The following is a 55,076-nucleotide window of genomic DNA, read 5'->3' on the forward strand; positions in this document are numbered from 1 at the left end:
CGTGTCGATGACGAACTCCGGCGACGGCGTGCCGACCGGCATCTCGGTCGGGATGTCGCCCTTGATCGTCACCTTGACCTGCTGGGTGCCGATCAGGGGGAACGGGCAGGTGTAGTCGAGCGTGATCTCCCGTGGCGATGCGGTACCGGTGCCGGATCCGACCAGCACCCCCGTGACCACGAGACTGGCGACCGCCGCGGCGGTGGCCAGTCTGCTGCCTCTGCTTCCGAACTTCACGCGGGCTTCCTCTCCACAACGCCACGCACCCGCCGAAAATGCGCGCGGCGAAGCACCGCGTTCGTCTGTGCCGGGCGCGTTACGGGCAAGCTAAGGGGAAGACAAATGAAACAGCCGCCGCGCAGTTCGACGCAATACCGCCGCCGAATCCCGGAATAACTTGTCACCGCCGGACAAATTCGCGGGTGGCGATTGTCCGGCCGTATTCACCGCCGGGGTCGATCAGGTCGACCAGGGCGCCAGCGGTATCCCGTCGAGCATCGGCAGCACCCCGGTCCGGTGCAGCGCGATCGCCGACATCCACAGCGCGAGCACGGTCAGCGCCGGGCCGACCAGGGTCATCTCCACCCGGCCGCCGGTGCGCATCCGCATGATCTTCGGCGGCGCGATCGGGAACCAGGTCTTCCAGGCGATCGGCACCGGCCACAGGATCGGGCAGCCCTGCTCGGTGATCGCGTCGCCGAGGTAGTGCGCGATGCAGCCGATGCCGACCGCGACCCCGCAGGCCGCCGCGTCCGCGGTCGTCTGGTCGGTCCACTTCAGGCAGGCGTAGGTGAGCAGCAGGGCGGTGCCGGTGATCCACAGCGCGTCGTTGCGCGGGCACCACTTGTGCATGATCCCGCGCACCGCGAGCCCGCTGAAGAAGAACATCAGCACCGGCAGCGCCCACGACCGGCTGGTCTGGATGATCGCCGTGGTCACCACGGTCGCGACCAGCGCGAACACCAGGGTGTGGGTGAGGCCGCGGTGCCCGCCGTCGCGGTTGGAGTCGCGCTTGGTGCGGGTCAGCCGGTAGACGCCGTGGCTGATGCTGTTGAACACCTTGGACGCGGCCTGGGTGACCGGGCCGAAGGTGGAGGAGACGGTCGACTCGGGGTGGTCCAGGTCGGGTAAGAGCGCCGCGCCGGTGGCCAGGACCGCGCCGACCAGCCAGCCCTTGGCCGACAGGCTGCCGAGGTTGTGGCCCTCGGCCAGCGCGGTGACCGCGGCCCATGCGGCCAGCCCGCTCATCGCGTGCGTAGGACCGGTCGACACCGGTGTACCCCCAGGAAACTCGAAAGCCGACAAACCCCGCCCACTCTAGGATCCAGGGGGTGCCGCTCCCCGCGTTTCCGATCAAGACCCGCCGACTCGTTCTCCGCCGCTACGCCGCCGACGACCTCGACGCGCTGCACGCCGTGCAGTCGCGGGAGGACGTGACCAGGTACCTCTACTGGGGGCCGCGTACGCGCGAAGAGGTCGAGAAGGCCCTGGCTGAGCGGATTGGGCTAACCGCGCTGTCCGTCGACGGCGCCCGGATAGTGCTAGCGGTCGAGTTGGCCGAGACCGGGGCCCTAGTGGGTGATCTGACCCTGTTCCTGGTGAGCAAGGAGCACCGGACAGCGGAGATCGGGTACATCTTCCACCCGGATCACGCAGGCCACGGTTACGCCACCGAGGCCGCGGCGGAGCTTGTGCGCATCGCGTTCGACCACCTCGACATGCACCGGGTCGTAGCGCGGCTCGACGCCGCTAACACTGCCTCGTCGCGGTTGCTCGAACGGCTGGGTATGCGGAAAGAGGCCCACTTTGTGCGCAACGAGTACGTCCGCGGCCGGTGGGCTGATGAGGCTGTCTACGCGATGCTCGCCAGCGAGTGGGAGTCAGCCAAGACCGCGGAACCGTTCGTGCGCGGCCTGCCGGGTGACGCCTAGCGCCTGCCCCACCTCGGTCCAGGATGCGCCGCCGGTGCGGGCAGCGGCTACGGCGCGCTGGGTCAGCGGCCGGTGCCAGGACTCGATCTCGGTGAGCAGTTTGAGCGCGATGTCGGGCCGGGTCTTGATCAGCTCCGCCACCTGCTCGCGCAGCACGTCCGACTTGACCAGCAGCCAGCCGGGCGGCTCGGCCTCGACGGCGGGCAGGGCGTGGCCGCGCAGCCAGTGCGCCACGGCCTCGTCGCGGGTGGCGAAGTGGCGGTCGGCCACCCAGCCGCAGTCGCAGTGCGGCCGCAGGTCGGTGATAGTGCCCTGGTGACCAGGCAGGTCCATGTCGTCCATGGCTGTCAGGATACCTTGACGCAATCACCGTTCGGGTGACCGTGCCCACAGGCACCGCGTGCCCGGATAGCAGTACGCTTGTACCGTTTTATGGCGTAAAAGGCGAGAGGAGCACCGCGGCTCATGGCCAAGATCAAGGTCCAGGGGAAGGTCGTCGAACTCGACGGCGACGAGATGACCCGGATCATCTGGCAGTTCATCAAGGACAAGCTGGTCCACCCCTACCTGGACGTGGACCTGGAGTACTACGACCTGGGCATCGAGCACCGCGACGCCACCGACGACCAGGTGACCATCGACGCCGCCAACGCCATCAAGCAGCACGGGGTCGGCGTCAAGTGCGCCACCATCACCCCGGACGAGGCGCGGGTCGAGGAGTTCGGCCTGAAGAAGATGTGGGTCTCGCCCAACGGCACGATCCGCAACATCCTCGGCGGCGTGGTGTTCCGCGAGCCGATCATCATCTCCAACATCCCGCGGCTGGTGCCGGGTTGGACCAAGCCGATCATCATCGGCCGCCACGCCCACGGCGACCAGTACAAGGCCACCAACTTCAAGGTCCCCGGCGCCGGTGAGCTGACCGTCACCTTCACCCCGGCGGACGGCTCCGAGCCGATCAAGCACGTGGTGGCCAACTACGGCCCCGACGGCGGCGTCGCGATGGGCATGTACAACTACAACAAGTCGATCGAGGACTTCGCCCGCGCGTCGTTCTCCTACGGCCTGCAGCGCGAGTACCCGGTGTACCTCTCGACCAAGAACACCATCCTCAAGGCGTACGACGGTGCCTTCAAGGACATCTTCCAGGCCGTGTTCGAGGCGGAGTTCAAGGCCGACTTCGACGCCAAGGGCCTCACCTACGAGCACCGGCTCATCGACGACATGGTCGCCGCCGCGCTCAAGTGGGAAGGCGGCTACGTCTGGGCCTGCAAGAACTACGACGGCGACGTCCAGTCCGACACCGTCGCCCAGGGCTTCGGCTCCCTCGGCCTGATGACCTCCGTCCTGTCCACCCCGGACGGCCGCACCGTCGAGGCCGAGGCCGCCCACGGCACCGTCACCCGGCACTACCGCCAGCACCAGGCGGGCAAGCCCACCTCGACCAACCCGATCGCGTCCATCTACGCGTGGACCCGCGGCCTGGCACACCGGGGCACGCTGGACAACACCCCCGAGGTCACCGGCTTCGCGCAGACCCTGGAGCGCGTCGTCATCGAAACCGTCGAGAGCGGCAAGATGACCAAGGACCTGGCGCTGCTGGTCGGCAAGGACCAGGAGTGGCAGACCACTGAGGACTTCCTCGGTACGTTGGATGAGAACCTGCAGAAGGCTGCGGGCTGAGTGCTTTTTGTTGACGGCCCTCGCGCTTTGGCGCGGGGGCCGTTTGCTTTGGGTTTGTGGTGGGGTGCTTTTGTGGGTTGTCCACAGGGTGGTGGCTTGCTCGGCCTGGTTTGTCGGTGCTGCTCGGTAAGCTGTATATCGGGGGCTGCTGTGGCGGGTTTGATCTTGGGCTGAGGGGTTGCGGCTCTCGTTCTCGCCTGCGGCGTCGACGGTGAACGCCTCGCCTGCGGCATTGCGTGGGGGCGCGAGAAAGCGAAGAGCTCGATGCGGCGAACTTGTTTTGCGCGGGGCCCCTACGACACCCGGGCAGAACCACAAAGCAGGGGCCGAAAAGCAGGCCCTGCCACGGTGAGCGACGCTACGGGTGCCGTCCCCCCACACAAAACAAGTCCGCCCCATCGAGCCGGCTTGGCACCAGCGGATCCGAGGAGCGCGTGGCTGGCCAACGTTGTCTAGGGCGCGTGGTTGGCCAACGTTGTCTGGGGGTGTGGTGGGGCCAACGATCGTGAAGGCCGGGTGGAGACCACCGTCGTAGAGGGGCGGGTGGGGGCCAACGCCTGTGAGGGCCGGGTGTGGGCCATCGTTGTTTGGGGCCTGTTCGGACCAACGTTCAAGAGGGGCGGGCTGGGGCGGGGGCTGTGACTGTCGGTGCTGGGGGTTGGCTCCAGTGGGTGGTTCGGGGCTTTGGCACTGGCGCTGGTGTGGTCGGGTGCGGGACCGTGGGGTAGAGCCGTCCGCGCGCCGTGGAGTGTGAGTCGTGTTGTTGCCCAAGGGCACCCTGCTCGTCGGTGGTGGGATCGTCGCCGTGGCCATCATTTATTCGATGGGGGTCGATCCGCCCAGTGGTCAGTCGTCGCCTGCCAGTGGGGTTGGGGGGTGTCGGGTGGCGGTCACCGCTGACGTCCTCAACGTGCGGGCTGCTCCTGAGGCGGCTGCGGCTGTGGTCGGGAAGTTCAAGACCGGGGCGGAGACCGACGCCGAGAAGGTCGTGCAGAACGGGTTCCGGAAGTTGGGCGAGAACCGGTGGGCGGCGACGGAGTTCCTCAAGCCGCTCGACGGGCGCGACTGCGGGTAGGCGGTAGCCCGGTCACTAGGGTGTTCGCGTGCTGACTGTCTCCACTGTCAACGTGAATGGCCTGCGCGCCGCCGCCAAGAAGGGCTTCCTGGACTGGCTGGCGACCACCGAGGCCGACGTCGTGTGCCTGCAAGAGGTGCGCGCCCCCGTCGAGGAGCTCCCGGCCGAGCTCAGCGACGGCTGGCACGCCGTGCACGCCGAGTCCACCCTGCTGCGCGGCCGCAACGGCGTCGCCGTGTACTCCAGGGCCGAGTCGGAGGCCACCAGGGTCGGCTTCGGCGTCCCCGAGTTCGAGGCCAGCGGCCGGTACGTGGAGGCGTGGTTCCCCGGCCTGGTCGTGGCCAGCGTGTACCTGCCCAGCGGCGAGGTCGGCACGCTGCGGCAGGACCAGAAGGAGCGCTTCATGGCGACCTTCCTGCCCTACCTCGTCGAACTCCGGGCCAAGGCCGCCACCGACGGCCGCGAGGTCCTCGTCTGCGGCGACTGGAACATCGCCCACCAGGAGATCGACCTCAAGGCGTGGAAGGCCAACCGCAAGAACGCGGGCTTCACCCCCGGCGAACGCGCCTGGATGACCCGCGTCTTCGACGAGGCGGGCTACCGCGACGTCCTGCGCCAGCTGCACCCGGACGGCCCCGGCCCGTACACCTGGTGGTCCTACCGGGGCAAAGCCTTTGACAACGACTCCGGCTGGCGCATCGACCTGCACGTCTCGACCCCGCGCCTGGCCACCCGCACCCACTCCATCACCGTCGAACGCCCCGAGAGCTACGACGCCCGCTGGACCGACCACGCCCCCGTCACCGCCGTCTACGACTGGCCGCCCGCCGAGTGACCGGTGCGCGAGTTCGCCCCGCCCGCACCGCCTGAGGTCGCTGCCCGCCTGGTGAGTTCGAGCGGGCGGCGGGGTCACTCTTGTGGGTGGAGTGTGGGGCGCCTGTGGGTCACGGGGTGCGGTCGGGTGGGTACGGGGCGTTCCGCAGGTCGGGGTGGGCTTGGTGTGAGCGGGGACACGTGGCCGGGAGCCAGGTGGCGGTTTGGTGATCGACTACCCCGTGCCGCGAGGGGTTCGGGAGGGGGATAGTCTCGCTCGCGTCAGCCGAACGTGCGGTCTTGACCGCCACGATCGGTCGCGGGTTCCGGGGACCAGGCCGATGGTGCTAGTCCAATCGAGGGACGGTACAGCAGTGTCTAAGGGTGTCGATTCGTGAGCGTGTGGTCTCCGCGCGCACTGGGGTCGCGCGTGGCGGTCGCCGGGTCGGTGGCCGTGGTCTTCCTCGTCGAGTCCGCGCAGGGTGCCGCGGCGGCGACCGGGGGGACGGTCGAGAGCAGTGTCCCGTTCACCGTGGCCGGTCCGGTCGGGATCGCGGCGGTGGCGGTGGGGGCCGGTGGGCTCGCGGTGGGGCTGCTGCGCAGGCGCAAGGCGTCGAAGGCGCCCGTTGTGCCCGTGGTGGTCGCGCCGTTGAAGGTGCCCGCGCCGAGGCGTTCCCAGGCCGACAACCCGGCCTGAACCAGAGCACGCAAGAGGCCCCCCGCCACAAGCGGGGGGCCTCTTGTCGTTAGTACTAGCGGACTGCTGGCCAGGGCGGTGCTACCTGACCGCAGGCCAGGACAGTGCTAGCGGACCGCTGCCAGGGCTGTGCTATCGGACCGCCGCCAGGGCTGTGCTATCGGACCGCCGCCAGGGCGTCGATCAGGCCGGAGCCGTAGAACCCACGACCGGACTTGCCGCCCTCACAGGTGGCCGCCCAGACGCCGGTGCCGTCCGGGTCGTACACGCCGGGCGGGCACGGCAGCTTGTCGGCGCCGACGTGCAGCGCGCCGATGACGACCGGGGCGGGCCAGTGGCGGTGCGTCGAGCGGATCAGCGCGACGACACCGGCGGCGTGCGGGGACGCCATCGAGGTGCCCTGCTTGTAGCCCCACGCGCCACCGACCACGGTCGAGAGGATGCGGCCGTTGGCGTCGGGCGTGCTCGGGACCTGCATGCGGTCACCGCCGGGGGCGGCGACATCGGTCTCGGTGATGCCGTAGTTGGAGAAGTAGGACTTCTCGTTCTTCACGCCGGTCGAGGAGACCCCGACGACGCCGTCGATCTCGCTGGGCAGGTTGAAGCACTCCGGGCCGGTCTCGCGGGTCGTCGGGGTGCCGTTGTTCGGGCTGCCCGAGTCGGTGATGTCGTGCGAGAGGTCCCAGTTGCTGTTGCCGAGCGCGGCGACGTTGACCACGCCGCGGCGGGCCGAGTAGTCCACCGCGCGGGTCACGGCGGTGATCACGGCGCGCTGGTCGGCGTCGGTGCGGCACCACAGGAACCACGGGTCGATGAAGTACGAGTTGTTGGTGACGTGGATGCCCTTCTCGGCAGCCCACACGAACCCGCAGATCGCGTACTCGGGGTAGATGAAGCCCTCGTCGTCGACGACCTTCACCGAGGCCAGCTTGACGTTCGGGGCGACGCCGACGACGCCGACACCGTTCTTGGCCGCGGCGATGATGCCCGCGACGTGGGTGCCGTGGTCGCTGGTGGTCGGCGCCCACGCGGCCGGGGTGGTGTCCGGGACACCCTCGTTGGTGCAGCCGACCGAGCGGGACGCGTCGACGTTGGCCGCGAGGTCGGGGTGGGTGGCCTCGATGCCGGAGTCGAGCACGCCGACGACGACGTTCGAGCTGCCGCCGGAGCGCGCGTGCGCCTGGTCGGCCTTGATCGCGCCGAGGTTCCACTGGTTGACGCTCAGCGGGTCGCCCGGGTCGGTCGGCTTGCCCTTGCCGCCGTTGGTGACGACGGCCTCGGTCGCCTCGAGCGACTTGGCGTTGGCCCCGGCCGCGATGCGCGCCGCGGGCGGGGTGGTGGCCAGCTCGGCGAGGTTGCGGGTCGCGCCAGCGCCGCGCACACCGTTCTTGCGGCGCACGACGGTGGCGAAGTCGGCGTTGGCCGAGGTCGCGACGACGACGCCGATCTGCGGCCAGCTCTTGAGCACGGTGCCGCCTGAGTCGCGCACCGCGCGCTCGACCTGCGCCAGGCCGCGGTGCTCGTCACCGAGGACGACGAAGTGCGCCCCACCCGCCGCCGACGCGGCCGGGGTTGCGGGCTGCGCGGCCGTGGCCTGGCCCGCGGCGGTCGCCAGACCGGTCGCTGCGGTGGCGAGCACCACCGCGGCGCCGAGCAGGCGGATTCGGGAACGTCTCTGCACTGGGGGAACCTCCAGGTCGGGGATCGGGAGGCCCTGCCTACGCCGGTCGGGCGCACACGCACCTGGCATGGCCTGCGCAGAACCTGTCACCTTGGGACGGTGGGCACAATCCGCCGGTTGGGCCAGCGCGGGTGGCGGGGGTCGCGCCTGCGACACTGGGAGCCGTGTCCACCGACAGCAGCCAGGCACCGGAGCGCAAGCCGCGCGTGTTGTCCGGCATCCAGCCGACCGCCGACTCCTTCCACCTCGGCAACTACCTCGGTGCCGTCCGCCAGTGGGTGGCGCTGCAGGACACGCACGACGCCTTCTACTTCCTGGCCGACCTGCACGCGATCACCGTGGAGCACGACCCGAAGCTGCTGCGCAAGCGCACCAGGGTCTCCGCCGCGCAGTTGCTGGCGCTGGGCCTCGATCCGGCCAAGGCCACCCTGTTCGTGCAGAGCCAGGTGCCCGAGCACGCCGAGCTCGGCTGGGTCATGCAGTGCCTGACCGGGTTCGGCGAGGCCAGCCGGATGACCCAGTTCAAGGACAAGTCGGCCAAGCAGGGCGTGGTCAGCGTGGGGCTGTTCACCTACCCGGTGTTGCAGGCGGCCGACATCTTGCTCTACCGGCCGCAGTACGTACCGGTCGGTGAGGACCAGCGCCAGCACCTGGAGCTGACCCGCGACCTCGCGCTGCGGTTCAACTCCAGGTTCGGCAAGACGTTCACGCCGCCGGAGCCCTACATCCTCAAGGGCACCGCCAAGATCTACGACCTGCAGGACCCGACGGCGAAGATGAGCAAGTCGGCCTCTAGCGCTAACGGCATCATCGAGTTGCTCGACGACCCGAAGGTCTCGGCCAAGAAGATCCGCTCCGCCGTCACCGACACCGGCCGCGAGGTCGTGTTCGACCCCGAGACCAAGCCCGGGGTCAGCAACCTGCTCGGCATCTACTCCGCGCTGACCGACCGCACCGTCGACGACCTGCAGGCGGCCTACGACGGCAAGGGCTACGGCGACCTGAAGAAGGACCTCGGCGAGGTCGTCGCCGAGTTCGCCACGCCGGTGCGCGACCGGGTCAAGTCCTATTTGGACGATCCGGCCGAGCTGGACAAGGTGCTGCGCGCGGGCGCCGAGCGGGCCAGAGAGGTCGCCTCGGCCACGCTCGCGCGGGTGTACGACAAGGTCGGGTTCCTGGCCTAGCGGTAGTCCACGGTCCAGGTCGTGCCGGTGAAGGTGGCGTGCGCCCTGGTCTTGCCGCCGGGGAAGGTCAGCCGCACCGCCTGGGTCGCGGCCGGGTCGACGACGGCGCCCGCGGCGTAGCGGGCCAGGGTCAGCCAGTACTCGGGGTGCGGGTCGAAGGTCAGGTCGACCCCGGGCTCGGTGGCGGCGACGAAGGTGGCGGCGCCGTCCATGCCGATGCCCACGCAGCCGCGCCGGTACGCGTCGCGGCCGGGGACGGTGTCGTCCTGGAAGATCGCCAGCACGCCGTCGGGGTGGTCGCCTTGTTCGCGGCGGAACCCGAACGTTCCGGCGCGGTAGGACAAACCGGCCACGTTGTAGCGGGCGAGTCGGGCATCCAGTACGCCCGCGCCGCCGTAGTCGACGCCGTCGTGCAGGTTGCCCTGCCTGCCGTGGACGAAGCAGTAGTTCAAGCTCCATTCCAGCGTGACGGTCGTGCCGGGCCGGGACAGCCTGGCCAGCCACGCGAGCGGGACGGCGTTGTCCGGCAGCGACGGCGAGCCCTGGAACAGGACGGCGTTGTGACCGTCCACAGTGGAGTGGTTGGTCACGGCGACGGAGTGCTGGGCGCCCAGCGACGGAACCAGGTCGGCGACGTCGACGCCCTGGAGGGTGTGCGTCATGGTGGCCTTTCATGATCGGTGCAGAGACGGATTCCGCCGACGCTAGGGCTTCGGCCCGCCCGTGGTGAACGATCATCACCCGATCTCCGCCCAACTGTCCCCGTTCGGGCTATGGTCTGGTCCGAAACCCGCCCGACTGAAGATCTTTCGCGTTGCGGCCGTGGCCTGGGCGGCTAGAGTTCCCGTGGTGACCGAGAACGAGTCGGCGCTGACCCGGCTGCGCGCCAGGCGGCCAGCCATCGACCACCTGATCCGGGCCTTCGACGCGTTCACCGAGCGGTACGGCAACCACTTCGCCGCATCGATCACCTACTTCAGCGTCCTGTCGCTGTTCCCGCTGACGCTCATCGGCGTCGCCGTCCTCGGCTTCGTCCTCACCGGGCAGCCGGAGACGTTGGAGGAACTGCGCAAGAGCATCGTGAACGCGGCCCCCACCAGCATCCGCGACACGCTGAACGAACTCGTCGACACCGCCATCAACGAACGCGGCAAGGTCGGCGTCATAGGTCTGCTCACCGCCGCTTACACCGGCCTCGGTTGGATGAGCAACCTGCGCGACGCGCTCACCGCGCAGTGGGGACAGAAGTTCGTGCAGCCCCCGTTCTTCAAGGGGATGCTGATGGACCTGTTGGCGCTACTCGGTTTGGGCGCCGCTATGGCCGTGTCCTTCGGTCTTAGCGCTATCGGCAGCGGTCTGGCTGACACGTTGCTGGACGCGATAGGGCTAGGTGGCTACGGGTGGGCCAAGGTCGTGCTGTTCATCGTCACGACTGTCCTGTCGATCGGCGCCAACTGGCTCGTGTTCCTGTGGGTGATCGCGCGGCTGCCTCGCAAGCCGGTGAGCGTGAAGAGCGCGGTTCGCGGGGCTCTTGCCGCCGCCATCGGGTTCGAGATCCTGAAGCTGGTCGGCGCGCTGTACCTGAACGTCGTGCTGGGCGGACCGCTGGGCGCGATCATCGGCCCGATCGTCGGTCTGCTCGTGTTCGCGAACCTGGTCTCCCGCTTCCTCCTACTCGTCACGGCCTGGACCGCGACGGCCAAGGAGAACATCATCACCGAACCCCCGGCCGCACCCCCGCCCGCCGTGATCCGGCCGGTGGTCGAGGTCGCCCGCGCCCCGCGCGCCCGCGAAGCCCTCGGCCTGGTCGGCGTCGGCGCGCTGCTGGGCTTGGCCTGGCGCCGCCGCAAGTGATCTTGGGGGAGTCACTGCCCCCACGCCGTCCAGGACGTCTGGTGCCGCCGTGGGGCAGGCCCGTGGCGCTGCCGCTCGGCGGAACTGCCCCAGAGGCCCCGCCCCGCAGAGGCGGGCGGATATCGCGCAGGTAGGCGCGCATGGCCTCGGTCGCTATCACTCGGAGGCGCTCCCCAGTTCCGCCGCGCCGACCAAGATCACCCACCCCAGCCCCCACCCTCTCCGGGGGGCGGCCCCGACGCCAGTCTATCGGGTGCCACGGGGGAACGGGGTGGGGTGGCGGGGATCTGTGGACAACTGGGGCGTTGTGGATGGCGGTGACCTGGGGGGATGGCGGTCGGGGGTGGGGGGAGGGGAGAAGTTCGCCCGGTAGGGCGATAGAAGGCTTCTTGACTTGAGGGTGCCCGGTGGCTGGAGAGGCCACTGAAGGCCGAGACGGCACGGAAGAGTGCCCGGCGGACAGCCGGTGCCCGGCCAATGGCCCCGCCAGGTAAATGGGCCGCCCAACACAAAGCCCCGCCCGGCGAAGTAGGAGCAGCCAGGCGGGGCCGAAAGAAGATGAAGTAGGAGCAGCCAGGCGGGGCCGAAAGAAGATGGGGTCAGCCTGCGGCGACGCGGCGGGCTCGGGCGGCTCGGGCTCGTTTGCGGCGGAACCAGAGGGCGAACGAGATGAGGATGGCGACGCCTGCCAGGCCGACCAGGGGGGCGCCGAAGTTGCCGAAGGCGGAGCGCTGGGCGTCCGGGGGCAGGGCGGCGTCCGGGGCGGGGGTGCTCTGGGGCTGCTGGGGGTCGTTGGTGGAGGTCGTGCCGAGGCCGGTGTCCTGCTTGGGTTGGGCCTCGGGGGCGTGGTCGACGAGCTGGCCGACGGCCTTGGAGTTCTCGGCGGCCAGGGCGAAGCCGTAGTCGAGGAGCCGGGAGGCTTGCTCGGCCAGCGGGTTCGGGTTCAGCTCGCCGCGCAGCAGGACCACCGCGATGCGGGCGGTGCCGCGCTTGGCGCCGCCGACGTAGGTGTGCCTGGCGTCGTCGGTGAAGCCGGTCTTGCCGCCGGTGAAGCCCTGGTAGCGGCCGAGGAGCTTGTTGTCGTTGATGACCTTGTAGCCGGGCTTGGCGCCGTAGCCGGGGAAGTCGAGCGACTTGGTCGCGATCGCCTCGGCGAACTCCTTGTGCTTCATCGCGGCGCGGAAGACCAGGCTCAGGTCGTACGCCGAGGTGCTCATCCCCGGGCCGTCGAGGCCGGACGGGGTCGCCGCCCTGGTGTCGAACGCGCCGAGCTCCTTGGCCAGGGCGTTCATCTTCTCCAGCGCCCTGGGCACGCCGCCGAGCTTGGCCGCCAGCGCGTGCGCCGCGTCGTTGCCCGAGCGCATCAGCAGGGCGAACAGCAGCTGGCGGACCGTGTACTGGCCACCGGGGCCGACGCCGACCTTGGTGCCCTCCTGGTTCGCGTCCTCCTCGGTGCCGGTGACCACCTCGTCGAGCCGCAGCTCGCGGATGACCACCACCCCGAGCAGCGTCTTGATCAGCGAGGCCGGCCGTTCCCTGGCGTGCGGGTCCTTGGCGGCCAGCACCTCGCCGGTGTCGAGGTCGGAGATCACCCACGACGCCGAGGTGACGTCACCGGCGATGGCGGCCTTGGCGCCGTTGGGCACCACGAGGCCGCACTCGCCCATCCGGGTGCCGCCGACGGGCTCCTTGGGCACCGGGAGCGGCTCCGGGGTCGGCTGGCCCGGCTTGGGCTCCTCCGAGGTGTCCACCGGGGGCGGCGGCCGGTCGTGGTTCTGGCACTGGGCGCTGTTCTGCGGCTGCGCCTGTGTCCCCGTGGTCTGCTGCTGGCCCTTGCGGAGCACCGGCTGCGCGGCGACCGGGGTCGCGAGCAGCGCCCCGAACAGCAGGGCGCACAGCGGGACGACGAAGGCGGTCACGGTCCTGCGGGCTGCGAAGCGCACCCCTGCAGGGTAGGGCCTGTCACGATCCGGCCACGATCCGGCCTGTCACCCACACGTGGGTGTCGGTCGCGGGCGCTGGATACTGCCGGTATGAGTCGGCGGTCGGCGTTGTTCCTGGTGGGCTTCGGGGTGTGGTCGTGGGTGATCTGGCCCATGTTCCTGCGCAACATCTGGGTCGACCCGCGCTCGTTCGCGCCGGGGCCGACCGGTTTCTTCGTCGTGCACGCCCTGCTGACCGCCGCCTCGCTGCTGTTCGGCACCATGATCGGTGTCATCGGCTGGCGGGCCTGGAGAAGGAGTTAGGCGTGGAGTTCGTCCGGCACTTGCTCGTCTTCCTGCACCTGCTCGGCATGGGCGCGCTGATCGGGGCGCTGCTGCTGCAATTGCGCACTCCCGAAGAGGTGAACAAGGGCTGGTTGCACGGCGCGGGGTTGCAGTTGGTCACCGGGATTGCCCTGATGGTGTTGGCCCCGGTCACCGGAGCTGAGTACAACCACATGAAGCTGGGCATCAAGCTGCTGGTGGTCGTGGTCCTCCTCGGGTTGGCGTTCACGTTCGTCGCCAAGAAGACCAACCCGCGCTGGTTGCCGCCGACCCTGGGCGGTCTCGTGGTGCTCAACGTGGGACTCGCCGTCTTCTGGAGCTGAGCATTCGGGTTACCGGTCGGTAAGGTGTGGTCATGCCTACCGGTCGCAGGTTTGATGTCGTGCTGTTCGGTGCCACCGGGTTCACGGGCGGGCTGACCGCCGAGTACCTCGCCGAACACGCGCCGCCCGGCCTGCGGTGGGCACTGGCGGGCCGGAACCCGGCGAAGCTCGCTGCGGTTCGCGACCGCCTCGGTATCGACGACCTCGAATTGCTGACCGCTGACGTCAACGACCCGGCGTCGCTTACCGCCATCGCGGAGGCGACCCGGGTCGTCATCACCACCGTCGGCCCTTACATCACCTACGGCGATCCGCTGGTAGGTGCGTGCGCCGCCGCTGGCACTGACTACGTCGACCTCACCGGTGAGCCTGAGTTCGTCGACCGGACTTATCTGCGCCACCACGCGAAAGCGGTCGAAACGGGCGCGCGTCTGGTCCATTGCTGCGGGTTCGACTCGATCCCCTACGACCTTGGCGTGCTCTACACCGTCAACCAACTCCCAGCCGACGTACCGCTCACTGTCGACGGTTACATCACCGTGTCGGCTTCTGTTTCTGGCGGCACGTTCCAGTCGGCCGTGAACGCGTTCTCCCGTCTGCGGGACATGCAGAAGGCCGCCGCGGAACGCCGCAAGGTGGAACCTAGGTCGGTGCGGCGCGTGCGGGGTCGGGCGCGCGCCGGGAAAGTGGCGGACCTCGGGATCTGGGCGGTACCGCTACCGACCATCGACCCGCAGGTCGTGCTGCGGTCCGCGCGGGCGCTGGAGCAGTACGGACCCGAGTTCACCTACGGCCACCACCTGGCCGTCAAACGCTTGCCCACCGCCCTCGCGGTCGCGGGCGGTGCAGCGGGTTTGATCGCGGCATCCCAGGTCCGCCCCCTGCGCACCTGGCTCCTCAACCGCAAACCCCCCGGCGACGGCCCCACCCCCGCCGAACGCCAACGCTCCTGGTTCAAGGCCACCTTCATCGGCACCGGCGCCGACACCCGAGTCCACACCGAGATCACCGGCGGCGACCCCGGCTACGACGAAACCGCCAAGATGCTCGCCGAATCCGCCCTCTGCCTCGCCACCGACGACCTCCCCCCGACCGCGGGCCAGGTGACCACCGCCACCGCCATGGGCGAAGCCCTCACCACCCGCCTCACTGCCGCGGGCATCACCTTCCGCACCGTCTCCAAAGCAGTCCGAACCTGACTCACCGCGGCAACTCCACCGCGAGGTCGACAGTCTGCTTGAACGGGACAGGGTCAGGTACGGCTTGCAGGAGCTGTTCGATGTCACCGCGACAGGCGTGAGCGCAACGTGGCTCCCCTGTTGCAGGAGTCTGAGCTAGACCGACAGAGGGGTGCGGCGGAGACCGTCGGGGTGGATGCCGTGACGGGATATGGTGCCGTTGCAGAAGGACACGGCGGCTCGGTGCAGTCGATCCAGAGTGGCAGGCGAGGGACAGAACTAGTGGCGGGGACCTCGCGGTGAGGATGCCGCCTGCGAGCAGTCGTGGGCGATTGCCCGCTTGACTCAGCCCGCGCGGCCGGTGCGGAGACGGCAACCACGGCGTGCGGATCAGACTTTCGCCAGGTGTGGCAGTACCGGCTAGCGCGCTCGACTGTCGACATCAACTCCTGCCAGCTGTACGCATCGGTGCGGGTTCACCTGATCGTGAGTAGCGTCACCGGCATGCGGAAGGTGCTGCTGGCGGTGTTCCTCCTGGTGGCGGGGTGTTCCACGCCCGCGGCCGAGGAACCCGAGATGGTGCTGGGGGAGTACGACCTGCGGCCGGTGCGCCTGGTCGCCGGGGAGGCGTTGGGTGAGGTGTTCCCCGAGACGGCTGGGCAGGTGTTGTGCCACGCGTTGCCGTGGGGTGATGTGGTGGGGCCGGTGCAGGGGTCTGTGACGGTCGCTGGGGCGTGTTTGCTGCGGGGTGGGGATCGGGTGGTCACGGTGCGGCTCGGGGGGCCTGGGTTGGATCTGGGGGCCACCTCGGTGAACGTGACCGTGGAGCCGTCGGACAGTGCGATGGAGGACAAGGTGTTGGCGGCGTTGCGGCCGGTCCTCACGGCGCCTGTCGACCTCGCGGGGGTGGACATCGTCGACCTGCCCAAGCCGGAGCGGACGGCGCGGCTCTGCGAACTCGTCAAAGGCGTGCCAGGTGAGGACAAGTGCGTCGTGGGCCGCAACGAGGTAGCCCTAACGGCCACTCTCCAAGACGACTCCCACTACGCGGATCACGTGGGTGGTCGTCCGGCGCTCATCAGTGGTTCCACAGTCTCCGTCCGAATCCGACCCGACGTGCCGGTAGACCTAAGAGTGTCCGGAGAAGGCGCACGCGCGCTGGCCGAGTCAGCGGTGCCCAAGCTCCGGAAATGAAAGAGGCCGCGCCCCCAAGGGGAACGCGGCCTCTAGCGACAACCACTCAGCGGCGGAAGAGAAGTGCGCGCTTGACCTCTTGGATCGCCTTGGTCACCTGGATGCCGCGCGGGCAGGCGTCGGTGCAGTTGAAGGTGGTGCGGCAGCGCCACACGCCCTCGGCGTCGTTGAGGATGTCGAGGCGCTCCTGGGAGCCCTCGTCGCGGGAGTCGAAGATGAAGCGGTGGGCGTTGACGATGGCGGCGGGGCCGAAGTAGCTGCCCTCGTTCCAGAACACCGGGCACGACGTGGTGCAGCAGGCGCACAGGATGCACTTGGTGGTGTCGTCGAAGCGCTCGCGGTCGGCGGCGGACTGGATCCGCTCCCGGGTGGGCTCGTTGCCGTAGGTGATGAGGAACGGCTTGACCGCGCGGAACGCCTCCATGAAGGGCTCCATGTCGACCAGCAGGTCCTTGTGCACCGGCAGGCCCTTGATCGGCGCCACGGTGATCGTGGTGTGCTTGCCGCCGCCGGACATCAGGTCCTTGACCAGCACCTTGCACGCCAGCCGGTTCACGCCGTTGATCTGCATGGCGTCCGAGCCGCAGATGCCGTGCGCGCAGGAGCGGCGGAAGGTGAGCGTGCCGTCGAGGTACCACTTGACGTAGTGCAGCAGGTTCAGCACCCGGTCGGTGGGCAGCGCGGGCACCCCGAAGGACTCCCAGCGCGGCTCGGAGTCGACCTCGGGGTTGAACCGCATGATCTTCACGGTGATGGTCACCGCACCGTCGGGCACCGGCGGCTGGTCCCCACGGGATCCGGACTCCCGGTTCACAGTAGCCGCAGTCATCAGTACTTCCGCTCCATGGGCTTGTACCTGGTGAAGGTCACGGGCTTGTAGTCCAGCCGGATCTCGCTCTTGAGACCGTCGCCCTGCTTGTAGAACATGCTGTGCCGCATGAAGTTCGTGTCGTCGCGGTTGGGGTAGTCCTCGCGCGCGTGGCCGCCGCGGGACTCCTTGCGCTCCAACGCGCCCACGACCAGGACCTCGGCCAGTTCAAGGAGGAACCCGAGCTCGACAGCCTCAAGCAGGTCGGTGTTGAACCGCTTGCCCTTGTCCTGCACGGAGATGTGGGCGTAACGGTCCTTGAGCGCCTGGACGTCGTGCAGCGCCTGCTTGAGCGTCTCCTCGGTCCGGTACACCGAGGCGTTGGCGTCCATCGTGGCCTGTAGCTCCGTGCGGATGTCGGCGACGCGTTCGCGGCCGTGGTCCGACAGCAGCAACGACACCTGGTCCTCGACGACCGTGGTCGGGTTCTCCGGGAGGTCGACCAGGTCGTGGTTGGCGGCGTAAGCGGCGGCGGCCAGTCCCGCGCGGCGACCGAACACGTTGATGTCGAGCAGCGAGTTCGTACCGAGCCGGTTGGCGCCGTGCACGGACACGCACGCGCACTCACCGGCGGCATAGAGGCCCGGGATCACGTTGTCGTTGTCCCGCAGCACTTCGCCGTGGATGTTCGTGGGGATGCCGCCCATCGCGTAGTGCGCGGTCGGGTACACCGGCACCGGTTCGGTCACCGGGTCCACCGCGAGGTAGGTCCGGGCGAACTCGGTGATGTCGGGCAGCTTGGTCTCGAGGACCTCGGCGCCCAGGTGGGTGCAGTCGAGCAGCACGTAGTCCTTGTTCGGACCCGCGCCGCGGCCCTCCAGCACCTCCAGGGCCATCGAGCGGGCGACGATGTCGCGCGGCGCGAGGTCCTTGATGGTGGGGGCGTAGCGCTCCATGAACCGCTCGCCGGAGGCGTTGCGCAGGATCGCGCCCTCGCCGCGGGCGCCCTCGGTGAGCAGGATGCCCAGCCCGGCCAGGCCGGTCGGGTGGAACTGGTAGAACTCCATGTCCTCCAGCGGCAGGCCCTTGCGGAAGATGATGCCCATGCCGTCACCGGTGAGGGTGTGCGCGTTGGACGTCGTCTTGAAGACCTTGCCGAAGCCGCCGGTCGCGAACACGATCGCCTTGGCCTGGAACACGTGGATCTCGCCGGTGGCCAGTTCGTAGGCCACCGCGCCGGTGCACACCGGGCCGGTCTCGGTCTCGGTGATGCAGATGTCGAGCACGTAGAACTCGTTGAAGAACTCGATGCCGTGCTTGACGCAGTTCTGGTACAGGGTCTGCAGGATCATGTGCCCGGTGCGGTCCGCGGCGTAGCAGGCCCTGCGCACGGCGGCCTCGCCGTGGTTGCGGGTGTGGCCGCCGAAGCGCCGCTGGTCGATGCGGCCCTCTGGCGTCCGGTTGAACGGCAGGCCCATCTTCTCCAGGTCCAGGACGGCGTCGATGGCCTCCTTCGCCATGATCTCGGCGGCGTCCTGGTCGACCAGGTAGTCACCGCCCTTGATCGTGTCGAAGGTGTGCCACTCCCAGTTGTCCTCTTCGACGTTGGCCAGCGCGGCGCACATGCCGCCCTGCGCCGCGCCGGTGTGCGACCGGGTCGGGTACAGCTTCGTCAGCACCGCGGTGCGCGGCGCGTGCCCGGCCTCGGTGGCCGCCGCCAGGGCCGCGCGCATGCCAGCGCCACCTGCCCCGACGATCACCACGTCGTACTTGTGGAACTGCATGGGTCAACCGCTTCTTCCGACTCGGGTGTGGTGGGCGCGCACTCAGTGCGTGGTCGGGATCGTGGCGTCGAAGGTGAAGATCACGTAGGTCCCGAGGAACAGGATCAGCACCATCGACACGTAGAGCATGATCTTCAGCCAGAACCGGGTGCTGTCCTTGCGCGCGTAGTCGTTGATGACCGTGCGCAACCCGTTGCCGCCGTGGATCTCGGCCAGCCACAGCATCAGCAGGTCCCACACCTGCCAGAAGGGGCTCGACCAGCGCCCGGCGACGAAGGCGAAGTTGATGCGGTGCACGCCGCCGTCGAGGATGTTCATGATCAGCAGGTGGCCGAGCACCAGCACGACCAGCGCGAGGCCGGAGACCCGCATGAAGATCCAGCTGATCATCTCGAAGTTGCCTCGGCGGGCGGCCGGGCGGCGCGGTGCGCGCGGCTTGTCCAGGGCGAGCGCCATGTCAGTTGCCCCCGAACATCTCGCGCACGGTGCGCTCCATCATGAAGTAGGCGCCGGGGGCCATCACCACGACCCAGATGCCCAGGATCGTCCACAGCATCGGCTTCTGCAGCCGGGGGCCGTGCTTCCAGAAGTCCACCAGCAGCACCCGCAGGCCGTTGAGCGCGTGGTAGAGCACCGCGCCGACCAGGCCGACCTCGAGGAGGTTGACCACCGGGGTCTTGTAGGTCTCGATGATCTCGTCGTAGGCGTTCGGCGAGACCCGCACCAGCGCCGTGTCCAGCACGTGGGCGAAGAGGAAGAAGAAGGTGAGCACCCCGGTGATCCGGTGCGCAACCCAGGACCACATGCCCGGGTCGCCTCGGTAGAGCGTCCCGGTGCGCCGGGACCCGCGCGGCGACACCTGCTCGGTGGCGATGGCCGAGTCGGACATCGGTAGCAGGCCTCCAACATCGCTGATGGACTTGCTGGTGGTGTGCCGCGGCGGGTGGGGACTCCACCCGAAACGGGCCTTGACCCAACGGATGCTAGACCCGACGAGCGGAGCGCACCCAACCCGCCGATCCCCTCTGTGACGGACGAGACACGCACCCGAGCCCCGTCCCCCGCTGGTGGGGCCACTGCGCCCGGCGCGCTCGGCGGATCCGGTGACGCAGCGTGGCGAGCGCCGCCCGGTTGGGGACCGAGTGGTGCTGAATCGATTCCGGCCCACCCCTGTTCCGGCCGGGCCGCCCCCTACCGGCGGCCCCTATCCGTCCACTGAGGACCGACAACGGCGCCGGTCAGGCGGCGGGGGTGTGCTGACCAGCCGCCGCGCCACCCGGTCGGGTCGCCGAGTGGCCACCCCGGGTGGTGTCAACCAACAATTGGGTCACACCCTGCGTCGTGCCGGGGAAAGGTCCGTACCGGGGAGTACGGTCCTGCGGAACGACAGCGTCTGGTGAGGACGCGTGGAGATCCGGAAGGAGAAAGCCTTGCGCCGAATGCGGGGACTTCGTCTCGCGGCTGGCCTGGTGGCGCTGGGGCTCACCCTGGCGGCCTGCGGCTCCAAGAGCGACAGCGGCTCCGGTGGGACCACCACGGGCGGCGGCACCAGCCAGGCCGCCGCCAAGCTCAAGATCGGGCTGGCCTACGACATCGGCGGCCGCGGCGACCAGTCGTTCAACGACTCGGCCGCGCGCGGTCTTGACAAGGCCAAGTCCGAGTTCGGCATCGACATCAAGGAGTTGGAGGCGGCGGCTGGCGAGACCGACGCCCAGAAGGAAGACCGGCTCCGCCAGCTCGCCGAGGGCGGCTACAACACCGTCATCGCCGTCGGCTTCGCCTACGCGACCGCGCTGGAGAAGACCGCGAAGGACTTCCCCGAGGTCAAGTTCGCCATCATCGACAGCGCCGACCCGGCCGCCGACAACGTCGCGAACCTGACCTTCGCCGAGCAGGAGGGTTCCTTCCTGGTCGGGGTGGCCGCCGCGCTCAAGAGCAAGACCGGCAACGTCGGCTTCATCGGCGGCGTCAACGTCCCGCTGATCCAGAAGTTCGAGGTCGGCTTCGCCGCGGGCGTCAAGGCCGTCAAGGCCGACGCGACCGTGCAGGTCAAGTACCTGACCCAGCCGCCGGACTTCACCGGCTTCAACGACCCGGCCAAGGGCGAGACCGCGGCCAAGGGCATGTTCGACGCGGGCGCCGACATCGTCTACGCGGCCGCGGGTGGCTCGGGCAACGGCGTGTTCAAGACCGCCAAGGCAAATGGCAAGTTCGGCATCGGCGTCGACTCCGACCAGTACAACCTGCCCGCGCTCGCCGACGTCAAGGACGTCATCATCACCTCGATGATCAAGGAGGTGGACGTCGCGGTCTACGACTTCATCACCTCGGTCAAGGACGGCAAGTTCGCCAAGGGCGAGAAGGTCTACGACCTCAAGGCCGGTGGCATCGACTACGCCACCAGCGGCGGCAAGATCGACGACATCAAGTCCAAGATCGACGAGTACAAGGCCAAGATCACCTCGGGCGAGATCAAGGTCCCGTCGACCAAGTAAGCGGGTCCCACTCGCCGACGGACCCGGGTCCCGCACACCAGCGGCCCCGGGTCCGTCGCGCTATCGCGCCCCTTCCCCACAGCGACAAGGATTCGGCCGTGTCAACGGAGCCACCAGCGGGCGGTGCGCCCGCCCCAGCCGTCCAGCTGTCCGCGATCACCAAGCGCTTCCCCGGCGTCGTCGCCAACTCCGACGTCAACATCACCGTCCGGGCGGGCACCGTGCACGCCATCGTGGGGGAGAACGGCGCGGGCAAGTCCACCCTGATGAAGATCCTCTACGGCATGCAGCAGCCGGACGAGGGCACGATAGCCGTCAACGGCGCGCCGGTGAGCTTCTCCTCGCCTGCCGACGCCATCCGCGCCGGGATCGGCATGGTGCACCAGCACTTCATGCTCGCGGACAACCTCACCGTCCTGGAGAACGTGGTGCTGGGCAGCGAGCCGCGCAAGGGCGTCGCGCTCGACTTCGGCACCGCGCGGGCCCGCATCGCCGAGATCTCCGCCGCCTACGGCCTCGGCGTCGACCCCGACCGGCTGGTCGACGACCTCGGCGTCGGCGAGCGGCAGCGGGTGGAGATCCTCAAGGTGCTCTACCGGGGCGCCCGCACGCTGATCCTGGACGAGCCGACCGCGGTGCTGGTGCCGCAGGAGGTCGACGAGCTGTTCGGCAACCTGCGCGACCTCAAGGCGGAGGGCCTGACCATCCTGTTCATCTCGCACAAGCTGGACGAGGTGCTCTCGGTCGCCGACGACATCACGGTCATCCGGCGCGGGACGACGGTCGCGAGTGTCTCGCCGGAGGGGGTCACGGCGCGCAAGCTGGCCGAGTTGATGGTCGGTAGCGCGCTCCCGGTTCCGGAGCTGCGTGAGTCCACAGTGACTGATGAAGCTGTCTTGACCGTCAGCGGTCTTACCGTCGTCGGCGCCGATGGACGTACCGTGCTCGACAACGTGTCCTTCACGATCCACGCCGGTGAAGTCCTTGGCATCGCGGGCGTTGAGGGCAACGGGCAGGCTGAGCTGGTCGAGGCCCTTATGGGAATCAAGCCGTGCAACACAGGCAGCATCGTCTTGTCCGGTCGGGACATCACGCGCGCGACGACCCGTCACCGCCGTGAGGCCGGTATCGGCTACATCCCCGAGGACCGCCACCGCCAGGGTCTGCTGCTAGAGGCGCCCCTGTGGGAGAACCGGATCCTCGGGCACCAGACCAGCGCGCCCAACGTGCGCGGGCCGCTGCTCGACCGCAAGGGCGCCAAGCGCGACACCGAGCGCATCGTCGAGGAGTACGACGTCCGCACCCCCGGCATCGACGTCAACGCCTCCGCGCTCTCCGGCGGCAACCAGCAGAAGCTCATCGTGGGCCGGGAGATGAGCGGCTCCCCGGTGCTGCTGATCGCCTCGCACCCCACCCGCGGCGTCGACGTCGGCGCGCAGGCCGCCATCTGGGAGCACATCCGCCGCGCCCGCGCCGAGCAGCTCGCGGTCCTGCTCATCTCCGCCGACCTCGACGAGCTGATCGGCATGTCCGACACCCTGTCGGTGATCCTGCGCGGCAGGTTCGTCGCCGACCACGACCCGGCGACGGTGACCCCGGAGCAGCTCGGCTCCGCGATGACCGGCGCGGGGAGGGAAGACTGATGCGCAACCTCACCGCCCGCTCCGTCCTGCTCGGCCTGGCCGCCCCGCTCGGCGCGCTGGTGTTCGCCGCCCTGGTCTGCGGGATCATCCTGGCCGCGACCGGCAACTCGCCGATCGACACCGTCGACGCGATGGCCACCGCGGCGCAGCGGCCCCGGACCCTGGTCAACTCGCTCAACAGCGCCACCGTCTACTACCTGGCCGCGGTCGCCGTCGCGATCGGGTTCCGGATGAAGCTGTTCAACATCGGCGTCGACGGGCAGTACCGGCTCGCCGCGATGCTCTCCGCCGCGCTCGCCGGTGCCGCGTTCATGGACAACCTGCCCTCGTTCCTGCGGATCGCGCTGACCATCGGCGTGGCGATGCTGGTCGGCGCGGGCTGGGCCGGGCTCGCCGCGCTGCTCAAGGTCACCAGGGGCGTGTCCGAGGTGATCTCGACGATCATGCTCAACGCGATCGCCACCTACCTGGTGTCCTACCTGCTCAACCCGGCCCGGCTGGCCGAGACCACGCCGGGCAGCAACAACATCGGCACCGCGAAGATCACCGAGGGCGGCCAGGTGCCGGGCATCGAGGTGTCGGGGTCGTCGACCAAGGTGTTCGGGCTGGTCGTGCTGGCCGCGGTGGTCGGGTTTGTGTACTGGTTCGTGTTGTCGCGCACGAAGTTCGGGTTCGAACTGAAGGCGACAGGGCTGTCGGAGTCCGCGGCGGTGGCCAGCGGTGTCAGCGTGAAGAAGATGGTCGTCATCTCGATGCTGCTGTCGGGGGCGGTCGCCGGGCTCGTAGGCATGCCGCAGTTGCTGGGCTCCTCTTACACCTACTCGCTGGACTTCCCGCCTGGGCTGGGGTTCGTCGGTATCGCTGTCGCACTGCTGGGGCGCAACCACCCGGTGGGCATGATGGTCGCCGCGCTGCTGTGGGGCTTCCTGGACAACGCCGCCAACGCGCTGGACATCTCCGGGGTGCCGCGCGAGATCGTGCTGATCATGCAGGGCGTGATCGTGCTGTCGGTCGTGGTCGCGTATGAACTGGTTCGCCGCTACCGGGTGCGTGCGGAGCAACAGGCCGTGGGTAAGGCGCTCGGCCGCACCAAGACGCTTGAGGAGGTGTCCGCATGACCGTCGGCGGACTGTCCGTGGGGCTGGAGTCGACTCCCACGCGGCGCGGCAAGCGGTTGTCGCCCATGGTGTACCTGCTCGTCGCGGTGGGCGCTCTGGTTGTGCTGTCGGCCGTGCGGGCACTGAGCGGTGCGACGGACCTGACGTCCTCTGGGACCGTGCAAGCCGCGTTGACGGCAGCAGTACCTCTCGCCATGGCTGCTCTCGCGGGCCTCTGGGCCGAACGCGCGGGTGTGGTCAACATCGGCCTCGAAGGCATGATGGTTCTAGGCACGTTCGGCGCCGGTTACGCGGGCTACCAGTGGGGGCCGTGGGCGGGCGTCGTGTTCGGCCTGTTCCTGGGGATCGTCGGCGGTCTGCTGCACGCGGTCGCGACCGTCACCTTCGGCGTGGACCACATCATCTCCGGTGTCGCGATCAACCTCCTGGCACCAGGGGCCGCGTTGTTCCTGTCGAAGCTGTACTTCGCTGACGCGCCGGGTGGCGGTCAGAAGCAGTCGCCGCGCATCGAGGACGCGGCGAAGGTGACGCTGCCTGGTTTCTCGGATCTGATGGGCACTATCGAAGGCAAGCGGTGGTTCTTCGTGTCGGATCTCGCGGGTGTGCTGCGCGGTCTTACGACGGAGATCTCGCTGCTCACGCTGCTCGCCGTAGTGCTGATCGTCGGCACTGGCTGGGTGCTGTGGCGGACGCCGTTCGGGCTGCGGCTTCGGTCGTGTGGCGAGTCGCCTTCGGCTGCCGAGTCGCTGGGTGTGAACGTCTACAAGTACAAGTACCTCGCGGTGACCGCGTCGGGCGCGTTCGCCGGGCTCGGCGGGGCGTTCCTCGCGGTGAGCTCGGGGCAGTTCCGGGACGGGCAGACCGGTGGGCGTGGGTTCATCGGCCTCGCGGCCATGATCTTCGGCAACTGGCGGCCTGGCGGGCTGGCGACTGGCGCCGGGCTGTTCGGGTACACCGACGCGATGGCGTTGCGCGGCTCTAACGCCGTGCACGCGCTCTTGCTGCTGCTCGGGATCGCGCTGGTGGTCGTCGCGGTGCTGCAGTACCGGTCCGGCCACAACGTGCTGTCCGGGGTCGCGGCCGTGATCGGCGTGCTGTTCGGGTGGTGGTACTTCACCAGCGACGAGGTACCGCCCGAGTTGATCGGCGCTGCCCCGTACGTGGTGACGCTGCTGGTGCTCGGGCTGGCCTCGCAGCGCTTGCGGCCACCCAAGTTCGTCGGTGAGCCCTACCGGAAGGGCCACGCGATATGACGATCGACTGGGACTCACTGCGTGCGTCAGCGGTATCGGCGGCCGCGCTGGCCTACTGCCCCTATTCGGGACTTCAGGTTGGCGCGGCGGCCCTGGTCGACGACGGTCGGGTCATCACCGGGTGCAACGTCGAGAACGCCTCTTATGGCTTGGCGTTGTGCGCTGAGTGCACCCTGGCAGGCCAGTTGAGGCTGACTGGCGGCGGTCGGCTTGTCGCGCTCGCTTGTCGTAGCGGCACGGGTGAGCTGTTGATGCCCTGTGGCCGTTGTCGCCAGGTCATCTACGAGCTCGGTGGCCCTGACTGCCTCGTCGACACACCTGACGGTCCGCAGCCGATGACCGTGGTCCTGCCGCACGCGTTCGGCCCGCACGACCTGCCCGCGAAAGGGGCCTGATGTTCACCGCCATCGACGTCATCCGCGCGAAGCGGGACGGGCACCGGCTCACCGACGACCAGATCGACTGGGTCATCGACGCCTACACCCGGGGCGTGGTCGCCGACGAGCAGATGTCCGCGCTGGCGATGGCGGTGTACCTCAACGGGATGGACGCGGCGGAGACCGCGCGCTGGACCTCGGCCATGGTCAACTCCGGTGAGGTGCTGTCGCTGGCGGTCGACCGGCCGACGGTGGACAAGCACTCGACCGGCGGGGTCGGCGACAAGATCACGCTGCCGCTGGCACCGCTGGTCGCCGCCTGCGGGGCGGCCGTCCCGCAGCTGTCCGGGCGCGGGCTCGGGCACACCGGCGGCACGCTGGACAAACTGGAGGCCATCCCCGGGTGGCGCGCGCAGCTGTCCGTCGACGAGATCCAGCGGCAGTTGAGCGAGGTCGGCGCCGTGGTCTGCGCGGCGACGACCGGGCTGGCGCCCGCGGACCGCAAGCTCTACGCGCTGCGCGACGTGACGGCCACGGTCGAGTCGATCCCGCTGATCGCCAGCTCGATCATGAGCAAGAAGCTGGCCGAGGGCGCCTCGGCACTGGTGCTGGACGTGAAGTTCGGCTCCGGCGCGTTCATGAAGACCCTCGCCGACGCCCGCCGCCTCGCCGACGCGCTGGTGTCCATCGGTCACGCCCACGGTGTGCGCACCTCGGCACTGCTCACCGACATGTCGATCCCGCTCGGCCGCGCGGTGGGCAACGCCGTCGAGGTCGCCGAGTCCATCGAGGTCCTCCAGGGCGGCGGCCCCCCGGACGTCGTCGAGCTGACCCTGGCCCTGGCCCGCGAGATGCTCGCCATGGCCGGTCTGTCCCATGTGGACCCAGCCGCCGTCCTCGCCTCCGGCCAGGCGTACGAGGTCTGGTCCCGCATGATCACCGCCCAGGGCGGCGACCCCACGGCACCGCTGCCCCGCCCCACCCACGTCCACACCGTGGTAGCCGACACCGACGGCACTCTGTCCACACTGGACGCCTACGCCGTAGGCGTTGCCGCCTGGCGCCTAGGCGCGGGCCGAGCCCGCAAAGAAGACCCCGTCCAACCCGCAGCAGGCATCCTCTGCCACACAAAACCCGGCGACCCCGTCCGCGCGGGCGACCCGATCCTCGAACTCCACACCAACACCCCCGAAGCCATACCCGCCGCCCTGGCGTCTCTAGAGGGCTCCTTCACCATCGGCCCCACCGCCCCGGCCCCCCGCCCCTTGGTCGTCGACACCATCCGCCCCTGACCGCCCACGCCAGTACGCGATGGCGTCGCGGGTGGCCTTGGCATGCGGGTGATTGGGTCCCAGCGCGCGGACCCGGTCGTCGAACACCGCTTCGAGGGCAAGGAGTCCGCCACGGACGTCGCCCGCCCGCGCGGTCCAACTCGCGAGTTCGTGCCGGGTGCTGAGGGTATGCGGGTGATCGCCGCCGAGCGCGCGGACCTGGTCGTCGAGCAGTGCCGCGAACTCGGCGAGCGCGGTGCTGACATCACCGGCTTCCGCGCGCCAGTAGGCGATCTCGTGCCAGCTCGAACACCGCTAACGAGAGCCTGTTCAGGCAGCTCAACGCGTCCCCACGCGTCTTCGGCGATGACTGCGGTCCCCGGCGCCCTCCGAGAGGTAGTCCAGGACGGGCGGCGACGTGAGCACCGAGGCGGGGATGCCGTTGGGGTCGAGCACGGCCGCGATGTGCAGCAGCGGTCGTGCCAGCGGGACAGATTGGTCTCGCAGGTCAGGTTGCGGTGGACGATGTAGGCGGCGGCTTGGCCGACCGTCAGGGGAGGTGGCCATGGTCGGCTGCACTGGTGAGCTGGTGTGGTGCCAGATAGGTCGCAGTCTGCGCCGGAGCGAGTAGGTCCACGTGCACCAAGCGGCGGTCGTGGGCCACGAGGGCGGCGACCTGGCGGCGGGTGGTGACCAGGAAGCGGGGGTCAAAGGTTGTGCAGGCCGCCAGGGTTCCAGACGTCGTGAGGACGACAAGCCGCGGCTGCGTGGTCTCTGGCCCAGCCACCCAAGCGCCCACCGGAGCGCCTGGTCGGGCGGTTGGCGTCCACGGGCTACTCCGGCTTGGCTGTGATCAGTGCGGCGAGGCCGTCGAGGACTCGGGCGAGGGACCAGGCGAACTCGACGTCGGGGTGGTCGTCTTGGGTCATGACGTCGGTGGTGAGGATCGAGACCAGGTGGGGGAAGTCCTGCGGGGGCAGGAGTCGGCGCAGGGTTTGGGCGTAGGTGGGCATGAGGTCGCCTGGTTCGCCGAGGTCGTGGGCGAGGGTGGCGTCGTTGCGGGCTATGCCGCTGAGGAGGAGTAGGGCGCTCATCTTCTCGGCGGCTGTCAGGGGTGTGGGGGACAGGGCGGCCAGGCCGGTTTCCAGCCAGCGGAGTTGGTGGGGGGTCACCGGGGGGCCGCTGATGGGGATGCGGACGGCCCAGGGGTGGGCTCGGTAGGCGCGCAGGCAGCCCCAGGCGAGTTCGGTGAGGGCGGGGCGCCAGCCAGACGATGTCACCGTGGCGGCGTCGATGAAGATCGCGTCGGTCATCAGGGTCAGGAGTTCGTCCTTGGCCGAGACGTAGCGGTACAGCGACATCGCGCTGGTGCCGAGTTCGCCCGCGACCCGGCTCATCGACAGCGCGTCGAGGCCGTCGGCGTCGGCGACGGCCACCGCGGCGGTGACGATCCGGTCGAGGCTCAACGCGCGTTTGGGGCCGCGGGTCGGGCGCTGGGCGCCCCAGGCCGCCTCGATGCTGGCCGGGAGTCCGGTATCGGTCATGTCCTCGTTCCCTGGATCGGCTTGACGTCCCACCCTACCTCTGCGTATAACATAAACGAAAGTGCGTACGAGATAAACAGTGAGGGGTTGGTCATGGTCGAGGGACGTGCCGGGCGCGGCGAGTGGATCGGGTTGGCCGTGCTGGTCCTGCCCTGCCTGCTGGTGTCGATGGACGTGAGCGTGCTGTTCTTCGCACTGCCGTTCATCAGCGCCGACCTGCAGCCCAGCGGCACCGAGCAGTTATGGATCATGGATGTCTACGGGTTCGCGCTGGCCGGGCTGCTGATCACCATGGGCGCGCTCGGCGACCGGATCGGGCGGCGCAGGCTGCTGCTGGTCGGCGCCACCGCGTTCGGGGCCGCGTCGGTGCTCGCGGCGTACTCCTGGTCGCCGGAGGTGCTGATCCTCACCCGCGGCCTGCTCGGCGTCGCCGGGGCCACCCTGATGCCCTCCACGCTGTCGCTGATCCGCGCCATGTTCCACGACCCGGCGCAGCGCAAGACCGCCATCGCGCTGTGGACCGGCGGCCTCACCCTCGGCGCCACCGTCGGCCCGATCGTCGGCGGCTTCCTGCTCGACCACTTCTGGTGGGGCTCGGCGTTCCTGATCAACGTGCCCGCCATGGTGCTGCTGCTGGTGATCGGCCCGTTCCTGCTGCCCGAGTACCGCAACCCCGCCGCGGGCCGGTTCGACCTGCGGGGCGCGCTGCTGTCGCTGGCCGCCGTGCTCGCGGTGATCTACGGCATCAAGAAGCTCGCGGTGGACGGCCTCGCCCCGGTGCCGGTCGCCGCCGTCGTGGTCGGCCTGCTGCTCGGCGCGGTGTTCGTGCAGGGCCAGCGCACCGGGCGCTCACCGCTGGTGGACGTCGCGCTGTTCCGGGTGCGGGCGTTCAGCGGGGCCGTGGTGGTCAACGTGGTGGCGATGTTCTGCTTCATCGGGTCGACCTTCTTCACCACCCAGTACCTGCAGCTCGTGCTCGGCATGCGCCCCTTCACCGCCGCGCTCTGGTCACTGGCCGCGATGCCGCTGATCATCGTCGCGATGACCGTCACCGGGATCCTGGCCAACCGGGTCCGGGTCGCCACGCTGGTCGCCACCGGGCTGGTGGTCCTCGCGTCCGCCTTCGCCGTGCTGACCCAGCTCACCCCGTCATCCCCGCTGTGGCTCGTGCTGCTGGGCGCGGGCGGCGTCGGCGCGGGTGTGTTGATGACCACGTCGCTCACCTCCGACCTGATGCTCACCGCCGCCCCTGCGGAGCACGCGGGCGCCGCCTCTGCCGTGTCCGAGACCGCGAGCGAACTCGGTGGCGCACTGGGCATGGCGATCCTCGGCACCATCGGCGCGGCGATCTACCACGCGGATCTTCCGGCTGGTCCGTCGACGCTGGGCGAGGCCACTGCTACCGGTGATTCGGCTCTGATCGCGGCGGCGCGGGAGGCATTCACGCACGGGTTGACGGTGACCGCGACCGTCACCGCTGCCGTGGCAGGTCTGCTGGCCGTCTTCGCTTACCGCTCTCTGCGGCACATCCCAGTGACGGAGAAGGAGGCGGTGGAGGTCTGACCGGCGCGGGGATGCTCGATGGGGCTTGCCGGGGAGTGGTTGGGGGTGCGGGGGTGGACGCGTATGCGGGGGTGAAAGACAGCCGGGTCTGAAAAGCAGACAGGGGCTGGAAAGCAGGATGGGCCACCCTCAACCGAGGGCGGCCCATCCGTCGTGGAACCTACGCGCCTGCGGCGATGTCGTTGTCTTCAGAAGTGTCGTCGCGCTTGTCGGTGGGCTGGGGGCCCTTGGCGTTGGTGCGGCGGCGGGTGCCCTGGCGGGGGAGGGTGGTGGGCGGGGGAGGGGTGGGCTGGCCGCCGCCGAGCATGAGTTCGGCGAAGGTGGCCATGGCCTCGTCCAGGTGGCCGCCGATGCGGCGGACGGACTCGTCGTTGCCGCGCTTGACCAGGGTTTCCACCGAGTCCGCGTCGGGGCGGTGCGAGAGGGTGCCCTCGACCTTGCTCAGGCCGCGCTCGACCGCGGTGCCCAGCTCGCCGAGGCGGGCGGTGAAACCATCCTCGACGGTGTCGAGGCGGGTGGCCATCTCGTCGAGCCGCGCGGTGACCTTCTCCAGCCGCTGCGCCAGCGACTCCAGGCGGTCGCTCGCGTCGACGGTCTCCTTGGTCTCGCGCAGCGCCTCTTGCAGCGCGTCGGTGGCCTCGTCCAGGCGGCCGCGCACCGCGTCGCCGGACTCGCCGACCACGCCGCGCAGCTCCGCCAGGGCGGTCGCGGCGGCGTCGTGCTTGCCGTGCAAGGAGTCCGAGGTCTCGGTGACCTGGCCGTGCAGCGCGTTCGCGGAGTCGCCCACCGCGCCGCGCAGCTCGGTGACGGCGCCGTGCAGGGAGTCCGCGGACTCGCGCACCGCCGCCGTCGACTCGCCCACCGCGGTGCGCAGCGAGGTCGTGGACTCGGTCACCAGGCCGCGCACGGTGGCGGTCGACTCGGTCACCGCACCGCGCACCTGCGTGCCGGACTCGGTCACCGCGGCGCGCACCGCGTCGGACTGCTCGCCGACGACCCGCGCCAGCGCGTCCTTGGTGCCGTCGAGGTGCTCGTGCACGCCCTCGTCGACCTCGTCGATGCGGCCGCGCAGCGCGGTCTCCAGGATCTCGATGCGCTCCCGGACCGGGCCGTGCACCGAGCTGGGCACCTGCTCGAGCCGGTAGTCCTGCTTGTCGAGGTGGCTGTCGAGCTCGTCGATGCGCCGGTGGATGCTGGAGAGCTTGTCCTCCAGCCCGTCCATCCGGCCCGCGACCCCCTCGAACCGGCCTGCCACCCCGTCCAGGCGCCCGTCGAGCTGGGCGAACGGCGTCGCCAGCTTGTCCACGATGCTCTCCACCGCGCGCCCGATCGAGGCGATCGCCGCGTCCTGGGCGTCGAGCTTGCCCATCGCCTCGTCCAGCCGCTCGGCCAGCACGCTGACCTCGGTGCGGTCGGGCATCTCGGAGAGCCGCTTGCGCACCGACCCGATGGACTCCAGCGGCGCGAGCCTGGCGTGGATCTCGTCCAGGGCGTCGAAGATCTGCTGCTGTTCGCTCTCACGGATCTCGGCCGCGCGGGTGAGCATGTTGCGCATCCGGTCGAACGACACCGTGGGGTTGTTTTCGTTCACGGAGGTGACCTTCGTCCTGGGGAGGGGAGAGGGGACGGGACTGGGAGATGGGCCAGTGCTGGGAGTCGGGGCGGACGCAGGGGAGCCTAGCCAGTCCCAGAACGCGTCCATACACCACCCGTGGCTCGTAAGTCGGTCCCGACACGTCGGATTAGCCCGATCGGTCGACGTCCATCCAGCGGTACGCGGACGACCAGACCCACCTTACGTGACCACCCCGCTACCCGATCGGGTGGAGGCGGGGCATGGGTACCGTGATCGGCATGGCCACCCCCCAGCCGGTGCCGCTGACCGCCGACACCATCCGCGACGCCCCGAAAGTCCTGCTGCACGACCACCTCGACGGTGGTCTGCGCCCCGCGACAGTGGTCGAGTTGGCGGCAGCGGCGGGCTACGACGCACTGCCCACGACCGACCCGGACGCGCTCGGCCGGTGGTTCCGGGAGGCGGCCGACTCGGGCTCGCTGGTCCGGTACCTGGAGACCTTCGCGCACACCTGCGGTGTCATGCAGGACGAAGAAGCACTCGTTCGGGTGGCAGCCGAATGCGCCGAGGACCTTGCTGCGGATGGAGTCGTCTACGCCGAGGTGCGGTACGCGCCCGAGTTGTTCACCGAGCGCGGGCTCGACCTCGACACCATCGTCGGCGCCGTGCAGGCGGGCTTCCGGGAGGGCGAGCGGCGCGCAGCCGCGGCGGGCCGGGTGATCCGGATCGGCACGCTGCTGTGCGCGATGCGGCAGAACGCGCGCTCGCTGGAGATCGCCGACCTCGCCGTCCGGCACCGCGCCGACGGCGTCGTCGGGTTCGACATCGCCGGACCGGAGGCGGGCTTCCCGCCCACCCGCAACCTCGACGCCTTCGAGTTCCTCCGCCAGCAGAACGCGCACTTCACCATCCACGCGGGCGAGGCGTTCGGGCTGCCGTCGATCTGGGAGGCCATCCAGCACTGCGGCGCCGAGCGGCTCGGCCACGGCGTGCGCATCGTCGACGACATCGCGCTGACCCCGGACGGCCCGGTGCTCGGCCCGCTGGCCGCCTACGTGCGCGACCGGCGCATCCCGCTGGAGCTGTGCCCGACGTCGAACCTGCAGACCGGCGCGGCGACCTCGATCGCCGAGCACCCGATCGGGCTGCTGACCGCGCTGCGCTTCCGGGTGACGGTCAACACCGACAACCGGCTGATGAGCGGCTGCACGGTCAGCAGCGAGCTGGCGGCCCTGGTCGAGGCGTTCGGCTACGACTGGGTCGACCTGCGCTGGTTCACCATCAACGCGATGAAGTCCGCGTTCATCGACTTCGAGCAGCGCCTGGACATCATCGACCACGTCATCAAGCCGGGGTACGCCAAGCTGCTCGGCCACTGAGCGCGCGGACACGGCGAAGGGGGCCACCGAGGTGGCCCCCTTCGCGGCGTTCGTGATCAGCTCTCGGTGCTGATCCGGTCCTGCAGGTCCTGCACCAGCTTGTTCCACTTGGCCGCGTCCTCGGTGAACGGCGGGCTCGGCGGCAGCCGGGTCGGGTCGGGGGCGAGGATGAAGCTGACCAGCCAGCCCAGCGACTCGGACTGGTTGAGCGCCTCGGCGACCGACTCGTCGCCTGCCCAGTCCGCCGCGTCGGTGAGCAGTTCGACGGCCAGGTCCAGCTGCACCGGGTCGACCGCGTCGATGCCCTCGGCGAGGTCGTCGCCGAGGCCCTCCAGCACGTAGGTGTTGTCGGTCTCGACGGTGACGTCCAGGCTGCCGTCGGTCGCCTTGACGGCGACGTCGTTCCAGGTGGAGACCTCGGCCAGGTCGTTCTCGGCCAGGTCGGCGGTGGCCAGCAGCTTGGCGAGCCCGCGCGCCGACGTCGAGGTCAGGATCCGGCCCTCGCTGCCGAGGAACACCGGCTCGTCGTCGAGGTAGCAGCGCAGCGTGTAGTACTCGACGCCACCGGTGATGATCTTGATGGGGTCGATGCCGACCTCGCCCCAGAAGCCAAGCGGGGCCTCCTGCTCGGCGTCGCCGTCCTCGGCGTCGACCGGCTCGATGTCGTCCTCCTCGGCCGCGGCCGCCTCGGCGGCGTCGGCGTGGAAGGCCACCAGCTCCTCGGCGCTCTTCTCCAGCGCGGTCTCGTCCACGTCCGGGACGGTCACCACCGAGTCCAGCGCGTCGAGCACCTCGTCCCAGCGCTCGGAGATGGTCTCGGCCATGTCGGTCCACAGCCGCTCGCCGTCGCGCCCGGTGAACGGGAAGGTGCCCTGCTCGAGCACGGCGAACCCGTCGGCGGAGTTGAGCACCTCGTGCACCTCGTCGAGCTCGCACACGTCGGCCAGCGCGCGCACGATGGCGACGATGTCGGCGAGCTCGCCGACGGTCCAGGTGTCCGGCTCCTCCGCCACCAGCTCCGGGACGCCGACCAGGTCGTACTGGTGGTCCTCGGACGGCATCAGCTCGGCGACCGCCAGCGCGGGCACCAGGTGCCAGGCCGGGTGGTCGGACAGGTCGTGCTCGCTGGTGGTGCGCACGAACGCCGCGAGGTGCGCGGCGTCGGGGAAGGCGTAGAGGTCGTCCTCGTGGCCGAGGAACGCCTCCCACTCCTCACCGTCTTCCCGCCACCGCGGTGCCCACAGCGTGACGACGTCACCCTGTGGCAACCCCAGCTCGATCGGGACGATGTCCTGGGCCATTGGAGGTCCTCCTGGTCGCGCAGCCATCGGCGTACGGTGCGCGCGCACCCGCGCGGCGCGTCGGAAGCCTACGGGGTGCGGATCACCGGTCGGAACGTAGGGAGGACAGGTCGAAGGAGAGCGGGTCGTCCGGGTCGAACCCGTCGTCCGCCGCGTCCCCGCCGCGCCCATCACCCGCCAGGGCCGCCGCGCCTGCGGTCCCACCGGCCGGAGCTGTCCCGGCCGCCGGATGTGCTTGCCCGCCAATGGTTCCCGCGCCGGGCGCGTCCTGTCCAGCCGGGCCGTCGCCGTCCCCGGTGGACGGTCCACCGGCTGGGGAGCGTTCCCACCGCCCGTGCATCCGCTCATCGCGTCTGCGCTGGAACTCCTCGGCGGTGATCCCGGGGCCGTTGTCGGTGCGCGCGGGCGCGGCTCGGCCGGAGAGCATCTCGATGGCCTGGGTCATGGAGTCCCCCAGGATCGGGCCGAGCTTGTTGTAGCCCGCCTGGGTCGCCTGGGCGAGCGCCGCGTCCGCGACCGCGACGATGAGGCTGCCCAACTGCTCCGGCCCCCACCGCACCGCGTCTTGTCGCAACCAGAGCTCGACCAGCTTCCCGCGACCGTCCACGGTGACTCGGACGCTGCCGTGGTTGTCGTACGCCGTGCCCTGTACCGAAGCGAGGATGGTGTCGACGTTGGCCAGTGCCTCTTGTCGCGCTCGGCCGTCCTCGATGAGCTGACGCGTAGTGCGCTCGACGGGGATGCGGTCGGTCATCGGCGGGGCCTCCTGTGGGGAGGTCCGAGCGGGCTCTCGTAGACGGTGTCCTCGATGTCGGGGGAGTCGTTGTCGAGGGGTTCGTAGCCCAGCGAGGCGAGGTGGCGCTCGCCGTCCTGGCCCAGGACCGGGGCGAGGGCCTGGTGCATGGCGGCACCCGCGCGCCGGGTGGCCTGGGCGGCCAAGGCCGTGATCTGCGCGGCAAGGGCCTCGGCCCCACCCGACAGCGCGGCCGGGGTGAGGTGCACGGCGCTGAGCCTGCCGCCGGGGCGGACCTCGACGCTGACGGCGCCGTTGGACGCCTGGCCGGTGACCGGGCCGACCCGGTCCAGGTGCGCGGCGGCCTGCTGGTCGGTCTGCTCGACCCGGCGCGCGACGGCGTCGAGCTCGTAGTCGATATCGATGTCCATGGCCCGCGTCAGCCGGTCGGGCGGTAGAAGCCCACGAACGGCATCCCCGAGTTGGTCGTGCGCAGCGGACCCACCTGCACCGGGTCACCCGCCTCGACGATCTGGCCCTCGCCGATGTACATCGCGACGTGGCCCTCCCAGCACACCAGGTCGCCCGGCAGCAGCTGGTCCGCCGACGGCACCTCGGCGCCGATGTCCTGCTCGCGGGAGGTGCGCGGGATGTCGAGCCCGCCCTCGCCGTACGCGTACTGGGTGAGCCCGCTGCAATCGAGGCCGACGCCGGGCGCCGTGCCGCCCCATACATAAGGCACGCCGAGCTGCCCGAGGGCCGCGCGCACGGCACGGGCCGCCGTCTCGTTCGGGGCCATCACCGTGCTGCCGTCCGGCAGGTTGACCGCCACCCCGGAGCCCGGCTGCGGCGGGATCGCGACCGGCAGCCGCCGCTTGGTGACCCGGCCGCCGCCGCCCCCACCTCCACCGGCGAAGCCGCCACCTCCACCGCCTCCGCCACCACCGCCGCTGTGCTGCTGGTTGTACGCGGCGGGCGGGGGCGGAGCGGTGGCGGGCGCGCTCGCGGCCGAGGTCGTGCCCCCGCCGCCGGTCAGCGTCGTGACGACCCCGGCGAGCTGGGTCATCACGGTGTCGAGGTTCGTCGACGTGTCGCCGGTCAGCCTGGACGCATACCTGGCCAGCTCGGTCAGCTTCTGCTGCGCCCCGGCCGGGTCACCTGCCCGGCGCAGCGCGGCAGCCGCCTGCAGCAAGCCTGCCGCGACCCGGTTGAACTCGTCGATCTGGGCCTGGTTGACCCGCTGGCCGACCTTCAGGATCTCCGCGGCGTCCCGCACCGCGCGCTGCACGTCGGCGCCGTACTGGCTCAGGTCGGCGCCCGCGGCCTGCTGCGCGACCACGTCCTGCTGGTGGCGGGCCGAACCCTGGCCGGTCCACCCCTCGCGCAGCGAGCTCGCGTAGCGGGTGGCGTCGTGGTCGACGGTGGCGAAGGTGCTGCTCATGGCCCCGTGCGCCTGGCCGAGGCGGTCGATGGCGTCGTCGTCGGTGGCCAGGTGGCGCTGGGCGGTCGCGGCGGGCTGGACCATCGGGTCGAGCAGGTCGCGGACGTGGCTGGTCACGCGGGCTCACCCGCTGCCCGGCGCAGCGCCGTGCCGGAGTCGTGCTCGGTGGCCACCAGGTTCGTCCACGTCGCGCGGACGGCGTCAGCGGTGCCACCGAGGCTGTCGGCCAGCCCGCGCGCGCCGTCGAGCTGCCGCTGCGTGGCCACCCGCAGCGCGTCGGTCAGGCCGACCTCGCTGCCGATCTTGGAGAACGCGTGCTCGGCGAACCCGCCAGGACCGGCCAACCCGCGGTCCGCGGACTCCCGCAGCTGCTCGGCCAGCGGCCCGACCCCGGCCGTGTAGGCGGTGAACGCGTCTTCCTCGCCCCGGTACCCCGAGGTCACCACCCGCTCGCCCGCGTCCGACTCCCCGCCCATGCCTGTCCCCTCTCCGTCCGCCGACCACTCGGACGTGCGCCACCCGCGAACGGCTCCCCTCCGACTGCCGACCCAGGTTAGGACAAAGCCGCCGCCCGGGCGGGCGGTTGCCCACAGCAAGACCCATCCGCCGGGGAAAGGCCGTATCATTGGGGGGTAACCGCGAGGGGCGAGGGAGCGTGGGCGTGGCGTCCGTGCACGACGTGGTGGCGGCGATCCTGGACCGCACCGGTCCGGAGTCGCCGATGAAGCTGCAGAAGCTCCTGTACTACACCCAGGGCTGGCACCTGGGCCTCACCGGTGAGCCGCTGTTCCCCAACCGGATCGAGGCGTGGACCGCTGGCCCGGTGGTGCCCGACGTCTACCGCTGCCACGAGGGATCGCGCGAGGTCACCGCCTGGCCGGACGGCGACGGGCACCGGCTCACCGCCTCCGACGCCGACCTGGTCGACACCGTGGTCGACCGCTACGGCTGCTTCGACCGCCACCAACTCAGCGCCATGACGCACGAGGAAGAACCCTGGCGCACCGCGCGGGGCGACCTCCCGGACACCGCCCCCAGCAGCGCCCGGTTGTCCGAGACCGTGATGGCCCGCTTCTTCGGCCGGATGATCACCGACCCGGACACCGCCACCGCCGAGGCCAGGGCCAACGCGCACCTGGAGGGCCTGGAGGTCTCCGCGAGCGCGGTGGCGGCCTCCGAAGCGGTCGCCAGCGGCGCCATCAGCACCGACGAGGCTGTCCAGCGCCGATTGCGCGAACTGCTCAACACCGCCTGAAGCACAAGGAAGTTCCCCGGGTGTTATCCCCGCCGCGCCCGTGTGGGCCGCGCACGTGACCGACCCGTACGTCGACCCCACCACCGGGGTCCTGCGCAACATCCACGACATCACCGACGCCGCGGTGCTCGCCGAGGCCGAGCGCGACCTGGCGTTCTTGCGCGACGACGAACTCAAGCGGTTCCCGCTGCCGGGCGCCTGGGACGCCGACCACCTCCGCGCATTCCACCGCCACCTCTTCGGCGACGTCTACGCGTGGGCCGGTGAACCGAGGCGGGTCGACCTGACGCGCGGCGGTTCCCCTTTCGCGCACTGGCGGCACGTGGAACCGGCGTTGGACGACTTGTTCGCGAAGTTGCGCGCCGAGCGGATTCTCGGCGGACTCGCCAGGCCCGAGTTCCTCGGTCGGTTCACCTACTTCTTCGCCGAAGTCAACGTCGTGCACCCTTTCCGCGAAGGAAATGGGCGGACCCAAAGAGCCTTTTTCCGGCAGTTGGCGCTGTTCGCCGGATGGCGCGTCGACTTCGGCCTCGTCGACCGCGAGCGCTACCTCGCGGGCTGCGTCGCGGCCATGGTCGGCGAACTGGACACCCTCGCCGACCAGTTCGCCGTCGCCCTGGTCGGCAGGGCCTAGGCGGTTCCGCCCCAGGACAAAGCCGGTGCTGTGTTCCCGGGCCCGGACAAGCCGGTGCTGTGTTCCCGGGCCCGGACAAGCCGGTGCCCCGGCGGGTCGGGACCCACCGGGGCACTTGGTCCTCGGCACAGGGCTACCGAGGCGATGGCTCGCTGACCGGGATCAGCCCACGCGCCACAGGGCGGGCACGTTCGGCGGCTCCCAGCCCGGCTGGGCCTGGTGGCCCTGCAGGCAGGTGTAGCTGGAGCCGCCGTAGGTGACCTTGGCGCCCGTCGCGTAGTTGGTGCCCGCCGCCCACGTGCCGCCGGGGGAGCCGGTGGTCGTGGTGGTGGTCGGGTTGGTCGGCCGGGTGGTGGTGGTCGTGGTGGTGCTGCTGGTCGGCCGGGTGGTGGTGGTCGGCGGCACGCCGTTGACGTTGAGGACGAAGTCGAACGTCGCCTCCTTGCCGCTGCCCACCGTGCGCACGGCCATCAGCAGCCGCGGGTCGTAGATGGTGTCGGTGTTGTTGCGCGGCTCACCGGGGAAGTAGGTCTGCGTGGTGAGGATGCGGCCGCCCGCGTTCTGCACCTTCATGTGGATGTGCCGGGTGCGGCCGGGGTAGAGGCCGGGCACGATCGTGGTCAGGCTGTACCGGCCGTTGGCGTCGGTGTACTGGTGGCCGCGGAAGCGGTAGGTGGTGTTGTCATAGTTGCCACCGTTGTCCGCCTGCCAGAAGTCCAGCAGCACGTTGGCCAGCGGCTGGCACTGGCGGCCGAACACGTAGCCGCTGACGGTGAGCGCGGTGCCCGGGTAGCCCGGCTCGACCAGCGAGGTCCGCCGCGGCGAACCCGGCTTGAAGTACGGGCCCTCGGTCTGCTCGATGGTCGGCGCGTCGCCGTCGTTGCAGTCGGGGGTCAGTTCCAGGAGGGCGCCGTTGGCGGCCTCCTCGGCCCTGGTGCGGGCCAGCGCCGGGACGCCGACCAGTGCGATCGGGGCCGCGACACCGGCGGCCAGCGCCGCGCGCAGCACCGCCTTGCGGCTGATCTGCCTACCGTCAGCCGGTGGCTGCTCGTTCGTGCCTTCGCCGTGCAGGGGCGCGTCCATGCCTAGCTCCTTGTGGGGTGGGGAGGCCGGGAATGAACACGAACCTACGTTCGGGATTCGGTGGCGACGATGGACTCAGGCGGTCGGACGTGGTGAATCCACGGGTGGCTGTTGCCACAGTTGCCGACATTCACATGTTCATCATTCACAGGTTGGCCGTTCGGCCGACTCGCCACTTCGCCGGAAATCACCCGGACTGACCCCGGCCTCGCGCCGGAAAAAGCGACAAAAATACGCGGCGTCGGCGAATCCCACGCGATCGGCGACCTGGCGCACGGTCAGGTCGGTGCGCGCGAGGAGCCGTTTCGCCTCTGCCGCGCGCGACTGCCGGACCAGTTCCGACGGGGTGCGGCCGGTGGCCGCCTTCACCGCCTCGGTGAGGTAGCCGGGGCTGACGCCGATGTGCTCGGCGTACGCCTGCACCGACCACAGGTCCAGGTCGACCCGGCTGGTCAGCCTGGTGAACTCGTCGGCGACCGACCCGGCGCGGGCGGGCACGACCGGCGCCGCGGCCGGGGTCTGCGGCAACCGGCCCGCCCGCACGACCAGGACGTGCAGCAGGGCCCGCAGCACGGTGTGCCAGTCCTCGTCGCCGCGGCGGAACTCCTCGGACAGCTCCTCGACCAGCCGCCCGGTGCAGTCGTCCTCCTCGGGGGTCAGCGTGGTCCACGGCCGCTCGCTGAGCCTGCGCAGCCGGTCCCGGTCGGCCGGGTGGTCGAGCAGGAAGTCGTCGGTGAACAGGACCACCGAGCCGCGCAGGTCCCGCGCGTCCTCCCAGTGGTGCACCTGACCTGGGGTGATCACGCACAGGTGCGGCGGCCGCAGCGGCAGCCTGGCCAGGTCCAGCACGTGCGTGCCGCTGCCGCCGGTGACGTGCACGATCTCGTAGAAGGTGTGCCGGTGCGGGAACGACGCCCGCGACAGCGGTCCGACCTGCTCGAAGGTGCCGACCACGAACGGCAGCGCGGTCGGCGCGGGCACCTCGAGCCGGTGCATCGGCAGTTCCCCGCCGCGGGGCTGCCTGCAGGGCGTGCCTGGTAAGACCGTGCTGCCGCGCATGTCCCGATCCCCTCGTTCAAGCAGGACAAAGGTCCAGACCAATAATCGAGGTCCCACGATGGCACGCGGCGCCGCCGGTGGGAAACAGACGGGGACATCCCAACCGGTACTAGACGCCCATGGGATGCCACACGGTCTTGGTCTCCACCAGCGCCCGCAGCCGGGCGATGTCCGGGCGGTCGGTCCAGTCGGGCTCGGTGGTCGGCACCCGCAGGACCCGCTTCACGGTGCCCGCCGCGGACTTCTCCAGGTCGACGCGCAGCTCAGGCGGCGCCCCGGTCAGGTCGAGGGCGTTGACGTCGGCGTGCGAGGCCAGCCACGGCGCCAGCTCGGCGGTGTGCCCGGTCAGCAGGTTGACCACCCCGCCCGGCACGTCGGAGGTCGCCAGCACCTCCGAGAGCGTGATCGCGGGCAGCGGCCGGTCCTGGCTGGTCACCACGACCGCGGTCGCGCCGACGGCCAACACCGGGGCGAGCACGCTGACCAGGCCCAGCAGCGACGAGCGCTGCGGCGCCAGCACCCCGACCACCCCGGTCGGCTCCGGCACCGAGAACGAGAAGTACGGCCCGGCGACCGGGTTCGCCGCGCCCAGCACGGTGGCGATCTTGTCGGTCCAGCCCGCGTACCAGACCCAGCGGTCCACCGCGGCGTCCACCAGCGCCTGCGCGCGCTTGGCTGGCACGCCCTCACCGGCGGCGACCTCGTCGGCGAACTGCTCGCGCCTGCCCTCCAGCAGCTCCGCGACCCGGTACAGCACCTGGCCCCGGTTGTACGCGGTCGCGCCGGACCACTTGCCGAACGCGCCCCGCGCGGCCACCACCGCCTCGCGCAGGTCCTTGCGGGATGCCTGCGCGGCGTTGGCCAGGAACCGGCCCTTGCCGTCGGTGACCGGGTAGGTCCGGCCGGACTCCGAGCGGGGGAACGCCCCGCCGAGGTAGAGCTTGTAGGTCTTGGACACCGTGACGCGGTCAGACATCGAGGTACGCCTCCAGCCCGGCCCGGCCGCCCTCGCGACCGAAGCCCGACTCCTGGTAGCCGCCGAACGGGGCGGTCGGGTCGAAGCGGTTGAACGTGTTGGCCCACACCACGCCCGCGCGCAGCCGGTCGGCCATCCACAGGATGCGCGAGCCCTTCTCGGTCCACACGCCTGCGGACAGGCCGTAGGGGGTGTTGTTCGCCTTGGCCAGCGCCTCGTCCGGGGTGCGGAAGGTCAGCGCCGAGAGCACCGGGCCGAAGATCTCCTCGCGGGCGATGCGCATGGACTGGCTGACGTTGGCGAACACCGTCGGCGCGAAGTAGAAGCCCTTGTCCGGCAGCGGGCACGGGCTCGACCAGCGCTCGGCGCCCTCCTGCTCGCCCGAGGCGACCAAGCCCTGGATCCTGGTGAGCTGCTCGCGGGAGTTGATGGCGCCGACGTCGGTGTTCTTGTCCAGCGGGTCGCCGACGCGCAGGGTGCTGACCCTGGCGTGCAGCCTGGCCAGGAACTCCTCGGCGATCGACTCCTGCACCAGCAGCCGCGACCCGGCGCAGCAGACGTGGCCCTGGTTGAAGAAGATCCCGTTGACGATCCCCTCGACGGCCTGGTCGAGCGGCGCGTCGTCGAAGACGATGTTCGCCGCCTTGCCGCCCAGCTCCAGGGTCAGCTTCTTGCCGGTGCCCGCCAGCGCGGACTGGATGACCTTGCCGACCTCGGTCGACCCGGTGAACGCGACCTTGTTCACCCCCGGGTGGTTGACCAGCTCCGCGCCGACGTCCCCGGCGCCCGGGATGATGTTGACCACGCCGGGCGGCAGCTCGGCCTGCTGGATGATCTCGGCGAGCACCAGCGCGGTCAGCGGGGTCGTCTCGGCTGGCTTGAGCACCACGGTGTTCCCGCAGGCCAGCGCCGGGGCGATCTTCCACGACGCCATCAGCAGCGGGAAGTTCCACGGGATCACCTGACCGGCGACACCCAGCGGCCGCGGGTCGGGGCCCAGGCCCGCGTAGTCCAGCTTGTCAGCCCAGCCTGCGTGGTAGAAGAAGTGCGCCGCCGCGGTGGGGACGTCGGTGTCGCGCGCCTCCTTGATCGGCTTGCCGTTGTCCAGCGACTCCAGCACCGCCAGCTCGCGGGCGCGCTCGGCGACCATCCTGGCGATCCGGTAGATGTACTTGGCGCGCTCGGCGCCGGGCATCCGGCCCCAGGTCTTGTCGTGCGCCCGGCGCGCGGCCTTCACCGCCCGGTCGACATCCGCCGCGCTCGCGGTGCTGACCTCGGCCAACACCTCCTCGGTGGCCGGGTTGACCGACTTGAGCGGCTCACCGCCGCCCTCGACGAACTCGCCGTCGACGAACATCCGGTAGCTCGGCTTGAGGTTGGCGATCGCCCGCGACTCAGGAGCGGGCGCGTATTCCCAGGTCATCTAGTCCACCGTCACGTAGTCGGGACCGCTGTAGTGCCCGTCGAGCTGGGTGCGGCGCTGCATGAGCAGGTCGTTGAGCAGGCTGGAGGCGCCGAAGCGGAACAGGTCCGGGGTCAGCCAGTCCTCGCCTGCCACCTCGCGCACGGCCACCAGGTGCCGGATGGCGTCCTTGGTGGTGCGGATCCCGCCTGCCGGTTTGACGCCGCGGTGCTGGCCGGTGACCTCGTGCCAGTCGCGCACGGCTTGCAGCATCAGGTTCGTGACCGGCAGCGTCGCGGCGGGGGAGACCTTGCCGGTCGAGGTCTTGATGAAGTCGCCGCCTGCCAGCAGCCCCAGCCAGGACGCCCGGCGCACGTTGTCGTAGGTCGCCAGCTCGCCGGTCTCCAGGATCACCTTGAGGTGCACGTCCCCGCAGACCGCCTTGATGGTGCGGATCTCGTCGAACACCTGCCCGTACCGGCCGGCGAGGAACGCGCCGCGGTCGATCACCATGTCCACCTCGGTCGCGCCCGAGGCGATGGCGTACTCGGTGTCGGTGATCTTGACCTTGAGGCTGGACCGGCCGGACGGGAACGCGGTGGCGACGCTGGCGATGTTCACCGCGGCGCCGCCCAGCGCGTCCTTCGCGGTGGCGACCATGTCCGGGTAGACGCAGACCGCGGCGACCGGGGGGATGCCCGGCTCGGGTTGTCGCGCCTTGGCGCACAGCGTGCGCACCTTGCCCGGGGTGTCCGCGCCCTCCAGTGTGGTCAGGTCGACCATGGAGATCGCGGTGTCGATGGCCCACAGCTTGCCGGCCTTCTTGATGCTGCGAGTCGCGAGACCGGCGCTGCGCTGCTCGATCCCCACCGCGTCGACACCGGGCAAGCCGTGCAGGAACCGCCGCAGCGACGCCTCGTCCCGGGTGACGTCGGTCAACTCTGTCGTGCCGCCCATGCGCCCGAGTCTAGGGGGTTCTTGGCGGCGCTAGGGCGCACGCGGACGGCGAGTACGACGAGCCAGACGGTGTAGAGGATGTAACCGATGAAGTTCGCCATGTCGGTGCCGGGTACCCCTAGCGGGATCAAGACGCCGAGCGCGACAAGACCCGCCGCGGGGTAGGCGAGGAACTTGAGGCCGTAGTAGTGGGCGACGCGCACCGTCCAGATCGCGGTCAGCGCGTAGCCCAGCGTCTCGCCGATGACCGTACCGAGCACAGTGGACACTGCCGTGAACGTGTCCGGGTCGTCGATGAACGGGACGACCAGCGGCCAGCGCATCAGCCCGATCACCTGCACCAGCGCGGCGGCGGTGCCCAGCGCGGTCAGGCCCGGCCGGTCGAGCCGCTTCGAGATGGGGATCAGCAGTGCGGCGCTCGCGGCCAGCAGCACGAACAGCGCGGAGACGGCGAGTTGGTTGTCGTTGAACGCGATCAGCACCTCCGGCGCGGGTTTGGCGAGCACGTCCGGGTAGTCGAAGACCACGCCGAGGCCGACGAAGGCGAGGTTCGCGCCGAGGGCGCCTGCGACGAGCAACAGGGAGAGCATGGGGTCGTCCTATCTCTGTACGGTGTGCAATGTTATGCACTGTACAGTGATGCGCCGTGGAAGAGAAGACCCGGCCGGGACCCAAGCGCAGCCTCACCGCCGAGCAGATCGTCGACGTGGCGCTGGAACTGTTCGACGGGGAGGCGCCGTCGATCCGCGGTGTCGCCGCGAAGCTGGGTGTGCGGCCGAACACGCTGTACACGTACCTGCCCGACCGGGCCGCGATGGAACGCGCGCTGGTCGACCGGTTCCTGGCCATGGCCGACCCGGACCTGCTGATCGGCAGGCGGGTGTGGCGCCGCAGGGTCGAGGACTACGCGTGCGCGCTGCGGTCGGTGCTGCTGCGGCACCGGGGCGCGGCCGCGCTGCTGCACACCGCCCCGATCGACGGGCAGACGGCGGCGCTGGTGGGCGAACGGCTGCTGGCCGTGTTCACCGCGGCGGGCCTGAGCACGGCCGACGCGGCCAGGTCGAGCTACGCGGTGATCGTCCACGTGCTGGGCTCGGCCACGCTCACCGCCGCGGACCTGCGCGGCGGCACGGAAGCCGACATCGTCGCGGCGCGGCTGGAGGTGGTGATCGACCCCAGCTTCCTCCCGCTCACGGCGGCGGCGTGGCCGGTGGTCGCCACGTGGAACACCGAGGAGCAGTTCCGCTGGTCACTGCGGACCCTGCTCAACGGGTGTGTGGGCGGCGCTTAGCCTTCCTGGATTTCCTTGTTTTTCTTGGGCTTCTTGGGGGGCTTCACTTCGACGCCGCCCATGATGGCCATCCCGGTGATCCGCACGACCGGGCTCCCCGGCGGGGCCTGGGTGCGCACGGTGTTGCTGAAGCCGCCCATGAACCCGGAACCGGTGACGTAGACCGTGACGTCCGGCGGGACGGTGATCTCGATGCCGCCCATGATGGTGAAGGCGTGGATGACCGTCTCGGCCGCCTCGAAGGTGGCCTGCGTCAGGTCGATCTCGACGCCGCCCATCATCGCGAAGGCGTTGAAGGTCGGCGGGATCGTCCAGTGCCCCTTGCGCTCGGACCCGGACATGATCGCGACAGCGCTCGACGAGGTGCCCCGGCCGCCGACCCTGGCCGGGTCGGTCGCCGTGACCGGTTGCGGCAGGGAAGCCTGGTAGGCGACCAGTTGCTGGTTGGGCAGGTCGCGCACCAGCGGCTCCAGTTCGCCGAACGTGCGCGCCGCGTAGACCTGGTCGAGCCGCTCCTCGAGTTCGGTGACGGTGAGCCTGCCCTCGGCCATGGCGTCGTGCAGGACCTTCGCGAACCTCTCCCGGTCGCCGTTCGACGCGCGCATGTCGTGTGGACCGGGGAGGCTGGGCTGCTCACTCACGGGAACGAGGGTAGCGCTCCCCACCACCCGATAGGGCACGTCGACACCGCCGAATAAGCGGACCCGTCTACCGTGTCCGGCCATGGACGTGCTCACCGTTGACCACCCGCTGGCCAAGGCCAGGCTCACCGTCATGCGCGACGCGCGGACCGACAGCGCCACCTTCCGGGCCGCGCTGCACGAGCTCACCGTGATGCTCACCTACGAGGCCACCAGGAACGCGCCGCTGCGGACCGAGCGCATCCACACCCCGGTCGCCCGCACCGACGGCCACTGGCTGGCCACCCCGCCGCTGCTGGTCCCGGTGCTGCGGGCGGGCCTGGGCATGGCCGACCAGGCGCACAAGCTCATCCCCGACGCCCAGATGGGTTTCGTCGGCCTGGCCCGCGACGAGCACACCCTGCAACCGGTGCCCTACATGGAGTCCCTTCCGGACTCCCTGGCGGGCCGCCCGGTGTTCGTGCTCGACCCGATGCTCGCCACCGGCGGTTCGATGGTCCACACCATTCGGCTGCTGGTCGACCGGGGCGCCACCGACGTCACCGCGATCTGCGCGCTGGCCGCGCCCGAGGGCATCGAGCACCTCGCCGCGGCGGGCCTGCCCGTCCGACTGGTCACCGCCAGCATTGACGAGCGCCTCAACGACTCCGGCTTCATCGTCCCCGGCCTCGGCGACGCCGGGGACCGCCAGTACGGCGCGGTCTGAACCACCTGGTCCAGACCGCAGACCGCGCCGCTGGGTGTTCAGGCGGTGCCCTGTACCGCGTTGACGATGGGCGGCGCGAGGAAAACCCGCGCCCGACCCTCCCGCTCGACCTCGATGAGAGTCCCGGCGGCGACCAGCTTCACCAGGTTCTCCCGCGCGGCCTTGTGCGTGACCCCCAGGATCGCCCGCGTGCGGCCGATGGTGATCGCGGGCGTCTCGAACAGCGCGTCCACCACGCTGAGGATGTGCGTGGAGGCCCGCCTCGGCTCGGTCACCTGCGCGCGCAGGTCGTCGCGCAGCACGTGCAGCGCACGGACCCGGCGGCCCGCGTCGGTCGCCTGCTCGGTGATGGCCGCCAGGAAGAACGAGAGCCACCCGTGCCAGTCGCCCTGCGTGCTCACGGCGAGCAGCCGCGCGTAGTACTCGTCGCGCCGCGGCTCCAGGTAGGCCGACATGTCCAGCAGCGGCGCGGGCAGCAGGCCCCACTCGACCAGCAGCCGGGAGATCAGCAGCCGCCCGACCCTGCCGTTGCCGTCGAGGAACGGGTGGATCGCCTCGAACTGGTAGTGCAGCAGGGCGATCTTGATCAGCGGCGGCAGCTCGGGCTCGGCCAGCAGGTGCTGCTCGAACGCGGCCAGGGACTCCGGGAGCCGCTCCGGCGGCGGGGGGACGTAGGTGGCGGTGTCGAGCGCGCACCCCGGGGCGCCGATCCAGTTCTGCGTGCCGCGGTAGTCGCCGGGCGTCGCGCTGTCGCCGCGCACGCCCGCCAGCAGGAGCCGGTGTGCCTCGCGCAACGGCTCCAAGCCGAGCGGCTGGTCCGTCGACAGGACGTGCTCGGCGGCGGTGACGTGGTTGAAGACCTCTTGCGCGTCGGCCCTGTTGGGCTGGTTCACCGCGTCGACCTCGAAGAAGGCCAGCTCCGACACCGTGGTCTGGGTACCGTCGAGCCTGCTCGACAGCACGGCCTCGTGGCGGCCGATGGTCTTGGCCAGCAGGTGTGCGTCCGGCAGCGCCAGCCCGGTCCCGGCCAGCGCGCCCACCGCGCGGTCGGCCGCGGACAGCCGGTTCACCAGCACGTCGTCGAGTACGACCGCCGGGGGCAGGGGCGGCGGCACGAAGGCGTGGTAGCGGCCCTCGACGCGGGTGAGGTGTTGCCGCTGCGGGGGCGCGACATCGCTGGACCGCATGGATACCCAACTCTCAGTCGGACGCTCGAGTGATACCGAAACCTATCCTAGGTACCAGTTGGGCGCGTCCAACCCGCCGTGTTGGCGCGCAGGGCGCGTTCGTACGCCGCGGCGACGTCGAGCCCGGGGGGCAGGTTGCCGAGCAGCTCCAGCGACACCAGGCCGTGCACGATGCCCCAGCAGCCCACGGCCATCGTGCCGTCGGTGTCGGTGAACACGCCCTCGCGCACACCCGTCTCGATGACCTCCAGCAACGGCGCCAGGGCCGCGCGGGAGTGCAGGCCCGCCTCGTCGTCGGGTTCGAAGCCGGGGATGGCGCCGCCGAACATCACGGCGTAGAGGTGCGGGTCGGTGAGGGCGCTGGCCCGGTAGGCGACGCCGAGGCGGACCAGGTCCTCCGCCGGGTCGCCGGTGGCGGGGACGGCGCGCAGGCGGGTGCCGAGGCGGTGGAACGCCTCGACGTAGAGCTCGCGGACCAGGCCCGGTTTGCCGCCGAAGAGCGAGTAGACAGCGGTGGTGGAGGTGGCGGCGTCGGTGGCCAGCCTGCGCAGGCTCAGCGCCCCGGCGCCCTCCTGCGACAGCAGCTCACCCGCCCGGTCGAGCAGCCGCCCGCGCAGCGCCTCGTCGTGCGTCCTCGGTCTGGGCACCGGAGGATCCTAGCGGTTTCATAACAGCGTCACGACTGGTATCACGGTGGTACCATCGGGCGCATGGCGATGACCTTGCGGTTGACCGAGGAAGACAACGCCAGGCTCGACGAGCTGGCGACCGCCGAGGGGCGCTCCAAGCAGGAGGTGCTCCGGCTCGCGCTGGTCGACCGGTGGGCCAGGCTGCACAAGCAGGAGCAGCTCGACGAGGTGCTCGGCCGGGTGCTGCCCAGGTACCGGGGCCTGCTCGACGAACTCGGCCCCGTGTGATCATCTTCGGGTGACCGCCTACCTGGACGCCAGTGACCTGTTGGTGCTCGCCGCCGCCGTGACCGGGGGTGACCTGGTGGTCCGCGACCTCGGGCTGCTCGATTCCGCCGCGCACCGGCCGCGCGCCACCGTGCTCGGGGTCGAGGCGTACGAGACGCTGTGGACCAAGGCGGCCGCGCTGCTGGACTCGATCGTGCGCACCCGCCCGCTCGCCGAGGGCAACTGGCGGCTGGGCTGGGTCGCGGCGGTCACCATGTGCGACCTCAACGGCTGGTGGATCGACGCCGACACCGACGAGGCGCTCGAACTGGTCCGCGAGGTCGGCCGCGGCGCGGTCGAGGTGCCGAAAATGGCCGCCCACCTCGAAGCCTGGGCGCTGCCGAAGTCCTGAGCACGGGAAACCCGGCTGAACCGGCTTGACCTGGAGTGCACTCCAGCTCCTACGGTCGTCCCGTGACGTACGCGATCGCCGAGGCCGCCCACCGCACTGGGCTCTCGATCGACACCCTCCGCTACTACGAGCGCATCGAGCTCGTCGACCCGCCCGCGCGGGACTCCGGCGGCAGGCGGGCCTACTCCGACGAGGACCTGGCCTGGTTGGGCTTCCTCACCAGGCTGCGCACCACCGGCATGCCCATCAAGCTGATGCGGGAGTACGCCAGGCTCCGGCACCAGGGCATCGCCTCGGCGGGTCAGCGCAAGCGCATCCTCGAACGGCACCGCGAGGACGTCCGCGCGCGCATCGAGGAACTCCGCTCCTGCCTCGGCGCGCTGGACTACAAGATCGACAACTACGAGCGGGTCATCGGCAGCGACCACATCCAGGAGGCTTCGGCATGACCGTCCCCACCCGCGCGCTCGGCGCGCTCACCGTCAGCGCGCAGGGCCTGGGCTGCATGGGCATGAGCCAGGGCTACGGCGCGGGCGACGACACCGAGTCGATCGCGACCGTCCACCGGGCCATCGAGCTCGGCGTGACCTTCCTCGACACCGCGAACGTCTACGGCGACGGCGTCAACGAGGAGCTGGTCGGCCGCGCGATCCGGGACCGGCGCGACCAGGTCGTGCTCGCCACGAAGTTCGGCATCGCAGGCCGCGGCGCCGATGGGCCCGCGGTGCGCGGTGACGCCGCGTACGTGCGCGAGCAGGTCGAGCTGTCGCTGCGCAGGCTGGGTGTCGACCACATCGACCTGTACTACCAGCACCGGGTCGACCCGAACACGCCCATCGAGGAGACCGTCGGCGCCATGGCCGAGCTGGTCGCCGCGGGCAAGGTCCGGCACCTGGGGCTGTCCGAGGCGGGCGCGGAGACCATCCGGCGCGCGCACGCCGTGCACCCGATCGCGGCGCTGCAGAGCGAGTGGTCGCTGTGGACCCGCGGCATCGAGGCCGAGGTCCTGCCGACCTGCCGCGAACTGGGCATCGGCGTGGTGCCGTTCTCCCCGCTCGGGCGCGGCATGCTCACCGGCAAGCTCTCCGCCGACCAGATCGGCCCCGGCGACATGCGCGCCGGGCTGCCCCGCTTCGCCGCCGACAACTTCGACCGCAACCGGGCGGTGGTCGCCGCTGTGGCGGCGGTCGCGGCCGAGCGCGGTGTGACACCCGGTCAGCTGGCGCTGGCGTGGGTGCAGGCCCGGGGTGCGGACGTCGTCCCCATCCCCGGCACCAAGCGGCGCGCGTACCTGGAGGAGAACGCCGCCGCGGCCACCATCGAACTGTCCGAAGCCGACCTCGCGGCCATCGAGGCGATCGCCCCAGCCGACGCCTTCGCCGGTGAGCGCTACGCGCCCGCGATGCTGCGCGCCGTCGGCCGATAGGAGGACCACTGTGGACACCCGGAACCTCGGCGCCCTCACCGTCGGCGCCCAAGGGCTCGGCTGCATGGGCATGAGCGAGTTCTACGCGGGTCGCGACGACGACGAGTCGCTCGCCACCATCCACGAGGCCGTCGACCGGGGCGTCACCCTGTTCGACACCTCGGACATGTACGGCCCGCACACCAACGAGGAACTGCTCGGCCGCGCCATCCGCGACCGCCGCGACCAGGTCGTCGTCGCCACCAAGTTCGCCATCGTCCGCGACCCGGCCGACCCGACCAAACGCGGCATCCGCGGCGACGCGGCGTACGTGAAGCAGGCGTGCGAGGGCTCACTGCGCAGGCTCGGCGTGGACCACATCGACCTGTACTACCAGCACCGGGTCGACCCGAACACGCCCATCGAGGAGACCGTCGGGGCGATGGCGGAACTGGTCGCGGAGGGCAAGGTCCGGCACCTCGGGCTGTCCGAGGCAGGCGCCGGGACGCTCCGCCGGGCAGCCGCGGTGCACCCGATCGCGGCGCTGCAGAGCGAGTGGTCGCTGTGGTCCCGCGACATCGAGGCCGAGATCGTCCCCACCGCCCGCGAACTCGGCATCGGCATCGTCGCGTACTCGCCCCTGGGCCGCGGCTTCCTCACCGGCCGCTACACATCCGCATCGGACTTCGGCGAGGGCGACTTCCGGACCGCGTTGCAGCCCCGGTTCCAAGAGGACAACCTCCGCAAGAACCTCGCCATCGTCGACGCCCTCCGCGCCCTGGCCACCGAACGCGACCTGACCCCCGGCCAACTGGCCCTGGCCTGGGTCCACCACCAAGGCCCCGACGTCGCCCCCATCCCCGGCACCAAACGCCGCACCTACTTGCGCGAGAACCTCACCGCCGCGCAGATCGAACTGTCCGAAGAGGACCTAACCCGAATCGAAGCCGCAGTCCCCGCCGACGCCGTCGCCGGCCTGCGCTACCCAGAAGCAGGCATGCAATCCATCAACCGCTAACCCACCCCGCCGCGACGACCCACTTCGTTCGCGGAGAACGACTACCGCCACGAGGAACCAATCGGCGGAGTGGGATGCCGATCCGCCATTCAGGCGGGCGGCGGAGCGATCACAAGGCTGGCTTGCTGCGGAGCCGTGTGCCCCGCTGCCGCCGGTCGTGTTGGGCGAGAACCGACGTGCCGACCGCATGGCGCGCACTGCCGGTGCGGGACGCGGCGCCGGCGCGCACGACGACGGAACGGCTGCCGCGACGCGCCGGTGATCTGGACCTGGCTGGGGTGAAGGCCGCCCGCAGGCCGCATCGCCGGAGAGATCGAACTGTCTGAAGAGGACTTGACCCGAATCGAAGCCGCAGTCCCCGTCGACGCCGTCGCCGGCCTGCGCTACCCAGAAGCAGGCATGCAATCCATCAACCGCTGACCCACCCCCACCCCGCCGCGACACCTACCCCGTCGCGGCGGAGTGCTGTCCGGGGTTGAAAGGTGAGGTGTGGAGGTCTGATGCCGCTGCGCTGATCCGAACTGGAGGTTCGCGGTCGGGGCTGAAAGCAAAAAGAACGGGTTCCGCCGCGGTGGGGGCATCACCGCGGCGGAACGCCGTTCGTCTCCGTGGCCGCCGAAAGGAGGGGGACGGCGGCCACGGATGTACTGGGTCAGACGCCGCCCGGGGTGGGGCCGCAGATGGCGAGGATGAAGCCCAGGGTGGTGCAGCTGGCCGGTGCCGCGACGTCGTTGGTCGGGTTGGGGTCGGCCGGGACGCTGGCGGTGCGCTTGGCGGTGACCTTGAAGGTACCGATGGTGAACAGGGCCAGCGGGGCGGAGAACGTCTTCACCGTGGAGCCGCCGACCGCGAGGGCGCCGACCTCGCAGGTGACCGTGCGGCCGCTGACCGTGCAGCCGGGGCCCGCGACCGGGTTGAGCGGCGAGGGGAGCGTGGCGGTGACGGTGCCCGAGGTCAGCGCCTGCGGGCCGACGTTCTTCACCGTGATCGCGTACTGCAGCGCGGGCACCATGACGCCGAAGCGCGGGGACGCCTGCAGCGACACCGCGAGGTCGCTGGCCGGGGGGACCGGCTTGGTGGTGCGGTTGAGCAGCACCGAGATGCCGTCGGCGTAGCGGTTGGTGGTGATCAGGTCCGCGCGGTTGTCGGCGTCGAGGTCAGCGGCGTGCACCTCGGTGGGCGTGGTGCCGGTGCCGAGGCTGGCGGCCTGCTCGAAGGTGCCGTTGCCGTTGTTGAGGACGGTGACGCTGTCCGCACCGGACAGTGAGACGGCCAGGTCGGGGTCGCCGTCGAGGTCGAGGTCGGCCACCGCGACGCCGAACGGGTTTGGGCCGATCGCCTTGGGGGTCGGCAGGCCGAAGGTGCCGTTGCCGTTGCCCAGCAGCACGGACACGGTGCCCGCGCCGTAGTCGGCGGTCGCGAGGTCCAGCTTGCCGTCGCGGTTGAAGTCACCGGCGGCGATGTCGATCGGGTTGACGCTGGCCGGGAACGGCAGCGGGAGGCCGAAGGTGCCGTCGCCGTTGCCGATGAACACCGTCACGGTGCCGGTGAAGAAGCCGCCGATCGCGATGTCGGTCTTGGTGTCGGAGTTGAGGTCGGCGAGCACGACACCGCGCGAGTAGCCACCCGCCAGCAGGTCCGTGCCCGCGCCCAGGGTGCCGTCGCCGTTGCCCAAGAGGACGGTGATGCCCTCGGGGCGGCTGATGACGACGTCCGCCTTCTTGTCCCCGTTGAGGTCGCCCGCGGCGATGCCCTCCGCGCCACCGCTGACCGGGAACGCCACGCGCGGCTTGAACGTGCCGTCGCCGTTGCCCAGCAACAGGGAAACGGAACCCGCGGTGGTGACGGCGACGTCGGCCTTGCCGTCACCGTTGAAGTCGGCGCTGGCCAGGGCGGTCGGCTCGTCGCCGGGGTAGACGGTGGTGCGCGGACCCAACGCGCCCGCGCCGGTGCCGAGCAGCACGGTGAGCTGCCACTCGTAGCGGTCGGCGGTGATCACGTCGGTCTTGCCGTCACCGTTGAGGTCGGCGTCGATGACCGCCTCGGGGTGGTTGCCGGTCGAGTAGTCGACCCGCGGCGCGAACGTGATCGGGTTCGCCGCGGCGGCGGGCACCGCGGCGAGGGTCATGGTGGTCGCGGCGACGGCCACGACGGCGAGCGCCCGGGTACGAGCGGTCATGGGTGGGAACCTCCTCAACTGGCGGCTCCTACACGAGCGCCGTATGACCGCGGCATCGCTGCTGGTCGAGCGCGCGTTTCGCGTTTTCCCACTTACCTCGCTACGTATCCCGTCCGATTCGGACAGTGACCGGTCTGGACCGCCCTACCCCAACACCACCGCCGCGACGGTGGCGCCCAGCTCCCGACAGGACTCGATCTCCTTCTTGACCGGTTCACCTTGAACGACAACGGCTGCCGCGACCCGCCGCCACCGCATCGCCCCGGTGATGGACTCCACAGCCCGCACCGCGCCTTCGGTTCCCTGGTTCCCGTGCACGTAGTAACCGAACGGAAGCGCAGCGGTGGCGTCCAGGCAGGGGTAGTAGACGGTGTCGAAGAAGTGCTTGAGCGCACCGGACATGTACCCGATGTTCGCCGGCGTCCCGAGGACGATCCCATCCGCCCCCAACACATCCGCCGCCGTCGCCGACAACGCGGCCCTGCGGATGACTGTGACGCCAGCCAGTTCCGGATCACCGGCCCCCGCCATGACCGCCTCGAACATGACCTGCATCGAGGGGGACGGGGTGTGGTGGACGATCAGCAAGGTGGGCACGACACGAGCCTGCCGAGGACTACCGGTATGGGCAACCCGGTCAGTCCGTACGGCGTCCCATTAGCCTGATATCCTTGCCGAGCGAAGAGTGTCGGCCTTCGGGCCGGAATTGACGTGAAGCCCTCTCGGAGTTGCGGCTCCGAGGTGAGCGAGGATGAAACGTTGGTATTGCAGCCTCTTCGTGATCGACAACCGAATATGGCGTTCACGACGACCCGCTTGCTCACGGTGGGCTTCTTCGTTGTGGAGTCGTCCATGTCGGTGTGGTGGGTCGCGGTGGCTGTGCCTGCGCTGTCGGGGTTGGTGTGGCGGTGGGTTGAGCTGCGGTTTCTGCGCCGTGTCTATGAGCGTGGTGGGGCTAAGGACCTCAAGGTGGCCGCTGAGGCGTTGCGACGGACGCGCTCCTGGACAGTGGGCGAGAGGCTCGCACGTCGGCGGGCCGAGATCCCTCGGGACTCGGAGCGCCGGGATGAGTGAAACGGTGGCTTTCTCTGCGACGCCGCGATACGTGGTCGCGCGATGAGCCGTCTAGCGTGGTTGCGGGGAGATTCCGGATCGTCGCGGTGGGTGAGGGGGGTGACTCTTCCTATGGTGACCCGGCCCTCAGCCGATGTTGGGTGGCGTGCCCAGGATGATCCCCACTGCTGCTTGCGACCCCGTCGATGACGGGGTCGGGGTTGTCATGGGGCGAGCAAGGCGGCGACCTCGGCGGTCATCGCGGCCAGGAGTTGTTCGGACTTCGCGCGGGCCGCGGGTAGTTCGGCCTGGGGGGCGGGGGCTTGTGCGGTCTCCAGGTAAGCCTTGATCTTGGGTTCGGTGCCGGAGGGGCGGATCAGGACGCGGACGCCGGGGCCGGTGTAGCGGAGGACGTCGGCTTCGGGGAGTAGGTCTTCGGCGGTGACAGGGATGCCGCCGAATGTCAGTGGGGGATGGGCGCGCAGGTGCGACATCAGGGTGGGGATGGTGGCGAGGTCGGCCACGCGCAGGGAGATCTGCTTGGTCAAGAACACGCCGTGCTTGACGGCCAGGTCGTCCAGGGCGTCCAGCAGGGTGCGGCCCTGGGCGCGCAGGGTGGCCGCGAGGTCGCAGGCGAGCACGGCGGCGGAGATGCCGTCCTTGTCGCGCACGTGTGACGGGTCCACGCTGTGCCCCAACGCTTCCTCGTACGCGTAGACCAAGCCCTCGCCAGCCCGCATCAGCCACTTGAAGCCG

Annotated in this window: 58 protein-coding genes (2 of these 58 running past the window's edge); 28 read left to right on the forward strand and 30 right to left on the reverse strand. The window is 70.3% G+C overall.

The genetic code is table 11. The features are described 5' to 3' along the window. Together CLV68_RS07120 and CLV68_RS07125 are read right to left on the reverse strand one after the other, a co-directional pair. A protein-coding gene (locus tag CLV68_RS07120) for a fibronectin type III domain-containing protein (protein ID WP_246009697.1) crosses the window boundary here: on the reverse strand, window positions 1–237 show its 5' portion. The gene continues 2,841 nt to the left of window position 1, outside the view; the window shows 237 of its 3,078 coding nt (coding positions 1–237); its start codon is at window positions 235–237; its stop codon lies off the left edge, out of view. Between the two features lie 222 nt (window positions 238–459). Next, entirely contained in the window at window positions 460–1,272 is an 813-nt protein-coding gene (locus CLV68_RS07125) for a metal-dependent hydrolase (RefSeq protein WP_170224146.1), read from the reverse strand. A gap of 59 nt (window positions 1,273–1,331) precedes the next feature. On the opposite strand from CLV68_RS07125, the gene CLV68_RS07130 reads away from it, so the two are divergent. Next, on the forward strand, window positions 1,332–1,931 hold the full coding sequence (locus CLV68_RS07130) for a GNAT family N-acetyltransferase (RefSeq protein WP_121389682.1): 600 nt from the start codon (window positions 1,332–1,334) through the stop codon (window positions 1,929–1,931). Here CLV68_RS07130 and CLV68_RS07135 read toward each other — a convergent pair. Beyond that, the gene (locus tag CLV68_RS07135) at window positions 1,881–2,273 is read right to left on the reverse strand and encodes a hypothetical protein (RefSeq protein WP_121389683.1); all 393 of its coding nucleotides are present in this window, start codon (window positions 2,271–2,273) and stop codon (window positions 1,881–1,883) included. The two genes, CLV68_RS07130 and CLV68_RS07135, sit on opposite strands and share 51 nt — an antisense overlap. 123 nt (window positions 2,274–2,396) lie before the next feature. On the opposite strand from CLV68_RS07135, the gene CLV68_RS07140 reads away from it, so the two are divergent. From CLV68_RS07140 to CLV68_RS07155, 4 genes are all read left to right on the forward strand, one after another. Further along, on the forward strand, window positions 2,397–3,614 hold the full coding sequence (locus CLV68_RS07140; protein WP_121389684.1) for an NADP-dependent isocitrate dehydrogenase: 1,218 nt from the start codon (window positions 2,397–2,399) through the stop codon (window positions 3,612–3,614). Between the two features lie 883 nt (window positions 3,615–4,497). Beyond that, on the forward strand, window positions 4,498–4,689 hold the full coding sequence (locus tag CLV68_RS34950; RefSeq protein ID WP_246009698.1) for a hypothetical protein: 192 nt from the start codon (window positions 4,498–4,500) through the stop codon (window positions 4,687–4,689). A 28-nt stretch (window positions 4,690–4,717) separates the two neighbouring features. Further along, the gene (locus CLV68_RS07150) at window positions 4,718–5,524 is read left to right on the forward strand and encodes an exodeoxyribonuclease III (protein ID WP_121389685.1); all 807 of its coding nucleotides are present in this window, start codon (window positions 4,718–4,720) and stop codon (window positions 5,522–5,524) included. Window positions 5,525–5,896: 372 nt separating this feature from the next. Then, window positions 5,897–6,199: a hypothetical protein gene (locus CLV68_RS07155; RefSeq protein ID WP_147459898.1), complete on the forward strand. Its 303-nt coding sequence runs from the start codon at window positions 5,897–5,899 to the stop codon at window positions 6,197–6,199. 157 nt (window positions 6,200–6,356) lie between these two features. On the opposite strand, the gene CLV68_RS07160 is transcribed toward CLV68_RS07155, so the two are convergent. Next, entirely contained in the window at window positions 6,357–7,880 is a 1,524-nt protein-coding gene (locus CLV68_RS07160; protein WP_246009699.1) for a S8 family peptidase, read from the reverse strand. A 164-nt stretch (window positions 7,881–8,044) separates the two neighbouring features. On the opposite strand from CLV68_RS07160, the gene trpS reads away from it, so the two are divergent. Then, window positions 8,045–9,064 carry a tryptophan--tRNA ligase gene (trpS, locus tag CLV68_RS07165; RefSeq protein WP_092777910.1) on the forward strand — a complete coding sequence of 340 codons (1,020 nt, stop codon included), beginning with the start codon at window positions 8,045–8,047 and terminating at the stop codon, window positions 9,062–9,064. On the opposite strand, the gene CLV68_RS07170 is transcribed toward trpS, so the two are convergent. Then, a complete protein-coding gene (locus CLV68_RS07170; RefSeq protein WP_121389688.1) occupies window positions 9,061–9,726 on the reverse strand; it encodes a hypothetical protein in 666 nt (221 codons plus the stop codon). The genes trpS and CLV68_RS07170 overlap by 4 nt on opposite strands. Window positions 9,727–9,910: 184 nt before the next feature. On the opposite strand from CLV68_RS07170, the gene yhjD reads away from it, so the two are divergent. Next, window positions 9,911–10,918, forward strand: coding sequence for an inner membrane protein YhjD (gene yhjD, locus CLV68_RS07175; RefSeq protein ID WP_425454824.1), 1,008 nt, complete (start codon window positions 9,911–9,913; stop codon window positions 10,916–10,918). Window positions 10,919–11,517: 599 nt separating this feature from the next. Here the strand turns inward: yhjD and CLV68_RS07180 are convergent. Next, complete coding sequence (locus CLV68_RS07180; RefSeq protein ID WP_246009701.1) at window positions 11,518–12,861, reverse strand: D-alanyl-D-alanine carboxypeptidase family protein; 1,344 nt, start codon at window positions 12,859–12,861, stop codon at window positions 11,518–11,520. A 90-nt stretch (window positions 12,862–12,951) separates the two neighbouring features. Here CLV68_RS07180 and CLV68_RS07185 point away from each other — a divergent pair, with 90 nt between their 5' ends. The 4 genes from CLV68_RS07185 to CLV68_RS07200 all read left to right on the forward strand — a co-directional run bounded on the left by CLV68_RS07185 (window position 12,952) and on the right by CLV68_RS07200 (window position 15,880). Continuing rightward, a complete protein-coding gene (locus CLV68_RS07185; protein WP_092777916.1) occupies window positions 12,952–13,164 on the forward strand; it encodes an SCO4848 family membrane protein in 213 nt (70 codons plus the stop codon). 2 nt (window positions 13,165–13,166) lie between these two features. Beyond that, entirely contained in the window at window positions 13,167–13,508 is a 342-nt protein-coding gene (locus tag CLV68_RS07190) for a hypothetical protein (protein ID WP_121389690.1), read from the forward strand. A gap of 32 nt (window positions 13,509–13,540) precedes the next feature. Beyond that, window positions 13,541–14,707 carry a saccharopine dehydrogenase family protein gene (locus tag CLV68_RS07195; RefSeq protein WP_121391024.1) on the forward strand — a complete coding sequence of 389 codons (1,167 nt, stop codon included), beginning with the start codon at window positions 13,541–13,543 and terminating at the stop codon, window positions 14,705–14,707. Between the two features lie 483 nt (window positions 14,708–15,190). Beyond that, a complete protein-coding gene (locus CLV68_RS07200; protein WP_147459899.1) occupies window positions 15,191–15,880 on the forward strand; it encodes a hypothetical protein in 690 nt (229 codons plus the stop codon). A 46-nt stretch (window positions 15,881–15,926) separates the two neighbouring features. Here CLV68_RS07200 and CLV68_RS07205 read toward each other — a convergent pair whose 3' ends face one another. Genes CLV68_RS07205 through sdhC form a run of 4 tightly spaced genes read right to left on the reverse strand, consistent with a single transcriptional unit; the run spans window position 15,927 to window position 19,361 of the window. After that, window positions 15,927–16,709 carry a succinate dehydrogenase iron-sulfur subunit gene (locus tag CLV68_RS07205; protein ID WP_121389692.1) on the reverse strand — a complete coding sequence of 261 codons (783 nt, stop codon included), beginning with the start codon at window positions 16,707–16,709 and terminating at the stop codon, window positions 15,927–15,929. Continuing rightward, on the reverse strand, window positions 16,709–18,472 hold the full coding sequence (gene sdhA / locus CLV68_RS07210; RefSeq protein ID WP_121389693.1) for a succinate dehydrogenase flavoprotein subunit: 1,764 nt from the start codon (window positions 18,470–18,472) through the stop codon (window positions 16,709–16,711). Before sdhA ends, CLV68_RS07205 begins: the two co-directional genes overlap by 1 nt. Window positions 18,473–18,514: 42 nt before the next feature. Next, the gene (locus CLV68_RS07215; protein WP_121389694.1) at window positions 18,515–18,928 is read right to left on the reverse strand and encodes a succinate dehydrogenase hydrophobic membrane anchor subunit; all 414 of its coding nucleotides are present in this window, start codon (window positions 18,926–18,928) and stop codon (window positions 18,515–18,517) included. A gap of 1 nt (window position 18,929) precedes the next feature. Then, window positions 18,930–19,361, reverse strand: coding sequence for a succinate dehydrogenase, cytochrome b556 subunit (gene sdhC, locus CLV68_RS07220; protein WP_092777932.1), 432 nt, complete (start codon window positions 19,359–19,361; stop codon window positions 18,930–18,932). 550 nt (window positions 19,362–19,911) lie between these two features. On the opposite strand from sdhC, the gene CLV68_RS07225 reads away from it, so the two are divergent. From CLV68_RS07225 to CLV68_RS07250, 6 genes are all read left to right on the forward strand, one after another. Continuing rightward, window positions 19,912–20,967: a BMP family lipoprotein gene (locus tag CLV68_RS07225; RefSeq protein ID WP_121389695.1), complete on the forward strand. Its 1,056-nt coding sequence runs from the start codon at window positions 19,912–19,914 to the stop codon at window positions 20,965–20,967. 98 nt (window positions 20,968–21,065) lie between these two features. Then, the gene (locus CLV68_RS07230) at window positions 21,066–22,610 is read left to right on the forward strand and encodes an ABC transporter ATP-binding protein (protein WP_121389696.1); all 1,545 of its coding nucleotides are present in this window, start codon (window positions 21,066–21,068) and stop codon (window positions 22,608–22,610) included. Further along, complete coding sequence (locus tag CLV68_RS07235) at window positions 22,610–23,728, forward strand: ABC transporter permease (RefSeq protein WP_092777936.1); 1,119 nt, start codon at window positions 22,610–22,612, stop codon at window positions 23,726–23,728. The genes CLV68_RS07230 and CLV68_RS07235 overlap by 1 nt, the downstream gene beginning before the upstream one ends. Continuing rightward, window positions 23,725–24,981: an ABC transporter permease gene (locus tag CLV68_RS07240; RefSeq protein ID WP_121389697.1), complete on the forward strand. Its 1,257-nt coding sequence runs from the start codon at window positions 23,725–23,727 to the stop codon at window positions 24,979–24,981. The genes CLV68_RS07235 and CLV68_RS07240 overlap by 4 nt, the downstream gene beginning before the upstream one ends. Further along, window positions 24,978–25,376: a cytidine deaminase gene (locus tag CLV68_RS07245; protein ID WP_121389698.1), complete on the forward strand. Its 399-nt coding sequence runs from the start codon at window positions 24,978–24,980 to the stop codon at window positions 25,374–25,376. The genes CLV68_RS07240 and CLV68_RS07245 overlap by 4 nt, the downstream gene beginning before the upstream one ends. After that, complete coding sequence (locus CLV68_RS07250) at window positions 25,376–26,650, forward strand: thymidine phosphorylase (RefSeq protein ID WP_121389699.1); 1,275 nt, start codon at window positions 25,376–25,378, stop codon at window positions 26,648–26,650. Before CLV68_RS07245 ends, CLV68_RS07250 begins: the two co-directional genes overlap by 1 nt. On the opposite strand, the gene CLV68_RS35955 is transcribed toward CLV68_RS07250, so the two are convergent. Beyond that, window positions 26,576–26,923 (reverse strand): tetratricopeptide repeat protein, encoded by a 348-nt coding sequence (locus CLV68_RS35955; protein ID WP_121389700.1) that lies wholly within the window; start codon window positions 26,921–26,923, stop codon window positions 26,576–26,578. The genes CLV68_RS07250 and CLV68_RS35955 overlap by 75 nt on opposite strands. A gap of 539 nt (window positions 26,924–27,462) precedes the next feature. Continuing rightward, complete coding sequence (locus tag CLV68_RS07265; RefSeq protein ID WP_121389702.1) at window positions 27,463–28,173, reverse strand: TetR/AcrR family transcriptional regulator; 711 nt, start codon at window positions 28,171–28,173, stop codon at window positions 27,463–27,465. Window positions 28,174–28,266: 93 nt separating this feature from the next. On the opposite strand from CLV68_RS07265, the gene CLV68_RS07270 reads away from it, so the two are divergent. Next, window positions 28,267–29,736, forward strand: a complete 1,470-nt coding sequence (locus CLV68_RS07270; protein ID WP_121389703.1) for an MFS transporter — start codon at window positions 28,267–28,269, stop codon at window positions 29,734–29,736. Between the two features lie 160 nt (window positions 29,737–29,896). Here the strand turns inward: CLV68_RS07270 and CLV68_RS07275 are convergent, their stop codons facing one another. Further along, entirely contained in the window at window positions 29,897–31,327 is a 1,431-nt protein-coding gene (locus CLV68_RS07275; protein ID WP_121389704.1) for a hypothetical protein, read from the reverse strand. Window positions 31,328–31,590: 263 nt separating this feature from the next. On the opposite strand from CLV68_RS07275, the gene CLV68_RS07280 reads away from it, so the two are divergent. Next, window positions 31,591–32,691, forward strand: a complete 1,101-nt coding sequence (locus CLV68_RS07280; RefSeq protein WP_121391025.1) for an adenosine deaminase — start codon at window positions 31,591–31,593, stop codon at window positions 32,689–32,691. Between the two features lie 56 nt (window positions 32,692–32,747). Here CLV68_RS07280 and CLV68_RS07285 read toward each other — a convergent pair whose 3' ends face one another. The 5 genes from CLV68_RS07285 to CLV68_RS07305 form a co-directional block, all read right to left on the reverse strand. After that, window positions 32,748–33,992 carry a primosomal protein gene (locus CLV68_RS07285; RefSeq protein WP_121389705.1) on the reverse strand — a complete coding sequence of 415 codons (1,245 nt, stop codon included), beginning with the start codon at window positions 33,990–33,992 and terminating at the stop codon, window positions 32,748–32,750. Window positions 33,993–34,074: 82 nt separating this feature from the next. Next, a complete protein-coding gene (locus CLV68_RS07290) occupies window positions 34,075–34,746 on the reverse strand; it encodes a YbaB/EbfC family nucleoid-associated protein (protein ID WP_121389706.1) in 672 nt (223 codons plus the stop codon). Continuing rightward, on the reverse strand, window positions 34,743–35,156 hold the full coding sequence (locus tag CLV68_RS07295) for a YbaB/EbfC family nucleoid-associated protein (protein ID WP_121389707.1): 414 nt from the start codon (window positions 35,154–35,156) through the stop codon (window positions 34,743–34,745). Before CLV68_RS07295 ends, CLV68_RS07290 begins: the two co-directional genes overlap by 4 nt. Before the next feature lie 8 nt (window positions 35,157–35,164). Further along, window positions 35,165–36,283, reverse strand: a complete 1,119-nt coding sequence (locus CLV68_RS34480) for a C40 family peptidase (RefSeq protein WP_246009702.1) — start codon at window positions 36,281–36,283, stop codon at window positions 35,165–35,167. Further along, entirely contained in the window at window positions 36,280–36,642 is a 363-nt protein-coding gene (locus CLV68_RS07305; protein WP_121389708.1) for a hypothetical protein, read from the reverse strand. Before CLV68_RS07305 ends, CLV68_RS34480 begins: the two co-directional genes overlap by 4 nt. Before the next feature lie 185 nt (window positions 36,643–36,827). Here CLV68_RS07305 and CLV68_RS07310 point away from each other — a divergent pair, with 185 nt between their 5' ends. Both CLV68_RS07310 and CLV68_RS07315 read left to right on the forward strand, forming a co-directional pair. Further along, entirely contained in the window at window positions 36,828–37,421 is a 594-nt protein-coding gene (locus CLV68_RS07310; RefSeq protein WP_121389709.1) for a Panacea domain-containing protein, read from the forward strand. Between the two features lie 55 nt (window positions 37,422–37,476). After that, window positions 37,477–38,055, forward strand: a complete 579-nt coding sequence (locus CLV68_RS07315) for a Fic/DOC family protein (protein ID WP_121391027.1) — start codon at window positions 37,477–37,479, stop codon at window positions 38,053–38,055. A gap of 162 nt (window positions 38,056–38,217) precedes the next feature. Here the strand turns inward: CLV68_RS07315 and CLV68_RS07320 are convergent, their stop codons facing one another. From CLV68_RS07320 to CLV68_RS07345, 6 genes are all read right to left on the reverse strand, one after another. Continuing rightward, window positions 38,218–39,138, reverse strand: a complete 921-nt coding sequence (locus tag CLV68_RS07320) for a dioxygenase family protein (protein WP_121389710.1) — start codon at window positions 39,136–39,138, stop codon at window positions 38,218–38,220. 141 nt (window positions 39,139–39,279) lie between these two features. Continuing rightward, on the reverse strand, window positions 39,280–40,197 hold the full coding sequence (locus tag CLV68_RS07325; protein ID WP_170224149.1) for a helix-turn-helix transcriptional regulator: 918 nt from the start codon (window positions 40,195–40,197) through the stop codon (window positions 39,280–39,282). A gap of 109 nt (window positions 40,198–40,306) precedes the next feature. Then, window positions 40,307–41,173, reverse strand: a complete 867-nt coding sequence (locus CLV68_RS07330) for an aldehyde dehydrogenase family protein (RefSeq protein ID WP_092777964.1) — start codon at window positions 41,171–41,173, stop codon at window positions 40,307–40,309. Beyond that, window positions 41,166–42,596 carry an aldehyde dehydrogenase family protein gene (locus CLV68_RS07335; protein WP_121389712.1) on the reverse strand — a complete coding sequence of 477 codons (1,431 nt, stop codon included), beginning with the start codon at window positions 42,594–42,596 and terminating at the stop codon, window positions 41,166–41,168. The genes CLV68_RS07330 and CLV68_RS07335 overlap by 8 nt, the downstream gene beginning before the upstream one ends. Next, entirely contained in the window at window positions 42,597–43,532 is a 936-nt protein-coding gene (gene deoC, locus CLV68_RS07340) for a deoxyribose-phosphate aldolase (RefSeq protein ID WP_121389713.1), read from the reverse strand. Further along, entirely contained in the window at window positions 43,511–44,122 is a 612-nt protein-coding gene (locus CLV68_RS07345; protein WP_121389714.1) for a DUF4386 domain-containing protein, read from the reverse strand. Before CLV68_RS07345 ends, deoC begins: the two co-directional genes overlap by 22 nt. A gap of 56 nt (window positions 44,123–44,178) precedes the next feature. Here CLV68_RS07345 and CLV68_RS07350 point away from each other — a divergent pair, with 56 nt between their 5' ends. Beyond that, window positions 44,179–44,823 (forward strand): TetR/AcrR family transcriptional regulator, encoded by a 645-nt coding sequence (locus CLV68_RS07350; RefSeq protein WP_121389715.1) that lies wholly within the window; start codon window positions 44,179–44,181, stop codon window positions 44,821–44,823. On the opposite strand, the gene CLV68_RS07355 is transcribed toward CLV68_RS07350, so the two are convergent. Then, window positions 44,820–45,464 (reverse strand): DUF1707 SHOCT-like domain-containing protein, encoded by a 645-nt coding sequence (locus CLV68_RS07355; protein WP_121389716.1) that lies wholly within the window; start codon window positions 45,462–45,464, stop codon window positions 44,820–44,822. The two genes, CLV68_RS07350 and CLV68_RS07355, sit on opposite strands and share 4 nt — an antisense overlap. A gap of 82 nt (window positions 45,465–45,546) precedes the next feature. Here CLV68_RS07355 and upp point away from each other — a divergent pair, with 82 nt between their 5' ends. Then, the gene (gene upp / locus CLV68_RS07360) at window positions 45,547–46,170 is read left to right on the forward strand and encodes a uracil phosphoribosyltransferase (RefSeq protein ID WP_121389717.1); all 624 of its coding nucleotides are present in this window, start codon (window positions 45,547–45,549) and stop codon (window positions 46,168–46,170) included. A 38-nt stretch (window positions 46,171–46,208) separates the two neighbouring features. Here the strand turns inward: upp and CLV68_RS07365 are convergent, their stop codons facing one another. Both CLV68_RS07365 and CLV68_RS07370 read right to left on the reverse strand, forming a co-directional pair. Next, window positions 46,209–47,357 carry a Fic family protein gene (locus tag CLV68_RS07365; protein ID WP_121389718.1) on the reverse strand — a complete coding sequence of 383 codons (1,149 nt, stop codon included), beginning with the start codon at window positions 47,355–47,357 and terminating at the stop codon, window positions 46,209–46,211. A gap of 47 nt (window positions 47,358–47,404) precedes the next feature. Further along, a complete protein-coding gene (locus CLV68_RS07370) occupies window positions 47,405–48,004 on the reverse strand; it encodes a TetR/AcrR family transcriptional regulator (RefSeq protein WP_121389719.1) in 600 nt (199 codons plus the stop codon). A 63-nt stretch (window positions 48,005–48,067) separates the two neighbouring features. Here CLV68_RS07370 and CLV68_RS07375 point away from each other — a divergent pair, with 63 nt between their 5' ends. From CLV68_RS07375 to CLV68_RS07395, 5 genes are all read left to right on the forward strand, one after another. Further along, window positions 48,068–48,274, forward strand: coding sequence for a ribbon-helix-helix protein, CopG family (locus CLV68_RS07375; protein WP_092777982.1), 207 nt, complete (start codon window positions 48,068–48,070; stop codon window positions 48,272–48,274). A 10-nt stretch (window positions 48,275–48,284) separates the two neighbouring features. Beyond that, entirely contained in the window at window positions 48,285–48,665 is a 381-nt protein-coding gene (locus tag CLV68_RS07380) for a type II toxin-antitoxin system death-on-curing family toxin (RefSeq protein ID WP_092777984.1), read from the forward strand. Between the two features lie 62 nt (window positions 48,666–48,727). After that, window positions 48,728–49,114, forward strand: a complete 387-nt coding sequence (locus tag CLV68_RS07385; protein ID WP_092777986.1) for a MerR family transcriptional regulator — start codon at window positions 48,728–48,730, stop codon at window positions 49,112–49,114. Further along, window positions 49,111–50,091, forward strand: a complete 981-nt coding sequence (locus tag CLV68_RS07390; RefSeq protein WP_121389720.1) for an aldo/keto reductase — start codon at window positions 49,111–49,113, stop codon at window positions 50,089–50,091. Before CLV68_RS07385 ends, CLV68_RS07390 begins: the two co-directional genes overlap by 4 nt. 64 nt (window positions 50,092–50,155) lie before the next feature. Then, window positions 50,156–51,088 carry an aldo/keto reductase gene (locus tag CLV68_RS07395; RefSeq protein ID WP_121391028.1) on the forward strand — a complete coding sequence of 311 codons (933 nt, stop codon included), beginning with the start codon at window positions 50,156–50,158 and terminating at the stop codon, window positions 51,086–51,088. Between the two features lie 652 nt (window positions 51,089–51,740). Here the strand turns inward: CLV68_RS07395 and CLV68_RS07400 are convergent. The 3 genes from CLV68_RS07400 to CLV68_RS07415 all read right to left on the reverse strand — a co-directional run. After that, window positions 51,741–53,267: an FG-GAP-like repeat-containing protein gene (locus CLV68_RS07400; protein ID WP_121389721.1), complete on the reverse strand. Its 1,527-nt coding sequence runs from the start codon at window positions 53,265–53,267 to the stop codon at window positions 51,741–51,743. Window positions 53,268–53,411: 144 nt separating this feature from the next. Then, complete coding sequence (locus tag CLV68_RS07405) at window positions 53,412–53,864, reverse strand: flavodoxin family protein (RefSeq protein ID WP_121389722.1); 453 nt, start codon at window positions 53,862–53,864, stop codon at window positions 53,412–53,414. A gap of 680 nt (window positions 53,865–54,544) precedes the next feature. Continuing rightward, window positions 54,545–55,076 carry the 3' end of a phospho-sugar mutase gene (locus CLV68_RS07415; protein WP_121389724.1) on the reverse strand. 1,112 nt of this gene lie beyond the right edge of the window, so the window shows 532 of its 1,644 coding nt (coding positions 1,113–1,644); the start codon falls outside the window, past its right edge — the gene reads right to left on this strand; the stop codon is at window positions 54,545–54,547.

The organism is Actinokineospora cianjurensis (genome assembly GCF_003663795.1).
Classification (GTDB): domain Bacteria; phylum Actinomycetota; class Actinomycetes; order Mycobacteriales; family Pseudonocardiaceae; genus Actinokineospora; species Actinokineospora terrae.

What these genes read in the sequence shown, in the direction of transcription:
- CLV68_RS07335 (WP_121389712.1), bottom strand. Translation starts at nt 42,596, where the DNA reads ATGACCTGGGAATACGCGCCCGCTCCTGAGTCGCGGGCGATCGCCAAC.
- sdhA (WP_121389693.1), bottom strand. Translation starts at nt 18,472, where the DNA reads ATGCAGTTCCACAAGTACGACGTGGTGATCGTCGGGGCAGGTGGCGCT.
- CLV68_RS07320 (WP_121389710.1), bottom strand. Translation starts at nt 39,138, where the DNA reads ATGGACGCGCCCCTGCACGGCGAAGGCACGAACGAGCAGCCACCGGCT.
- CLV68_RS07270 (WP_121389703.1), top strand. Translation starts at nt 28,267, where the DNA reads ATGGTCGAGGGACGTGCCGGGCGCGGCGAGTGGATCGGGTTGGCCGTG.
- CLV68_RS07135 (WP_121389683.1), bottom strand. Translation starts at nt 2,273, where the DNA reads ATGGACGACATGGACCTGCCTGGTCACCAGGGCACTATCACCGACCTG.
- CLV68_RS07215 (WP_121389694.1), bottom strand. Translation starts at nt 18,928, where the DNA reads ATGGCGCTCGCCCTGGACAAGCCGCGCGCACCGCGCCGCCCGGCCGCC.
- CLV68_RS07285 (WP_121389705.1), bottom strand. Translation starts at nt 33,992, where the DNA reads ATGGCCCAGGACATCGTCCCGATCGAGCTGGGGTTGCCACAGGGTGAC.
- CLV68_RS07245 (WP_121389698.1), top strand. Translation starts at nt 24,978, where the DNA reads ATGACGATCGACTGGGACTCACTGCGTGCGTCAGCGGTATCGGCGGCC.
- CLV68_RS07290 (WP_121389706.1), bottom strand. Translation starts at nt 34,746, where the DNA reads ATGACCGACCGCATCCCCGTCGAGCGCACTACGCGTCAGCTCATCGAG.
- CLV68_RS07140 (WP_121389684.1), top strand. Translation starts at nt 2,397, where the DNA reads ATGGCCAAGATCAAGGTCCAGGGGAAGGTCGTCGAACTCGACGGCGAC.
- CLV68_RS07200 (WP_147459899.1), top strand. Translation starts at nt 15,191, where the DNA reads ATGCGGAAGGTGCTGCTGGCGGTGTTCCTCCTGGTGGCGGGGTGTTCC.
- CLV68_RS07345 (WP_121389714.1), bottom strand. Translation starts at nt 44,122, where the DNA reads ATGCTCTCCCTGTTGCTCGTCGCAGGCGCCCTCGGCGCGAACCTCGCC.
- CLV68_RS07400 (WP_121389721.1), bottom strand. Translation starts at nt 53,267, where the DNA reads ATGACCGCTCGTACCCGGGCGCTCGCCGTCGTGGCCGTCGCCGCGACC.
- CLV68_RS07390 (WP_121389720.1), top strand. Translation starts at nt 49,111, where the DNA reads ATGACCGTCCCCACCCGCGCGCTCGGCGCGCTCACCGTCAGCGCGCAG.
- sdhC (WP_092777932.1), bottom strand. Translation starts at nt 19,361, where the DNA reads ATGTCCGACTCGGCCATCGCCACCGAGCAGGTGTCGCCGCGCGGGTCC.
- CLV68_RS07365 (WP_121389718.1), bottom strand. Translation starts at nt 47,357, where the DNA reads ATGCGGTCCAGCGATGTCGCGCCCCCGCAGCGGCAACACCTCACCCGC.
- CLV68_RS07195 (WP_121391024.1), top strand. Translation starts at nt 13,541, where the DNA reads ATGCCTACCGGTCGCAGGTTTGATGTCGTGCTGTTCGGTGCCACCGGG.
- CLV68_RS07395 (WP_121391028.1), top strand. Translation starts at nt 50,156, where the DNA reads ATGGGCATGAGCGAGTTCTACGCGGGTCGCGACGACGACGAGTCGCTC.
- CLV68_RS07250 (WP_121389699.1), top strand. Translation starts at nt 25,376, where the DNA reads ATGTTCACCGCCATCGACGTCATCCGCGCGAAGCGGGACGGGCACCGG.
- CLV68_RS07205 (WP_121389692.1), bottom strand. Translation starts at nt 16,709, where the DNA reads ATGACTGCGGCTACTGTGAACCGGGAGTCCGGATCCCGTGGGGACCAG.
- CLV68_RS07295 (WP_121389707.1), bottom strand. Translation starts at nt 35,156, where the DNA reads ATGGACATCGATATCGACTACGAGCTCGACGCCGTCGCGCGCCGGGTC.
- upp (WP_121389717.1), top strand. Translation starts at nt 45,547, where the DNA reads ATGGACGTGCTCACCGTTGACCACCCGCTGGCCAAGGCCAGGCTCACC.
- CLV68_RS07185 (WP_092777916.1), top strand. Translation starts at nt 12,952, where the DNA reads ATGAGTCGGCGGTCGGCGTTGTTCCTGGTGGGCTTCGGGGTGTGGTCG.
- CLV68_RS07235 (WP_092777936.1), top strand. Translation starts at nt 22,610, where the DNA reads ATGCGCAACCTCACCGCCCGCTCCGTCCTGCTCGGCCTGGCCGCCCCG.
- CLV68_RS07240 (WP_121389697.1), top strand. Translation starts at nt 23,725, where the DNA reads ATGACCGTCGGCGGACTGTCCGTGGGGCTGGAGTCGACTCCCACGCGG.
- CLV68_RS07265 (WP_121389702.1), bottom strand. Translation starts at nt 28,173, where the DNA reads ATGACCGATACCGGACTCCCGGCCAGCATCGAGGCGGCCTGGGGCGCC.
- CLV68_RS07375 (WP_092777982.1), top strand. Translation starts at nt 48,068, where the DNA reads ATGGCGATGACCTTGCGGTTGACCGAGGAAGACAACGCCAGGCTCGAC.
- CLV68_RS07305 (WP_121389708.1), bottom strand. Translation starts at nt 36,642, where the DNA reads ATGGGCGGGGAGTCGGACGCGGGCGAGCGGGTGGTGACCTCGGGGTAC.
- CLV68_RS07225 (WP_121389695.1), top strand. Translation starts at nt 19,912, where the DNA reads ATGCGGGGACTTCGTCTCGCGGCTGGCCTGGTGGCGCTGGGGCTCACC.
- CLV68_RS07330 (WP_092777964.1), bottom strand. Translation starts at nt 41,173, where the DNA reads ATGTCTGACCGCGTCACGGTGTCCAAGACCTACAAGCTCTACCTCGGC.
- deoC (WP_121389713.1), bottom strand. Translation starts at nt 43,532, where the DNA reads ATGGGCGGCACGACAGAGTTGACCGACGTCACCCGGGACGAGGCGTCG.
- CLV68_RS07325 (WP_170224149.1), bottom strand. Translation starts at nt 40,197, where the DNA reads ATGCGCGGCAGCACGGTCTTACCAGGCACGCCCTGCAGGCAGCCCCGC.
- CLV68_RS07170 (WP_121389688.1), bottom strand. Translation starts at nt 9,726, where the DNA reads ATGACGCACACCCTCCAGGGCGTCGACGTCGCCGACCTGGTTCCGTCG.
- CLV68_RS07280 (WP_121391025.1), top strand. Translation starts at nt 31,591, where the DNA reads ATGGCCACCCCCCAGCCGGTGCCGCTGACCGCCGACACCATCCGCGAC.